The organism is Dialister hominis, assembly GCF_007164725.1.
Lineage (GTDB): Bacteria > Bacillota > Negativicutes > Veillonellales > Dialisteraceae > Dialister > Dialister hominis.
Window position 1 is genome coordinate 177,501 of the sequence record NZ_AP019697.1, and the last position, 57,671, is coordinate 235,171.

The window sequence follows — 57,671 nt, forward strand, 5'->3', positions numbered from 1 at the left end:
GCTGAAGCTTCTGGGAAGGAGCGCCGCAGGATGTGAAAGCCATGTAAGCGAAAGAGGAAGCGGAACAGACGGTACCAGAGTACCGCGGGACACGAGAAACCCCGTGGGAAGCAGGGGGGACCACCCTCCAAGGCAAAACACAGATATCGACCGATAGCGCATAGTACCATGAGGGAAAGGTGAAAAGCACCCCGGGAGGGGAATGAAACAGAACCTGAAACCGTATGTTTACAAGCAGTCGGAGACCGTATATATATCAGGTCGACGGCGTGCCTATTGAAGAATGAACCGGCGAGTTATGAGGTCCAGCGAGGTTAAGCAGGAAATGCGGAGCCGAAGCGAAAGCGAGTCTTAACAGGGCGAGTAGTTGGACTGCATAGACCCGAAACCACAGTGATCTACCCATGTCCAGGTTGAAGCACAGGTAAAAATGTGTGGAGGACCGAACCTATATCCGTTGAAAAGGGTTAGGATGAGGTGTGGGTAGGGGTGAAATTCCAATCGAACGTGGAGATAGCTGGTTCTCCCCGAAATAGCTTTAGGGCTAGCCTCAGGGTAAAGATTGCAGGCGGTAGAGCACTGATCAGGAGAGGGACCTACCCGGTTACCAAACCCAGTCAAACTACGAATGGCTGCAATTATACCTGGGAGTCAGACTACGACTTATAAGGGCCGTGGTCAAAAGGGAAACAGCCCAGATCATCAGCTAAGGTCCCAAATGCCGTGCTAAGTGGCGAAGGATGTGGCATTTCATAAACAACCAGGATGTTGGCTCAGAAGCAGCCACCATTTAAAGAGTGCGTAATAGCTCACTGGTCGAGAGACGCTGCGCCGAAAATGTCCGGGGCTCAAGCACGGAACCGAAGCTATGGCATTGCGTAAGCAATGGGTAGGGGAGCGTTCTTATGGGGAAGAAGCATTACCGTAAGGAGATGTGGACACATAAGAAGTGAGAATGCCGGTATGAGTATCGAAAAGAAAGGTGAGAATCCTTTCCACCAAAAGCCCGAGGGTTCCTGAGCAACGATCGTCGTCTCAGGGTAAGTCGGGACCTAAGCCGAGGCACAGACGCATAGGCGATGGACAACAGGTTGAAATTCCTGTACCGGATGGAGTCATTTGAGCAATGGAGTGACGCAGGAGGGCACATGATCGCGCGACTGGAAGAGCGCGTCCAAGTGCGTATGTTGAATCGGAGGCAAATCCCCGATTCTGAAAGCAGAGACATGATGGGGAGTTATAAGCGATTATGACGAACTCATGGATCCCACACTGCCAAGAAAAACTTCTAGCGAGACGAAATCCGCCCGTACCGTAAACCGACACAGGTAGGCGGGGAGAGAATCCTAAGGTGCGCGGGAAAACCCTCGTTAAGGAACTCGGCAAATTGCATCCGTAACTTCGGGAGAAGGATGGCCCTGAGTAGGCGAAGTGCAGAAACGCACGGAACAGAAAAGGGTGGCAGAAAAGAGGCCCAAGCAACTGTTTACCAAAAACACAGGTGCCTGCGAAAGCGAAAGCTGAAGTATAGGTGCTGACGCCTGCCCGGTGCTGGAAGGTTAAGGAGAGAGGTTAGCGCAAGCGAAGCTTTGAACTGAAGCCCCAGTGAACGGCGGCCGTAACTATAACGGTCCTAAGGTAGCGAAATTCCTTGTCGGGTAAGTTCCGACCCGCATGAAAGGCGTAATGATTTGGGCGCTGTCTCAACGAGGGGCCCGGTGAAATTGAAATACCTGTGAAGATGCAGGTTACCCGCGACTGGACAGAAAGACCCCATGGAGCTTTACTGCAGCTTGAGATTGAATCCCGGTGGCAGACGCACAGGATAGGTGGGAGGCTTTGAGATAGTGACTTTGGTTGCTATGGAGCCGACGTTGGGATACCACCCTTCTGTTGCTGGGATTCTAACGCGAAGATTAACAACCTTGCGGACCATCTCAGGTAGGCGGTTTGACTGGGGCGGTCGCCTCCGAAAGAGTAACGGAGGCGCCCAAAGGTTCCCTCAGGCCGGACAGAAACCGGCCGAAGAGTGCAAAGGCAGAAGGGAGCTTGACTGCGAGACAGACAAGTCGAGCAGAGACGAAAGTCGGGCTTAGTGATCCGGTGGTACTGCGTGGAAAGGCCATCGCTCAACGGATAAAAGCTACCCTGGGGATAACAGGCTAATCTCTCCCAAGAGTTCATATCGACGGGGAGGTTTGGCACCTCGATGTCGGCTCATCACATCCTGGAGCTGGAGTAGGTTCCAAGGGTTGGGCTGTTCGCCCATTAAAGTGGTACGCGAGCTGGGTTCAAAACGTCGTGAGACAGTTTGGTTCATATCCATCGCGGGCGCAAGAAGTTTGAGGGAGGCTGCTCCTAGTACGAGAGGACCGGAGTGGACGGATCAACGGTGTACCAGTTGTCACGCCAGTGGCACGGCTGGAAAGCCGCATCCGGAAAGGATAAACGCTGAAAGCATCTAAGCGTGAAGCCCGTCCCAAGATGAGACTTCTCATCAGCAATGAGTAAGACCCCTTAAAGACGATGAGGTTGATAGGCTGTGAGTGGAAGAGCCGCGAGGCTTGGAGCGACGCAGTACTAATAGGTCGAGGTCTTAACTTAATTTCACAAAAGCACGACCGGCTTGAAAGAGCCTTCGGAACTTCTTCTGTATAGTTTTGAGAGAACAGACTCTCAAAGATTCAGTGGCGATAGCTGTGAGGATACACCCGTACCCATGCCGAACACGGTAGTTAAGCTCACAAACGCCGAAAGTACTTGGCTGGAAGCGGCCCGGGAGGATAGGAAGCTGCTGATTAATAAAAAAGAGCACCGATCATTACGATCGATGCTCTTTTTGCTTGCTCGTTATCAACGAGCATCGCTAAAATGCCAAGGTACGCCTTATTATCTAAAGGCTCTTATATAGAAACAGTACAACCGCCAAGTATGGCGAATCGGAAGACATGCTAACTGAAGGGCTTCCCCACGGGGGAGCTGGCGCCGGAGGCGTCTGAGGAGGTGCAGTTATCGAGCGGAGCGAGGTTTAAGGGTGTTAACCTTGCTCCGAAGGAGAAGGTCGGGTCGGAGACCGGGGATGAGATGTAGTTCTCGCAGCAATGCTGCGGTTGTAAAGGTTTTTGCTTATCGCTCCCGCGCCATCGCTAAAAATGCCATGGTACGCTTTCAGATTAATAAAGATAAGAAAGAAAGCTCTTATATAGAAACCGTATAACCGCGACGGGGCGAGAATTAAAAAACCACACAACCTTGTTCCACTCGCAAAACCTTTTATAAAAACCAATGAATAGTTGCACCCCTTTCCCGGCAACATTTTAATGATTAGCCGGTACTCCTTCCCCGATGGGGCAGGTCAAAACCTTCCGTACCGGCGAGAACGGCTATTATCAATCGCAATGTACTGAGTTCTGTTCTTTTCGAGCGAAGCGAGGTTTAAGGGTGTTAACCTTGCTCCGAAAGGAGAAGGGGAACCGCGGAACGCGGGGGATGAGATGTAGTTATCGAGCGAAGCGAGGTTGTACGGTTTACTCTCAGTTGCCGCGCCATCGCTAAAAATGCCAAGGTACGCCTTATTATCTAAAGGCTCTTATATAGAGACCACACAACCGCAACGGGGCGCGAATTAAAAAACCGTAAAACCAGCCTGCGGCTGTAGAACTGCATCTCATCCGTCAGGCAACAGAAATTCGGAGCCTGACACCTTCTTTTGGCGGCGCAAGGTCAACACCATTTCCTTGCTTCGCAATCGGAAAACAAGCCAACCTCGTTCCACTCGCAGAACCTTTTATAAAAACCAATGAATACTGCACCCCTTTCTCTGGCAATATTAAAAAATTTCATAAAATAAAAACCATACAACCAGACTAAAGTCTGTCCGAACTACTGTATCCACCACAAAAGTGGTCCCCTTTCTCTTCCAGAGCAAGGTCAAAGGCATTCTTCCCCGCTGGGGCAGGTCTAAACTTCCGCATCGACGTAAGCTGTTATAATCAATCGTGATTTACAGAGTCCTGTTTTTTCTCACTCCTTCCCCCTTTTTATTTTTCTTCTCTAACTTTTCGAGTGTTTAAATAATCTTGTGTAAACGTACTCCTATGAAAAAAGGAGATCTATCTTTAGAATAAAGTTGCGACACTTTATAAAGGAGATCTCCCATGTCAAATATTAACACAGAATTGAATGAAGCAGTATCAAAAGGCACCAATCTATCCGATGCCTGGAATGAATTGATGAGGAAAGAACTGGAGCACGCGATCAATGAGCTTCTTCAAAGCGAACTGACATCTTTCCTGGATTACGAGAAATGGGATATTGCAGGGTATAATTCCGGCAATTCAAGAAACGGATCCTATGCTCGGGAGATAGTGACTCGTTTCGGGAAGATATCGATTGAAGTCCCAAGAGATCGTAACGGAGATTTCCAGCAGCACACGGTTCCCAAGTACAGAAGGAGTGACGGAAGTCTGGAAGAGATGGTCATTCAGATGTACACCAAGGGAATCACAACATCCGAGATCTCGGATCTGATTGAGAAGATGTATGGAAATTATTACACACCTGCAACAATCTCAAACATGACGAAAGCCACAGAAGAACTGGTGAAGGAATTCCACAGCAGATCACTGAGTTCCCGTTACTCTGTCATCTATGGAGATGCGACTTATATCAATGTCAGACGAGACTCTGTGGCCAAGGAGGCGATGCATATCTTGATGGGGATCAATGCGGCAGGGCATAAGGAGATCCTTGATTATCGCCTTTTTCCAAGTGAATCTTGTGAGAACTATAGAGAGATGCTTAAGGACATCAAAGGGAGAGGTGTAAAGGAAGTCCTGCTGTTTGTGTCGGATGGTCTGAAGGAACTCGGGAATGTGTTTCTGGAAGAGTTCCCTAAAGCACAGTACCAGGCATGCTGGGTTCATCTGGGAAGAGCGATGTGCAGACATGTTCGGAATAAGGATTGGAAAGAGGTGCTGGGTGAGGCAAAAAAGATCTATGGTTCTACCTCAAAGGAAGAGGCAGAGAAGCAGCTGAGCAGTTTTATTGAGAAGTATGAAGGGAAGTATCCTAAAGCAGTGAATGTCATTCGTGACAATCCATCTCTGTTCAGTTTCTACGACTATCCTGCAGAAATACAGAGAAGTCTGTATACATCAAATCCGATTGAGTCATTTAATAAGAAGTATAAGAAAAACATCCGAAAGAAAGAACAGTTCCCCAACGAGGATTCACTGGATCGGTTCACATGTGCAATAGCCAGTGATTACAACAAGCAGTTCGAATCCAGGCAGATGAAGGGATTCAGTAAATGTTCCTATGAACTGCAGCAGTTATTCGAAGAACGCTATGGTTCTAAAGGTTAGAGGTTACACAAGATTCTTGACACACTCAACTTTTCCTTGGTTTTCTGTTACAATATATATAGAAGAGTATGAAATACGGATGATTCGGTATGGTCTTTTTTTATGGGAGAGGGTGATGGTATGGACATGAAGGTTGTGGTGGATTTCTGGTTTGAGGGGAAGGAGCTGCGGCATTTTGTGCGTGGACATATGCATCTCTCTTCTTCTCTTTGGAAGAAGATCAAGTGGAATGGGAAGATCCTGATTAATGGCAGGCAGGTGTTTAATGCCCGGACGGCGCTGCATGCAGGGGATGAGATTACTCTGATCTGGTCGGAGGAGAATGATATCCTTCCGGCGAATGTTCCTTTGGATATAGTCTATGAGGATCCTTGGCTTTTGATCGTGAATAAGGGGCCTCATATGATTATCCATCCTACGGCGAAGTCGACGCAGGAGACTTTGGTGAATGCGGTGGCGTGGTATTTCAAGGAGAAGGGCGAGGATGCGGGGATTCATCCTGTGTATCGTCTGGATCGGAATACGACGGGACTTGTCGTTGTCGCCAAGTCTGCTAATGTGCAGTATGACCTTTCGAAGTCTCATGATTCGATATTCCGTGAGTACCTGGCTCTTGTGGGCGGAGAAATCGTGATGGGGGATGAGGCGAAGAATATCATCGGCGAACCAATCGGGCGCAAGCCTGACAGTATCGTAGAGTGGATGGTCAGGCCCGATGGGAAACCGGCATGGACCGAGTACATGGTGCTGGCGCATTCATGGAAGACGTCGCTGGTGCGTGTCCACCTCCTAACGGGAAGGACGCATCAGATCCGCGTCCATTTCTCTCATATGCATCATCCGCTTCTTGGAGATGACCTTTATGGAGGCTCGATAAAGCTGATCCAGCGGCAGGCGCTCCATGCGTATAATGTAGAATTTTTGCATCCGGTGACAGGGGAGAAGATGAAATTTACCGCTCCTGTTCCTGATGATATGAAGTCTTTGATTACGAATATCTGGCCTGATCTGGATATTTCCAAACTATGAGGCGCCTATGACGATTCAGAAGAAAAACGGAGTTTCATACCTGACCTTTGATGTATTTGAAAACGCGCCCCTTACGGCTGCTGTCTCCTGCAGGGATGGCGGTGTCAGCCAGGGGTTTTTCACTAGCCTGAATATGGGGCTCCATGTTGGGGACGATCCTTCCCTTGTTGTGGAGAACAGGAAACGTTTCTTTGATGCGCTTGGCGCAGACAGCAGAACACTCATCAACTGCAGCCAGGTGCACGGGACGCATATAGAAATCGTGGGAAAAGAAGACTGCGGACGAGGAGCGCTTTCGCTCGATACGGCCATCCCGGATACGGACGGACTGATTACGAATGAAGCGAACGTCCCAATCACGATGAATTACGCCGACTGCACGCCTCTTTTTTTCTATGATCCGAAGGGCGTCATTGCCCTTTCCCATGGAGGATGGCGCGGGACAGCGGGAAATATTGTAGGAAAGACCATTTCCATGATGGAAAAGAAATATGGCTCGAAGAGAGAAGATATCCGTGCTGCCATCGGGCCGGCCATCGGTCTCGAATGCTTCGAGGTCGGGAGAGATGTCATTGAAGCGATGAAAGCTCTCTTTACTGATGAAGAAATGAAAAAGCTCAGTTGCACGAAGGAAAATGGAAAATTTCTCTTCGACCTGCCGGGAGCCAACCACGTTCTCATGAGAAAAGCAGGCATTGCGGAAGATCACATCGAGGACTGTGGGATCTGCACCTATTGCCATGATGATATTTTCTACTCCTACAGGAAAGCAGGAGGAAAGACAGGACGCCATATGGCCGTCATGATGCTGAAGAATTAAGTTTCATAAAGGAGATGCGCGTATGAGGACAGCGGTCGTCACCGGAGCCTCCTCCGGACTCGGACGGGAATTCGTGAAACAGCTATCCGAAGAAGGAAAACTGGATGAAATCTGGGTCATCGCCAGAAGAAGAGAAAAGCTCGAAGAACTCGCTTCTTCCGTAAAAACGCCCCTTCGTATCTTCGGCGCAAGCCTGGATGACGAAGGCCTTTACGGTCTCCTTTCCGTCCTGATGGAAAGAGAAAAGCCTGACATCCGCCTCCTCATTAATAACGCAGGAAGAGGAACCATGACCACCCTCGACGAAGAAACCACCGAGGACGCCGTCAGCATGATCGGCCTGAACTGCCAGGCTCCCGTGAAAATGATGAAACTCTGCCTTCCCTATATGAAAGAAGGAGCAGGGATTATCAACGTAGCATCCGTCGCAGGACTCCTGCCCCTCCCGGACCTCGCCGTCTACGGCGCGACAAAAGCCTTCCTCCTTTCCCTCTCCCAGGCAGTCAATGAAGAAATGAAAGAGAGAAACATCCACGTCATGGCCCTCTGCCCCTACTGGATCAAAGACACCGAATTCATAGGAAAAGCAGGCGCCGAAGGCCGCATCTCAGAAAAAGGCATCCTCAATGCCGAAGAAACAGTAAAAAAAGCCCTCGAAGACCTCCGCCACGGAGAAACAGTCAGCCTCCCAGGCAAAATGGCCAAACTCACCGCCCTGGGCACCCGCTTCGCCCCGCTCGGGCTAGTATGGAAAATAAGGAAATGGATGAAAGTGTAGGGGGGCTAACCGAAAGGCTTCCTCTTAGAGGAAGAAGGGCCGTAGGCCGGTCTTAACCTTGCTCCGGGAGGAGAAGGTGGCGGCGGAGCCGACGGATGAGTTGCATTTCCTAGGCCGTAGGCCGGTTGTCTGGTTTTACTTGCCTTCCCAGACGGGGAAGGGGAACCGCGAACGCGGTAGATAGGGTTGATTACCGACAGCCGAAGGCTGGTTGTGCGGTTTTCCATCGAACGAAGTTCGGTTTAAGGGTGTTGACCTTGCGCCGAAGGAGAAGACCTGCTACACAAGAACAAGCCCCAATTTTAATTTTTTGGTATTTTTTGAATTTCTTATAGAATTTCTTGTCGGATTTCCTGACTGATCCTAACTGATTAGATTTTGGAGTTTGGCCGACTAATTCATTGCACTACGAAAAAGCCGATCTCACACTCGGCTTTTTCCGCTTTTCTTCACTTGTTTGCCTTATTTACGCAGCAAGGCCTAAGTCGCGATACAAATGCATCACCCGGCCGTAGTATATTCGTAAAAACTTAGCCATTCCTGCTACTTTTGCTACTTTTTTATACTTTCCTTCTGCCTCTTTCTTCTTTATGAACCTATATACTGCATCATCTTTGGGGATTTTATGCATAACTAACGACATCATTACTTGATACAATACTTTCCGCAGCCGCGCAGGACCTTTCTTTACTATGTGATTCTGCGAGGCTCGGAATTTCCCTGATTCATGTATTGATGGGGTCAGGCCTGCAAAGCAGATCAGAGAATGCTTGTTTTTAAAGCGTCTCACATCTCCGATCTGGGCAATAAGCGCTACTCTGGTAACTCTTCCGACTCCGCCCATCTCGCCGACGAGTTCATATTCCGGCAGATCCTTGGCTATATCTTCCATTCGTGTTAAACTAGCCATAAGAGTTTCGTCGGCTCTTCTCAGTAATCCGACATACCACATGATGGTTTCTCTAACAATTGGATTATTGGGGATGGAAGGGATACCATTCTTTGCTTGAGCGTAGATCGTTGCTGCTTTACTCTCATTGGAACGGTATCCTTTTTCTTTTGCCCATCCGCAATAAGATGCGACAAATTCTGCTTCCGATTTAGCAATAATATCCTCAATGTGGCAATACCTTTCCAGGAAATCCAGCAGTTTGTCTTTACCGCTGTTTATGTCGAATCCTCCGAAAAGATCGAAGATTTCTGGCATGGTCTGCTCCAATTGACTTTGCAGCTGGAGAAGGATGCGGCTTCTTTCCTCCGAAAAGTTAAGATAAGCATCGCAGAGTCTCTTCAAGAGGAAATACTTATCTCCATTAAGATCGAATTGCGGTAACTTTGCCCAATAAGCGATTCCATATCTGGCAATATTCGAGGAGTCGATGGAGTCTGTCTTTGTGTGTCTGAAGTTCTCTGCCTTATTAAAATTAGCAATCATCAGAGCGTTGACGACAGATACAAAAATCCCATTCTGCTGCAAGAAATAGGCTATCGACAGGTGATAGACACCTGTTGATTCCATGACGACTTTTATCTCGTCATACTTTGCTTGTACCCGAATTTCATTGACCAGAGGCTGAAGTTCCTCTTTTGTGTGCTTAACATCAAAGGGCCTGCGGATGATCTTGTCGCCAGGCGCCATGAAAAACACCGTACTTTTTCTCTTGGATACATCAATACCTACACAGATCATAAGCGACCTCCTATAAAAGATATTTGTAGTTGGTAGACGCTAATCCTTCACACACTTATTACCACTCAAACTAGTTTTTTTACACGAACACGGAGATAAACCTGCCTAACGCGAGCACACATAATAAGGGGAAGGCTGACCCTCTTCTCCACGTCCAGTAAACGGACCGGTGGGTCGCCGTCAAACCATCTACTCCCCTAATTATATGCAATAAGTGCAGCGGATAGGAGCGGCCTATCTACTACACTTCTATTGTACTAGGTGGCTCGTATACCAGTTGACAATAATGGCAATTGCACAAATGCCTAATAAGTTAGTGTACGAGACGGATGAGATGTAGTTCCTAGGCCATGGGCCGGCTGTGTGGTTTTAATCATATTTTAGATTGCACTCCCGCGCCACCGCTAAAAGGCCAAGGTACGCTTACATATCAATAAGCTCTTTTATAAGGATACCTTTACAACCGCGACGGGGCGCGAATAAAAACACCGTAAAACCAGACTAACGTCTGTACGAACTACTGTATTCGTCAGGCAACAGAAATTTGGAGCCTGACACCTTCTCCTGGCGGTGCAAGGTCAACACCATTCCTTGCTTCGCAAATGGAGAACAAGCCAACCTCACTCCGTTCGCAGAAATGCAACTCATCCGCCCGGCAGCGGGATTTGGTACACGATTCCTTTCGGAGACGAAGGCGATGCCGAAAAAAATGCTTCCTATCGTAGATAAGCCTACGATTCAGTATATTGTCGAAGAAATCGAAGCGAGCGGGATTGAACAGATCCTTATTATTTCTGGTCATGCGAAGAGAGCCTTCGAAGATCATTTCGATTCTTCTCCGGAACTGGAACAGCATCTGTATGAGTCCGGGAAGATGGATCTCTTGAAAGAGATTCGTCATGTTGCTTCTGTCAAAGTGCATTATACTCGTCAGCAGTACATGAGAGGCCCTGGAGATGCTATTCTCTGTGCCAAGGAATTCATGGACGGAGAACCATTTGGCGTCATTCTTGGTGATGATGTCGTATATACAGGCGACGGTGAGCCAGCTCTGAAACAGCTGATGGATCAGTATGAAAAGACAGGCGGAGCTGTCATAGGCTGCCAGCGCGTAAGAGAAGAACAGGTCTCTTCCTATGGAATCATTGATGGAGTAAAGACAGAAGATCCGGATTTGGTCAAAGTCCTGGACATGATAGAAAAACCTTCTATTGAAGAAGCCCCCAGCCGCATTGCAGCGCTTGGACGCTACGTCATCACTCCGGAAATATTTAAGATTCTTGAACAGACAAAACCGGGGAAAGGCGGAGAAATCCAGCTCACCGACGCTCTTCGCGTCATGGCAAAAAATGGAAACGTGTATGCCTATAATTTCAAGGGAAAACGCTACGACACAGGTAATAAGCTAGGCTACCTCAAAGCCATGGTAGAATTTGCTCTTAGAAGAGAAGACATAGGACCAGGATTCAGAGAATACCTGAAGACATTGGAACTGTGATAAAAGACGCGTTTTCCGTTCGGGGAAATAGCAAAAAAGGAATGTGAAAAGATAGATGACTTTTCGCATTCCTTTTTTATCGCCTTATCTATTATCCCATCGTATTCTTTCCGAATACAGGATGTGTGGTTGATTTGAGGCTTCTTTTTTCTATGATTTCCAACGCTCGTTCCATTCCTATGTCGTCTCTTCCTCCATTGTCTTCGTAGACGAGTATGGGTTCTTCTGTGTCGACTTCGCTGCCAGGGAGGTAGACGTATTCCTTAGTGACGTTGTCGCCATAGATATAGCCTGCCAGAAGCTTACTCTCTGTCGTCTTTTTCAGCATGGAAGTCCTCCAGATCGTAAAGAAGATGGGGCTTGAAGTCCAGGTAGTCAGCCGAGGTGAGGTGGAGGCGGATGCCTTCGAGCTCCTCGGGGAGGTTCTGGAAATTCATGGCGCCGTGGATGTGGCCATAGACGCAGTCGGTGACATGGTACTTGGTCATGAGCTGCAGCATATGAGTCGGATTTCTGAGTTCATCGAAGGGTGGGTAGTGAAGGACGGCGATGATTCTTTCCGGATTCATCTTGCTGGCGAGTTCAAGGGAGCGTTCCAGTCTTCCTTCTTCTCTTAAAATGATTGGCTTATCTGCCTCTGTCAGTTTTCTGGATGTCTCCGCAATCCAGCCTCTTGTACCGGCAATGGCGATCGGTCCGACGGAGAGGGCAGAGTTATAAATGAATTCAAAAGCGCCGTCTGTCATGCGGGTCATTTTTGTGACAGTATCCCACCAGTAGTCATGGTTGCCGCGGACGATGATTTTTCTGCCGGGAAGAGTTCCCAGCATCTTCAGATCGGAAATAGCATCCTGAATGTGCATGGCCCATGATAAATCGCCCGCCATGATGACCGTGTCTTCTGGATGGATTGTTTCCATCCAGGCATTGATGATCTTCTCCCTGTGGTTGTTCCATGCAGGTCCGAAGATATCCATCGGCTTCGTCGGCGGGTCGCCTGAGAGGTGGAAGTCACTGAAAGCATATAATTTCATCAGTGTCATTCTCCAAAATACGTTCCGGTATGAAGTTTTTCGAGCATGCGCTTCTGGCTTTCATGATCCATGACATGGGTGATATGGTAGCCCATGTAAAGAGGACTTGCCGTATAACGCGGGAAAATCTTCGCCCGGATATGTTTGAAATGGTAAAAGAAAATATTGTAGCTTGTGCAGGGGAGAGGGAAGTCATTCAGGACATAACGTGCCAGAGTCTGAATCGTGTCAGCAAATTTTTCCGGCGAAGCGTCCTTCTTCAGAGTGACATTCATTTCTCCCATGCCGCTGATCGGATAGTCTGATACAGTAGCATAGCAGTCCTGGTCTTCGTGAACGATGGGACCAAGGAAATTTTCCCGGTCGATATTGTCCTTGTAGTCATACGTATCAAGACCGATGATTTGGGAATGAGGATGGCGCTGCGAACCGCCTGAACCAGGGCCGTAGTTGCGAAAATAAAGGACGGATTTGAAACGCTTGTCCCTCTCCATCTTTTCCCAGCGTTCAAGGCCAAAGGAAATGACTTCATGCAGCTTCTCTTTGCTGTACGTCGTCAGTTCAGCGTTATGATCAGAAGTCTCTACAATGACTGTCGGATACGTTCCTTCAAAAACAGGGAACTTATTCATCAGCCAGATAATATCATCCTTCTTGTCGAGGATGTTCGTTAAAGTTTCAGGATGGCAGAAAGGGCAGATCTTCTGTGTCGAAGAATGCGGCTTCTTGCCTCCGATTGAAAGGTTGAAAATGATAGGTGTATTCATGGTAGATTCCTCAGCTTTCACTTCAATTATAACACAGAGACTTTCCTTATCTTGAGATAAATATGATTTGTGTTATGAATGAGAAGCGGGTTATCGCATAAGAAAAGGAATCTTATAGCAAAAATAAAGAGGAGGAATTTTACTTGTTTAAAAAGCATTTATACATTGTTATTTAAAGCATGGAAACGTATAATAAAAGCGTATGTATCGCAATTTTTCATGACGTTCGGTACGAGATTTTATGAATATAAAAAATTCGTGATGCCACATGATGGTGGATTATTTAATGTCTGGAAAGCAATGAATAGATTGGCTTCTTAATATAGATTTAAATCGAATAGTCATATAAAAGGGCATTTGGAATAATTGATTATTCTGCAATATAAAATTTGGTTGTCAGATAGGTACATGGGTAAAATTAGAAATAGAGGGATGAAAATGCGAGAAAGTATTAAAAAGATAGAAAAAGGGATGATTTTTTTATTAATTATTACAATGCCAATTATGTTTTTGCCGGAGAGATATAATTTGCCATTAGCAGGATCAATATTACCATTAATGATTCTGTATGTCTTGTTGCTCGCATTAGGAGTACAGTATGTATTAGAAAAATTTATATATCTACCACATTATAGATTTTTCTTGTTTTTTTGTTTTTGGGTGATTGTCTGTACAATAATAGGTGCATATAGATTTCCTTTTTGGAATGAAGCCTTCGATCGCTATTTAATGGATACAAATGTAGTCAAGGTTATTGAACATATTTGGCCTGGAATCATAGATTCCCCATCAGCATTACACTTTAAATACTTTGTTTCCAGTATATGGGGAATTGTAAAAAATTTAATTGTCCCATTAGGGGGCATATTTTTCATTTTTACTAATATGTATAGTAAATCTTCAAGAGAAGGAATTAGTTGGATATCTAAAGCTGCATTTTTTGGCAGTATTAATGGGGATTTATTCTCTATTTGAAATTTGGTGGATATGGACTGGTAATTCTTATTGTGAACAAATATTAATTACAATAAATAGAAATTTATATACTCCTGAATTTGCTCATGGTTGGTGGCCGCCGCTCTTATGGAAAGGACAAGTGAGGAGTTTTGCGCCTGAGCCCTCGTTCTTCGGCATTTATGCAGCTTTTATAATTCCTTTCTTATGGTATAGAATTTTCTATGAAAACAGAAAGTTAGAATTTGTGCTTTTGATTTATTTTGTCTTTATGGTTTTTATGACAAAGGCAAGAACGGCTACAGTTATCTATTTTGGAGAAGTGGCATGTTTAATTCTTATAAGTCTATGGCTTCGATATGATAATTGAAAGAAAATATGTTTGTCTATCTGCTTGGGGACTGTACTATCGTTTGGCCTCTGCATTGGAGGAAGTGCGATTATAACTAATATTGCAAAAACTAGTGCAAATGAGATCATTATATCCAATAGTTTGGGGAAAACCGTGATGGATGGGTCTGAAAAATATATTGATAACAATGTGATCTCAGTTGCTGGAATAAGTGATCGCTCTAATACTCCACGATTCGGAAATGTTATTGCAATGGCAAGAGTAGGATTGCATCATCCAATTTTTGGAGTAGGGCATGGTTATGTTGATATGTACATGATGTCAGAATTTCCTTCGTTTGTAAAAAATCATCAGGAGGTAAAGCAATGGACGTCCGATATGCTTTCGCTTACCTTTATGAGAATCCAATATCCTGTGGTAAATGAGTTTTCTCAATTGATTGCGGAATATGGAATCGTAGGAATAATATTATTTTGCATACCAATTATCTATCTTTTTAGAGAAGTTATACGGAAAAGGTCAATTTTAAAAGAACGATTTGATATCATATGTATACTTATAATGTTTATAGGTCAACTCGGCTGTTTATTTAGTAGTCAATTCTTCTATACTTATCCGATTTCTTTTGCACTACTGTATTGTGCTATTTTTGATAGGGGGGAATGCTCTCTAGTTCCTAATAGATAAGGACTTTTATTGCTTCAACTTCTTATTCTTATGGATGGTCATGAAATGATCAAGCCATTTGGAATCAACCATGAGTTTCCTGCTGTTCATGGATATTTTACTTTATAGCGAAGCTTTTCTGCTAACTTGTCCGCGGCTTTTGCTTTACGGTTTTTGCACTTAATTTTATTGGATGTACTCCTTATGTGCAATGGTAGCAGAATAGGCATCATTACAATGTTTTAATTCATGAATAGTAGTTGAGTTATGTATCTGCAAGGTAGTAGTAATTTTACGGGAGTAATATTTTACTGGATGGTAACTCCTCTAATTGAGATCGTCGATTTATGGTAAGATGGTTGTAACTCATAGTAGTCTGGCGTTTTTGTCGTTATTAACATTTTACACTGTCCTACTGTGAGTTATTTTATTTCCTTGGCGAATCTCCTTTAATTTTTGGGTGTGTCAAGAGTTTTGTGTAAATCGATTCAATAAGCAACATCGTATTGCTGCATAAGCTGAGACATCCTGTCGTCCATGAGCAGCTGGTTCCGGACCATCGCCCAGCTTGCGACGTGACGACCTTTCCATTTTTTATAGAGCTCTTGGATGCGTAGGTAGAAAATCTTGAAGACTGCATCCTCGTTGGGGAAAGCGCCTTTCTTGGTCACCTTGCGGAAGCTAGAGTTGACGCTCTCGATGGCATTGGTCGTGTACATGATCTTGCGCACGGCACTGCCATAGTTATAGAGCTGCTCGACGTGTGAGAAATTGTTTTCCCATACGCTGACCGCGCCTGGATAAGCCTGCCAGTCGGTCTTGAACTTCTCGAATTCCTGACGGGCCTGCTTGACGTTGATGGCACCATAGATGAGCTTCAGCTGCTTCGTGAATGCACTCCACTGCTTGCGTGGGATGTAGCGGATGGAATTGCGGATGAGGTGTACGATGCAGCGCTGAACCGTGGCATGCGGGAATACAGCCTTGGCGCCTTCCTCCAATCCGCTCACGCCATCCATGGACAGGATGCCAAGATCCTTAACGCCGCGAGCCCGCAGCTCGTCGAAGATCTGCATCCAGTCATGCTTGCTCTCCGTCTCGTTGATCCAGAGGCCAAGGACATCCTTGCAGCCGTTGACGTCATAGGCAAGCATGACATAGACGGCCACCTGCTGGACGCCATACTCCGTGCGCAGCGATACGTAGATGCAGTCGACGAAAGCAAATGGATAGAACGACTGGAGCGGACGATTCCGCCATGCCTCGACCTCTTCCATGACGCAGCCTGTGATGGTGGAGATCTGTTCATGTGACATCTGGAAGCCGTAGATGTCTTCGATGGTTGCAGCGATGTCGCGTTGGCTCATGCCACGGGCATACATCGCCAGTACCTTGCCCTCGATGGACGAAACGTCGCGCTGGTGCTTCTTGATGATCTGCGGTTCAAACGTACTCTGGCGATCCCTAGGGACGCGGATAGGAACCTCGCCCAGAGAGGTCTTGAGCGTCTTGGATGAATAGCCGTTCCGGACATTGTCACCGTCTTCGGAGCGCTCATGCTTCTTATGGCCGAGATGATTTTCCATCTCACCTTTGAGCATGGACTCAAAAATGGGGCCAAAAATCTGCTTCAGGACGTCCTGTACGTCTTCCGCGCTCTTGATGTCGTAGTTGTTGAGGATTTGCTGAGCAATCTGCTCGCCTGGGGTAGTTGGTGGAGTTTTACACTTTGCCATTCTGTTACCGTCCTTATCTTTGTTTACCCCAGTATGGGGCATAAAGTAGATTCATGCAATACCGATTTACACAAACTATTTTACACTCCCCAGGTTTATGTTGTCTTAGATAAAACTATGCTTGGCCTTCTTTCGGGATCATTTGCAGAAAATGGCTACTATGAACAGGCGGATAAGATGGTGAAGCTACTTTTAACAATTGTTACATCATTAGGAACTGTTATGATGCCTCGGATTTCTTTCGCCCATGCACACGGATTAAAAGAAGATGTTATGAATTATATGATGAAGTCCTACCGGTTTACCTGGTTTCTTTCGATTCCTATGTGTTTAGGGCTTATTTCCACAGCACCAAATTTTGTCCCATGGTTCTATGGTCCTGGTTACGAAAAGGTAATAGTTGTTCTTCAGGCAATCAGTGGAATTATTATTGCTATAGGGATAAGTAATGTAACAGGAATTCAGTACTTAGTGCCAACAAATCGCCAGAATCAGTTGACCCTATCGGTTATAGTGGGTGCGGCTTTTAATTTTGGTATCAATTTCTATTTGATTCCAAAATATCATTCGGTTGGTGTTGCTATTGCCACTCTTCTTACTGAATGGCTGGTAACAATGGTTCAGCTTTATATGGTAAGAAGGGATTTCGGTTTTAAGACGATATTATCCCAATCTACACATTATTGGTTAGCAGGTATGATTATGTTCATGATTACAATTACTATAGAGCAAATGTTTTCACCGACTATTATTCATACTGGTGTTATTGCTATTATTGGAGGAGCCGTTTATATTGGAATTCTTTTAGGAATGAGGGATTCTGTGTTGATGGAAGGTATATCTGCGGCTAGAGAGAAGCTGGGAATATAGTGACGGAACGATGCAATTAATCGCTATATAAGAAGGGTAGTATAACATAACAAAGGGTAGTATAACATAACATATAATATAATATGGATTTTTCTGACGTTGGTTTATGGCATAATTTTATTTGTTTTTGTCTGTATAGATAGCTTTGTCGGGCAAAATTTGAAGAGGTGAAGCACCTTGAAGCTTATCGTGACCGGGGGAGCCGGTTTTATCGGAGGAAACTTTGTTCATTATATGCTGCAGGAACATCCAGGTGATCAGATTATATGCCTGGATAAGCTGACATATGCTGGAAATCTTTCAACATTGGCAGATGTCATGGATCATCCGAATTTCCAGTTCGTAAAGATGGATATTTGTGACAGGGATAGCGTTTATGGCCTTTTTGAAAAAGAAAAGCCTGATGTCGTGATTAATTTCGCTGCAGAAAGCCATGTTGATCGTTCCATTGAAAATCCGGAAATCTTCCTTCAGACGAATATTATCGGGACGTCTGTCCTGATGGATGCCTGCAGAAAGTATGGCATTCAGAGGTATCACCAGGTATCTACCGATGAAGTGTATGGCGATCTTCCTCTGGATCGTCCTGATCTTTTCTTTACAGAAGAAACGCCCATCCATACATCGAGTCCTTACAGCAGTTCCAAGTCTGGGGCTGATCTCCTTGTCATGGCCTACTACAGGACATACGGACTTCCTGTCACAATTTCGCGCTGCTCGAATAACTATGGACCGTATCATTTCCCGGAAAAGCTCATTCCGCTGATGATTATCAATGCGCTCCATGACAGGCCTCTTCCTGTTTACGGGGATGGTCTGAATGTTCGTGACTGGCTCTATGTTGAAGATCACTGCCGCGCCATTGACCTCATTATCCGTAAAGGAAAAGTCGGGGAAGTCTATAACGTCGGCGGTCATAATGAAATGAGGAATATAGACATCGTTAAACTGATCTGTCAGGAGCTTGGAAAGCCGGAGAGTTTAATCACTCACGTAACGGATCGAAAAGGCCATGACAGAAGATATGCCATTGATCCTGAAAAAATTCACAGAGAACTTGGCTGGCTTCCGGAAACAAAATTTGCCGATGGTATCAAGAAGACGATTCAGTGGTATTTGACACATCAGAAATGGTGGGAAGACATCATTTCCGGAGAATATCAGAATTATTATCAGAAGATGTATGAAAATAAATCAGCAATATAAAATGCTAAGTTTTTTAGGGAGCTAATATTTTTGGCTCATAGATTTCTACCCTAATATCTGTTCAGGCAGATTGAAATCTACGAGCTTTTGCTTTGCCCATATTTCTATATTATCTACGTGGTGAAATTCGCAAAACGCAGCGGAAATTTTTTTTAAGATTTTCAAAAAAGGTGTTGACAGGCATCTCTCAATCATGTAATATAATGCCAAGATAACTCTTTAACGAGATAAAGAATTAAAGAAGGCTAAGGGAGAGATGACCATGAATATTAAAAAGATTCTTGCAGCAGGGGTTTTGGCACTGGGTGCTATTGGTTTGATGGCTGGATGTGGCGGAGATCAGAAGTCTGCCGGAAGCGCTGCTAAGTCAGCTGCTGCAGGCGCTAAGCCGACAAAGATTGTAGCTGGTATGGATGATACCTTCGCTCCGATGGGGTTCCGTGATGACAGCGGTAAGATCGTAGGCTTCGATATCGATATGGCAAATGCGGTATCCAAGGAAATCGGTGTTCCGATTGAATTCAAGCCAATCGACTGGGCTTCCAAGGAAACGGAACTGAATTCCGGTAAGATCGATGCCATCTGGAACGGCTTCACCATGACTCCGGAAAGACAGAAGAAGCTTGGTTTCACAAAACCTTACATGGATAATACTCAGGTCTACGTCGTTCTGGCTGACAGCCCGATCAAGACACAGGCTGAACTGAAAGGAAAGAAACTGGATATCCAGGAAGCTTCCACGGCGGAAGCTGCTCTGAATAAGGATCCGGCTCTGAAGAATTCCTTCTCTGAAGTCAAGGCTTATCCTGATCTTGCTTCCTGCTTCATGGATCTGGAATCCGGACGCTGCGATGCAATCCTGGCTGACTCTGTCCTGATTGAATACTACATGACTAAGAAACCTGGAACATTCAGAGAACTGGATGGCGTTGTTTCCAAAGATACATTCGCTATCGGCGTCAAGAAAGACAACCAGGCTCTGATCGATCTTCTGAATGAAGGCATTGAAAAGGTAAAAGCAAGCGGCGAAGCTGCTAAGATTTCCGAAAAATGGTTCGGTAAAGATGTTATTCTGAAATAATTCCCTTTAAGGGATAAACGAAGAGGCAGAGCGGGAGGTTTCCTGTTCTGCCTTGCTTCGTTCATATCTAGCCAGTTTGTAAATTTTGTCACTCTATCTTGTTAAAAGGATGAAGTCAGTGTATGATATTCATACATGATCAAAAACGGCACTGCCGTAAATTCCGGAATGTAAGGAGCCGATGATGGATTATATCATTCACATTTTGCCAAATATGATTCAAGGTCTGGGCGTTTCTGCCAAGATTTTCCTTTTTACCATAGTGCTGTCACTGCCAATCGGTGTACTTCTCGCCATGGTCCGCATCTCGAAGGTGGGGCTTTTCCGCCGTCTGGCCGCCATGTACATCTACGTCATGAGAGGCACGCCTCTGATGCTGCAGATCATGTTCATTTACTATGGCCTTCCTTTGATGCTGAATATCCAGATCAATGATTTCCCGGCGGCCATCCTGGCTTTCGTAGCGAACTATGCTGCATACTTCGCTGAAATATTCCGAGGCGGCATCCAGTCGATCAGCAAGGGCCAGTATGAAGGCGCCAAGGTTCTTGGCTTTACGTATAAGCAGACGATGTGGCACATCATCCTTCCTCAGGTCGTCAAGCGCGTCATCCCGCCTCTTGGCAACGAAACCATCACGCTTCTGAAGGATACCTCTCTTGTATACATTCTTGCTATGAACGACCTCATGCGCGTCACCCGTGCTTTCGTTCAGCGCGACTTCGATACAACGCCGTTCCTTGTAGCAGCTGTTTTCTACCTGCTCTGCACGGCTATCCTGACAAAGATTCTGGCATACATTGAAAAACGCTATGCCGTTTATGAAGACTGATGAGGTACTGCGATGAGCTTTATTGAAATGAAAGATATTGTGAAGGTTTATGGCAAACTCACCATTCTTCATAAGGTCAATATGAGTCTTGAAAAAGGGGAAGTCATCTCCATCATCGGGCCATCCGGTGCCGGCAAGAGTACTCTCCTCCGCTGCCTGAATCACCTTGAAACGATCCAGGGAGGATCCATTCTTGTCGACGGCGATTATCTCGCGGAAGAAAAGAATGGAGAAGTCATCTACGCCAATGAAGTAAAGTCCAAGGAAATTTTGGGAAAGATGGGCATGGTATTCCAGTCCTTCAATCTTTTTCCGCATATGACAGTCCTGGATAACATCATGGCCGCTCCGATTTATGTCAAAGGCATGAAGAAAGAAGAAGTTCTTCCTATTGCCGAGAATCTTCTGGATAAAGTAGGACTTCTGAATAAGAAGAACATGTATCCTGGAAGCCTTTCCGGAGGGCAGAAACAGCGAGTCGCTATCGCAAGAGCTCTTGCCATGAACCCGGAAATCATGCTCTTCGACGAACCGACATCTGCTCTTGATCCTGAACTGACAGGCGAAGTTCTGAAAACCATCCAGCAGCTGGCTGACGAAAACATGACCATGGTCATCGTCACCCACGAAATGGCCTTCGCCAAATCTGTTTCCGACAGGATCCTCTTCATGGTAGACGGAAAAGTAGAAGAAGAAGGCACCAGCGAGCAAGTCTTCGAACATCCAAAGAGCGAAAGGACCAAGGCATTCCTGAAGTCTATATTGAAATAAAAGCAATAAGTAAAGAAGCAGCCGCACTCGAAAGAGTGCGGTTTTTTGCATTTGACCTTGCCCTGGAAGGGAAGGTACCGGCGGAGCCGGGGGATGAGTTGCATTTCCTCAGTCGAAGACTGGTATAAGGCTCTTTTTATAAACACACAATACGACTTCGCGCTGCTCGAAGAACCTTTTCATATTTTAAAGTGCTATGAATACTGCACCCCTTTTCCGGCAACAGCCGAAAGCCGGTACTCCTTCCCCGCTGGGGCAGGTCAAAGTCCTCGGACGCGGTTTTGACGGATATTATCAAAACAGATTTAATTTAATCTTCTTTTATTTCGATATTTCAGAATGACAGTATGATGAAGTGCATTTATAATAAATACATGACTTATGAAAATAGTTTATTGATTAATTAGGAAGTGTTTATAGGAGCGATTGGCCTGATTTGAAAATAGGGAGAATTGCAATGCAGTTGTTATCATTGGTGGTGCCTTGTTTTAATGAGGAAGCCACGATTCAGACTTTTTATGATGAGGTCATGAAGTATGAGGATAGAATCGATGCGGAGCTGGAATTCTGTTTTATTGATGACGGAAGTACAGACAGGACCATAGAGATTCTTCGTGATCTTCATAAAAAAGATTCCAGGGTTCATTATGTTTCTTTTTCCAGAAACTTCGGGAAAGAAGCAGGGCTTTATGCCGGGCTTTCTATGGCTAAGGGAGACTATGTAGCTACGATGGACGTGGATCTTCAGGATCCTCCGGCTCTTCTCCCAGATATGTGGCGTCTCTTGCATGATCCGATCGAAGACTATGACTGTGTCGCGACGAAGAGGACGACCAGAAAAGGAGAGCCTGCTATTCGCTCTTTCTTTGCCAGGCAGTTCTACAAAATCATCAATAAGCTTTCTAAAACGCAGATTGTTGATGGCGCCAGAGATTTTCGCATGATGTCTCGTCAGATGGTGAATGCCATCGTAGCGGATGGAGAATATAACCGTTTCTCCAAGGGGATTTTCAGCTGGGTTGGTTTTAAGACGAAATGGCTTTCTTATGAGAATATTGAAAGAAGCGCTGGTCATACGAAGTGGTCCTTCTGGAAGCTTTTCCAGTATTCGGTTGATGGTATTCTTGCTTATACGACAATCCCTTTGTACTTATCTTCTGTCATGGGAATTGCTATGTGTGGTATTTCCTTCCTGGCACTTATATTCATCTTTATTCGTGCTATGATTGCAGGAGATCCTGTGGCAGGCTGGCCTTCTCTTGTATGTATCATTACGCTCCTCGGTGGCCTTGTCCTGATGAGTCTTGGCATCATTGGCCTTTATATTGCAAAGATTTATCTGGAAACAAAGAAGAGGCAGCTCTATATTGTAAGGGAAGAGGAATGAAACTTATATAATTTTTGGTGTGCAGGATTAGAGTAATGATATGATATTTTCGCTATGCTATACTTATAATTATTACATTTGCATTTTAAGACGAAACAAATTTGATCTGGGGGAGATCATATGGATTCAGAGGTTCAGCGTGGTATGGAATCAATAAAATCAGAAAATCAGGCAGGGAGTGCCTTGATTCAGACACTTCTTTTCTTGGCAGGAGATTATGTGGCCCTTGTTTTGGCAGGCGTTTTTTCACTTTTTATCAGGAATGAGTTAATTACGAGAACAGTATTCCACGTATCGCCTGCTTATCTTTATTTATGGGTGCCGCTCGTTTTCATGGCATTTATCTTTTACGAAGGTCTTTATTCCTGGAGATACTTGACTTATGAGATAACGAAAAAACTTATCTTCGCTTCTTTAGGAGACATAGTTTTTGCTGTCGTCCTCATGTTCTTCACTCATATTGCTGGTGATGTTTCCCGCTTGTTTGTCTTTCTTTATGGGATACTTGCATACATGCTTCTCTGCATTTTTCGGGTCATTATCAGCAGGATGATGAAGAAAATGAGTTTCTTCCAGACACCAGTTCTCATTGTAGCCTGCAGTCCCGTGATTTTATATCTAGGAAGTATTTGGGCTGCCGGCTAAGAATCCGATAAATACTGGTATTTTTATTATATTTTCACCAACAAACGGCTTGAAAATTCCTTCTGATAGGTATATAATTATATCTAGCAAGGAGGAGATTTCTATGGATATGCCGGCTAATGCCAAGATGCAGACTATCTCAGGAAAAAAGTATGTCTTTATTGATACTCCCTATTGGAATGCAGAGAAGCATCGCGGGGAGCACAAGCGCCGCTATATTGGTAAAATAGTTGAAGGACAGTTTGTTCCGAATGGGAAGTATCTGCTGTCACTGGAGAAGTCCGGGACAATAAAGCCTGGGCCGATTCCCGCCACAGAATGCAAGCGGCAGTTTTATGGGGCCACTTATCTTCTTGACCAAATCGGTGACAAACTGGGAATTGTGGATGATTTGAAGGCTTCCTTCCCCGATAGGTATAAGCAGCTCTTGTCTCTTGCCTATTTCTTTGTCCTGGAGGAAGGCATGTCTGCTTACCGTCTCCGTAAGTGGGCGTTGACTCATAAGCATCCCTATGGCCGGGATATCCCCTCCCAGCGGATCAGTGATCTGATGGGCTCTATTGATGAGGCTTCAAAGATGAATTTCTTCCGCAGGCAGGCCAAGCGCAGGGCGGAGAAGGAGTACCTTGCTTTTGACACCACATCAATTTCCTCCTATTCTGAGCTGATTAAATTAGCCAAGTATGGAAAGAACAAGGAAGGAGACCACCTTCCGCAGGTTAATCTTGCTTTGTTGTATGGGGAAGTTTCACGGCTTCCGGTTTATTTCCGCAAGCTTACAGGAAATACGGCAGACGTCAGTTTGATACGGAATCTAATGCTGGACATCGATTTCCTGGATATGAAGAAGCTGAGCTTCGTTATGGGCAGAGGCTTCTACAGTGAGAAGAACATTAATGACCTGATGAAGCGCCATTATAAGTTTCTCATAGGCATCCGCTGCGGGTTAAAAATTGCAAGAAAGCATCTGGACGAGATTCGTGGAGAGAAGATGATCAGCTGGGAAAATTACCACGATGATGTGGGGCTGTATGCCATGAGCTTCACTGATGAATGGGACTATAGGGAAGAGCAGCCAAGGACGGGGAAATGTATATGTGACAAGCGGAGAGTCTATGTCCATATATACTTCAACGACCAACGCTGTACCGATGAGCGGCTGAGCTTTGCCAGGTATCTGACCTGTCTGCAGGATGAACTTAAAAGCGGCAGGAAGACAGACGGGCACATGAAGGACTATGACAAATACTTCATAGTGACCGAAACGCCTAAGAGGGGACTGCACATTGTCCCCAAAGGTGATGCAATTCGTGAGCGCCAGCGCGATTTCGGCTATTTCGTCCTGCTGACCAATGGGATAAAGAATCCGGTGGAAGCCATAAAGCTCTACCGTGTGAGAGACCTGATTGAAAAAGCTTTTGCAAACCTGAAGGAACGGCTGGATATGAGGCGCATGTCCGTCTCCTCCTCCGAGAATTTCGAAGGAAAACTCTTTGTCCAGTTTCTGGCCCTAATCTACCTTTCCTACATCAAAAAGCAGATGGATGAGAAGGGCCTGTACAAGAAGTACACGATGCAGACACTGCTGGATGACTTGGATATAATTGAGCTTTACCAGCAGCCGGGGAGGGCCCATCACCTTTCAGAGATAACGAAGAAGCAGATAGCTCTATATGACGCAATGGGAGTCCCATTTCCGAAATAGATATAATTTCACGGGACTTCAGGATAAAAAGGTTAATGTCAGGAGAATTCTGCTGTTACTATCCACGCTATTTTTCTATTCATGGGTCATCTTACTTTTTGCCAGGATTGAATTTCCGGAAATGGTTACACGGGATACCATAAAAATAAGTTTAATCCCTATTTTTTATGGCTTAAATTGGTTTGTGTCCTGTTACATCCTTTTCACGCTATTTATCCCGTTTATCAATAGTTTTTTGACTTCCTTGAGCAAATACAGGTATCTTTCTTTTCTACTGATATTATTTACCGTATATGCAGTACTCCCTGTCATCGGGATGAATAATTTCATAAATGGCAATAGAATGATGTTCTTTTTGGTCGTTTACTCTATTGGCGGGTATCTGAGACTGCATTGCCAGGACAAAATAAAGAGTATTTATCATACAAAATACAGGAACATATTGATTGCTGCTTTGATTCTTATTTTGCTCGGCAAAGGTGCATTGGAAATGTTAGGTGTTATTCTTAATAAGCCTAACGCTATAATAACTAAGCCGTCACTCTATTTTGGCGAAGTTGTTGGGATACCACTTGCAACGATTATATTCCTGACTTTTGCGACAATGAAAATGCGTTATAACAAGTATATAAATATGTTGGCAGAAACCGTGCTTGGGGTGTACTTAATGATAACGAACTTTTCACGCAGACGATTATATGGGATCATATATTCCCAAATCTGAATTATATAACGAGTGATTATTATTTATTATTTTGGGCAGTTAAGATCTTGGGTGTATTTATTGTATGCAGCGCGATAGACTTCTTAAGAGGAAAGTATATTGAGCCGCATATTGAAAGGTTTATAGATCGTCATTTTGACTCATGGCTTGGATATTGGAATCGGATAGTTCTTAAGGCGAGAGCTGTGATTCATATTTAAAGCTAAAGAAGCTCATCATTCTGAAAGTTGGATGGTGAGCTTCTTTTTATATTTTATTAATTTAATTTCTTCCTACAGTCCAAATGCTATTCCTGCTGCGGCGGAGGCTATGATGTAGAAGAAGGGGTGTTTTTTGAATTTGACTAGTGTGTAGTAGACGACGGCGGCTAGGATGATGCATTTCCAGTTGAAGATGGATGCTATGGATCCTGTGGCTTTGAAGGTGTCCATGTGGAGGAGGGCTACTTTGACTACGCCTATTTCAGCCGCTGCAATGAGGGCTGTGGAGGCGGGGCGGAGGCCATAGAAGATGCGGGCTACGGCCTGGCTGGTCCTGAATTTGTTGAGGACGGAGTAGATGGCGGAGATGATGAAGATGGCCGGGATGGTGAAGGCGATGACGGCTGTGACGCCGCCCAGGACGCCGGTGGTGAGGTAGCCGGCGTAGGTGGCCATGTTGACGCCCAGGGGCCCCGGGCAGGATTCAGCGACGGCGATCATGTTGGCAATGTCGGATGTGGTGTACCAGCCTGTGCGCTGGCCGATGTCGGTGATGAAGGGGAGGGCTGCGAGACCGCCACCGATGGCGAAGAGGCCTGTTTTAATGAATTCCCAGATGAGGCTTAAGTAAATGGTCATTTTTCACTGCCTCCTTTGATGGATTTGTCGGCATAGGGCTTCATGAAGTAGCCTACGGCAGCTGCGATGAGTACGGAGATGACGGGGGAGAATGGGGCAAAGAGGGCAAGGGCGAGGATCGCGAGGAAGATGAAGAACATGCCTTTGTCTTTGACGGATTTCTTCCCGAGTTTGATAACGGCATCGAGGATGAGGATGCAGACGCAGGCGCGGATGCCGGCGAAGGCGTGGACGACGATGGGGTTGTTCTCGAACTGCGTTAGGAAGAGGGCGATGATGGATATGATGACCATGGATGGGAAGATGGTGCCGAGTGTGGCGAAGACGCCTCCCCAGAAGCCTTTGAGTTTGAGGCCAATGAACGTGGCAACGTTGACGGCGATCATGCCGGGCGTGACCTGGCTGATGGCATAGTAATCCATGAGGTCGTCCTCAGTCGCCCAGTGGCGGTCCTCGACAATTTCTCTCTGAAGAATCGGCAGGACGGCGTACCCTCCGCCGAAGGTGACGGCGCTGCATTTGGCGAAGACGAGGAAAAGTTCCAGAAGTAGTTTCATTTTAATCGGTCCTTTCTTACGAGGGTGATTGCGCTCTCTTTTCGATACTTGTATGATAGCAGGTAAGGAAGCATATTTAAAATATCTATTTTTTTACAAACCATACGAAAGGGCTATGGATCATGGATATCAAGCAGCTGAAATATTTCGTGGCAATTATTGAAGGGGGGACCATCACGGGCGCGGCAAAGCTCCTTCATGTTTCGCAGCCGCCTCTTTCGAATCAGATGCGTTTTCTGGAAAATGAGCTGGGCGCTGAGCTTTTCAGGCGAGGGGCCAGGCACATCACTCTCACGGAGGCGGGCGAGGTGCTGTACCGCTATGCGGTGGAAATCCTGGAGCTGGAACATGTGGCGAAGGAGGAAATCGGATCGATGCGCGCGGGGCAGAAGGGAAATCTCCGGCTCGGCCTTGTCTCTTCGTGCGCTTCGAATGAACTTTACGATGAGCTCCGTCTTTTCCATAAGGACTTTCCGGAAGTGCATGTAAAACTTTTTGAAGGAAATACGTATGAGCAGATGGAAATGCTCCGGAAAGGAAAGGTGGATGTCGCTGTCCTCCGCACGCCTTTCCCATCGTATGGCCTCGAGAGCGTGACAATCCGTCATGACAGGATGGCGGTCGCCGCCGCAAAGGGAAAGCTTCCGGTGACGAATGGCACTCTCACTCTCAAAGCGCTTGAGAAACGTCCGATCATCATTTACCGCCGCTGGGAGAAGCTGGTGCTCGATGAATTTGAAAAAGAAATGGCGGTGCCGGAAGTCTACTGCGTGACGGACGATGCAAGGACGAGTCTCCAGTGGGCGGAAGCCGGAATCGGGATTGCGATTGTTCCTGAGTCGATCCTCGCCTGGGGCAAGAATCTGGAGACGGCCTTCCTTGCTGAAAAGAATCTTGCGTCTTCTCTTTCCCTCGTCAAGCGCCGCGGTCAGCTGGCGAGCCGCGTGGCGGAATCGTTCTTCCGTTTTTTCAAGGAAGAGGAGGAGCGCGTCGAGGCAGAAAGACGATCGAGGGAAGGGATTTCAGATAAATAGAAAGTTTTCAATTCTGTATATTGACACTGTGTCAGTTGGTGGTATACTTAAATTGTTGACACAGTGTCAGCAAACTATTTTCGCTTCTCAAAAGCGCGCTGCATGACAGGAGGGAACATGAAAGATTCGAATGAAAGATCGATCGAGATTGTGATGGCCTGCCGTAAGTTGTACCGCACGATGAGTTACCAGGAGATCAGTCTGAAGGAGATCAGCTGCGAAATCAGCATTTCCCGTCCGTCAATCTACAATTACTTCGTTTCCAAGGAGGAGATTTTCCTTGAAATTCTCCGCGAGGAGTATGAGGCGTGGAGCCGCAGTCTCCTTGAAATTCTTCACGGGAACGAGAAGATGACGAAGGATGAATTCGCAGCGGCGCTGGCTCATTCGACGGAAGGGCGTGAGACGCTTTTCCGGATCCAGTGCATGAATCTCTATGACATCGAGGAGCACAGCAGGATCGAACGCCTGACGGAGTACAAGAAAGTCATCCGGAAGGTGATGGAAATCCTGAATGCCTGCCTCGTGAAGTTCTTCCCTTCGATGACCGAAGAGGAGAGGATTGGTTTCCTGTACACGCTCCTTCCCTTCATGTACGGGATTTATCCCTACGTGTATCCGACGGAGCGGCAGAAAGAGGCCATGCAGCGGGCAGGAATCCCCTGCCGCGGCGTGACAGCGGCGCAGCTTGTCTACGCTTGTGTCAGGAAGCTGCTCGGCTGAGCGGCTTCGGGTCTTTAGAATCATAATAATAATAGGTCAAGGGAGAAAGGCAGGAAGTCATCATGAAGAAAGTTGTGGCATATTTCTCGGCATCAGGTACGACGGCTGAAAAGGCAAAGGCTCTGGCAAAGATTGCAGGGGCGGACCTGAAGGAAATCGTTCCGAAGGAAAAGTACACGTCCAGGGATCTGAACTGGATGGACAAGAAGAGCCGCTCGTCCCTGGAATCAGCGGACGAAGACTGCCGTCCGGCCATCGAAGGCGGCGCTTTCAATCTCTCGGGCTATGACAGGGTGTACATCGGTTTCCCGATCTGGTGGTACACCGCGCCGAGGGTCATCCAGTCTTTCATCGAGACGAATGATCTCTCCGGCAAGGAAATATACTTATTCGCCACATCGGGCGGAAGTGATGCGGCCAAGGCTCTTTCAGATATGAAGAAGCTGTATCCGACACTTTCCTTCATGGGAGCTTCTCTCCTGAACGGCCCGGTCACAAAAGACATCGGCGGCTGAAAGGGTGGAACCATTCCGCTCCGGGCGGGCGGACATCCCGCAGGATTTCTCCTTAAAAGATTGTTATAAAGATTTGTGTTTTTTTCTTTGCTATGTTAAAATATATCTTGCAATTTAGCATACTCGAAAAAGCATGTAAAAGGTATCGAATTGTCGGGCATCCGACGGTGGTAGGTATCAATTTGTCGGAAAGCCGACTTAAGGAGGAATAGTTTTTATGAACGTTAAGGTAGAGGCACTGGACCAGCACAAAGTATCTCTGAATGTGGAAGTACCGGCAGAAGCAGTACAGAAAGGTTTCAAGACCGCTGTAGCACGCATCGCCAACCAGGTAAAGATCCCTGGCTTCCGCAAGGGCAAGGCAAGCCGCAAGATTCTTGAAATGCATTTCGGCAAGGAAGCTGTCGAAGCAGAAGCTAAGGACGTCGTCATCAATGACGCACTGAACGAAGCTCTGCAGCAGGAAAAACTGATTCCTGTCACAACTCCTGATGTAAAGGAAGACAAATTCTCTGAATCCGAAGGCGCTGTATTCACTGCTACTTTCGTTAAACGTCCGGAAGTAGAACTCGGCGAATACAAGGGGCTGGAAGCAGAACACGCTCAGCCGGAAATCTCTGACGATGAAGTCATGGAACAGCTGAAGCGCGGTGCTGAACAGAGCGCAAGACTTGAAAAGGCCGAAGACGGCGCTGTCCTGAAGAAGGGCGACTATGCTGTCATCGACTTTAAGGGCTTTGTTGACGGCGAACCATTCGAAGGCGGCGAAGGCAAGACCTATCCGCTGGAAATCGGTTCCCAGAGCTTCATTCCAGGTTTTGAAGACCAGCTCGAAGGCCACAAGGCAGGCGACGATGTAGATGTCAAGGTTACATTCCCGGCAGACTACTTCGTAGATGCTCTGAAGGGCAAGGAAGCTGAATTTAAAGTTCATATCAATGATGTAAAGCGCAAACAGCTGCCGGAAATCGATGACGAATTCGCTAAATCCGTCAGCCAGTTCGAAACCATCGACGAGCTGAAGGCAAGCCTGAAGCAGCAGATGCAGCTGCAGGCTCTCCAGCAGGCTGAAGAAGCTTACCACGACGCACTGGTAAACCAGGCTGTCGCAAACGCTAAAGTAGATATCCCGCATGAAATGGTTGATCAGCGCATCGACGAGATCGTTGAAGAAATCAAGATGAACCTCGAAAGCCAGAACATGTCTCTTGATGACTACCTCAAGAGAATGAACCAGACAGAAGCACAGCTCCGTGCTAACTACGAAGCTACTGCTGCTGAACAGGTAAGACAGGGTCTCGTCCTCGAAGCAATCGCTGACAAGGAAGACCTCCAGGTCACCAATGAAGATCTGTCTATGGAAGTTTACAGCATGGCTCATCAGTTCAACGCAGACCCTAACGATGTCATGAAGATCATTAAAGATGAAAACCGTGTAGGCATGCTCATCAACTCCGTCCTCCGCAAGAAGGCTGCCGCATTCATTTACGGCGCTGCCAAGAAGGCTGAAGCTGACAAGAAAGCTGAAGAAACCGCCGCTGAAGAAGCTGCAGAAGCAGCAACCGAAGGTGCCGCAGAAGCTCCGGCAGTCGCAGAAGACCGCGAAGCTGAACTCAATGCCATGACGGTCAAAGATCTGAAGCAGTATGCATCCGAAAAGGGCATCGCTCTGGATTCCAAAGCTAAAAAGGCTGAAATCATCGAAACCATCCTCCAGGCTGAAAGCAAGTAAGACTTCGCCCGAAGGTATATAGAAGAACCGCTTTTGCGGTATCGGAAATTTCATGTAATACACCGGCTTGCCGGTGCGGGGGAAGAGACGCGGGGATGACCGGCGTCTCTTTCGCCCATATGGAAAACGGAGGATTTCCCTGTTTTCCGCGGGAAAAGCTTAGAATCCGACTCCATTCATTTCCTATTTCCTTATCGGAAAGCCCGCTCCTTAAGGGTGAGCGGAATGAATGATTCATGAATGTGAATGCGCCGACGGCGCCGTTCAAAAAGAAAGGATGTTTATTTATGGCTTATGTACCGATCGTAGTGGAACAGACCGCACAGGGAGAACGTTCCTATGATATTTATTCCCGTCTTTTGAAAGACCGAATCATTTTCCTCGATGGTGAAATCGGGGATCATATGGCAAACATCATCATTGCCCAGCTCCTTTTCCTGGAAGCTGAAGATCCGTCGAAAGACATTCACCTCTATATCAACAGCCCGGGAGGCGTCGTCACCGCGGGCCTTGCTATTTATGACACCATGCAGTACATCCGTCCGGATGTGTCGACCATCTGCATCGGCTCCTGCGCCAGCATGGCAGCCGTCCTTCTCACTTCCGGTGCGCCGGGCAAGCGTTTCGCTCTCCTGCACTCCAATGTGATGATCCATCAGCCGCTGGGCGGCGTACAGGGCCAGGCTACGGAAATTGAAATCCATGCCCGTGAAATCCTGCGCCTGCGTGATGAACTGAACGGCATCCTTTCCAAGCACAGCGGACAGCCGATCGAGACGATCCGCCGCGATACCGAAAGAGATAACTTCATGACCGCGGAGATGGCGCAGAAGTACGGCCTCATCGACCGCGTACTTACCAGAAACGAGCTGGATGAATTAACGAAGAAATAAGGGAGGCTCCCATTGAACGAGAAACATGAAGGAACACCGGTCTGCAGCTTCTGCGGACGTTCCGGCGAAGAAGTTGAAAAGCTGATCGCAGGGCCGGGAGTCTATATCTGCAATGAATGTATCGAAGTGTGCGAAAACATCCTCAAAGAGGAAATGAAGGCAGACAAGCAGAAGTCTGTTCCGCACTTCAAGCTTCCCGTTCCGGAAGAAATCAAGAAGTACATGGATCAGTACGTCATCGAACAGGACGATGCCAAAATCGCTCTGGCCGTTGCCGTATACAACCATTACAAGAGAATCCAGTATGAGTCCACGGACGATGATGTAGAACTCCAGAAGTCCAATATCATCATGCTCGGGCCGACAGGCAGCGGCAAGACGCTCCTTGCCCAGACGCTCGCGCGTTTCCTGGACGTTCCTTTTGCGATTTCCGATGCAACGACCCTGACCGAAGCCGGCTATGTCGGCGAAGACGTCGAAAACATTCTCCTGCGCCTGATCCAGGCTGCCGACTATGATATCGACAAAGCGGAACGCGGTATCGTCTACATCGATGAAATCGATAAGATCGCAAGGAAGTCTGAAAACCCGTCCATCACCAGAGACGTATCCGGTGAAGGCGTACAGCAGGCACTTCTGAAGATTCTGGAAGGCACCGTTGCCAGCGTTCCTCCGCAGGGCGGCAGAAAGCATCCGAATCAGGAAATGATCCAGATTGATACATCGAACATTCTCTTCATCTGCGGCGGCGCTTTTGCCGGCATCGACAAAGTCATTGACAGAAGACTGACGAAGAGTGTCATGGGATTCGGCGCCGATATCGAAAAGAAGGATTCCAAGGACATGGCAGAACTCCTGCAGCAGGTCCAGCCGGAAGATCTTCTGAAATTCGGCCTCATCCCTGAATTCATCGGTCGTCTGCCGGTCATCGTGGCTCTGCATCCGCTGAATGAAGATGCGCTCGTCAGGATCCTCACGGAACCAAAGAACGCACTCGTCAAGCAGTACCAGAAGCTCCTTGCCATGGATCATGTCGAACTGGAATTCGACGATGGCGCCATCCACGCCATTGCCCGCCAGGCCATCGAGAGAAATACAGGAGCCAGAGGACTTCGCGCCATCATCGAGAAAATCATGCAGCATGTCATGTATGAAATCCCGGGGATGAAGGACGTCAGGAAGTGCATCGTCACTGAAGACGTCGTGCTGAAGCATTCTGATCCGGTCCTGATCAAGGAAGACGGAACAAAAGAATAATCCGTGCCCCGAGGGGCCGTATTCCAAATAAAAGCACATGGAGGCCGGAGCCAAATGGGACAACCACTTGACTCCGGCTCTTTCTGTAAAATCAGAGAGGGAAGAGACTGAGATATCGAAGTTTTTAAATTAAAAAGTAGACGCTTTAGGCCTTTCATGTGATACAATAGAGATATATTATGGAGGAACTATCTATGGATGAAATACAGAACGAAAATCAGCCTCTCAACCTCCCTGTAGTGGCGCTGAGAGATATAGTCATTTATCCCCGCATGTCCGTCAATCTGGACATCGGAAGAAAAGAATCCGTCGAAGCCGTGCGCTTTGCAGGGAAAGGCGAAAGATACCTCGTTATGGCCATGCAGAAGGATTCCCGCGTGGAAGTACCCCAGGAAGACGACCTTTACGACGTCTGCACTGTCGTCAAAGTGACACAGATGCTCCAGATGCCGGGAGGCCTCATCCGCGTGCTCGTCGAAGGCGTATCCCGCGTGAAACTCCTGAAGGTCACCCGCGGCGACCGTTTCCTGTCCGCTGATGTGGATGATATCGAAGAAATCAAGCCGGAAGATGAACTCCGCGCCGAAGCTTTCAGAAGAACACTCCTGAAGTCCTTCTTCGAATGGCTCCACAACACGAAGCAGGGCCTGCCCGAAGACCAGATGGAACAGCTGAAGAGCATCACCGATCCCGGCGAAACCGCCGATTTCATTGCGTCCCAGCTGCTTCTGAAGCCGCAGCAGAGACAGAGAGTCCTCGAAGAAGCCGACGTCGCATCCCGCCTGAAGCTCGTCCAGGGCTATCTTGATATGGAAATCGAGATCGTTCATCTCGAATCCGAAATCAGCTCTGACGTGCGCCAGAAGATGGACAAGGAACAGAAGGACTACTACTTAAGACAGAAAATTAAATCCATCCACGACCGTCTGGGCGACACCGTCAGCCAAGATCAGGAAGCGGAAGACTACAGGAAGAAACTGGCAGACTCTGCCATTCCTGAAGAATACAAGAAGAAACTCGAGAAGGAAATCAACCATCTCGAATCCATGCCGCCGATGATGGCAGAGACCGCTGTTGCCAGAAACTATCTGGACTGGGTCTTCTCTCTGCCATGGGACAAGGAAACGAAGGACTCCCTCGAACTCAAGAAGGCGCAGGAAGTTCTCGACCATGACCACTACGGCTTGGAAAAGATCAAGGAAAGAATTCTGGAATACCTCGCTGTCCGCATCCTTGCGCCTGAAGCGAAGGCTCCGATTATCTGCTTCGTAGGACCGCCAGGCGTCGGCAAGACATCGCTCGCACAGTCCATCGCCAGAGCCATGAACAGGAAGTATTGCCGTATTTCCTTAGGCGGCATCCATGATGAAGCTGAAATCCGCGGCCACCGCCGCACCTACATCGGTGCTATGCCAGGCCGCTTCATTGAAGCCATCAGCGAAGTCGGCGTCAACAACCCGCTGATGCTGCTGGACGAAATCGACAAGGTCGGCTCTGATTTCCGCGGTGATCCTGCTTCTGCACTGCTTGAAGCACTCGATCCGGAACAGAACAAAGCTTTCCACGATAACTACATCGACATTCCCTTCGATTTCTCGAAGGTTTTCTTCCTCGCGACGGCCAACAGCGTCTCCACCATCCCGGCTGCCCTGCTCGATCGTATGGAACTGATCGAACTCACTGGCTACACGGAAGAAGAGAAGCTGGAAATCGCGAAGAAATACCTCGTGCCGAGACAGAAAGAGAGAAACGGCCTGAAGGACGGAGACATCCGCTTCACTCCGGCGCTCCTGAAGAAAGTCATCACAGGATACACCAGAGAAGCAGGCGTCCGTAACCTTGAAAGAACCATCGGCGCCCTCTGCCGCAAGGTAGGCAAGAAGATCGTCCTCCAGGACGACAAGCTGCCGCCGCTTTCCGTCAAGACACTCGACAAGTACCTGGGACCAGTGAAATTCCTCCCGCTCGCTGAAGAACATCCGGATGCCGTAGGCCGCGTCAATGGCCTCGCATGGACGATCGCAGGCGGCGAAGTCCTCGACACCGAAGCCGTCACCATCAAGGGCAAGGGACACCTGATCCTGACAGGCCAGATGGGCGATGTCATGAAGGAATCCGCTGAAACCGCGTACACCTACATTAGAAGCAAGGCCAAGGACCTGGGACTCAAGGATGATTTCTATGAAACCCTCGACACCCACATCCACCTGCCAGAAGGCGCCGTACCGAAAGACGGCCCGTCCGCAGGCATCACGATGGCAACCGCTATGGCATCTGCCTATACAGGCAGAAGAGTCAGAGGCGATACTGCTATGACCGGGGAAATCACCCTCACCGGCGAAGTCCTCCCGATCGGCGGCGTCAAGGAGAAAGTCCTGGCTGCCAACGAATTCGGCATCAAGCAGATCCTGCTGCCGGAAAAGAACAAGAGAGATCTCGAAGAACTGCCGAAGTCCGTACAGGACAAGCTGCAATTCGTCTATGTCAAGAACGTGCAGGAAGTCCTCGAACACGCATTGGTGAAATAAAGGAGGCATGAAGTGGCGGAAATCAAGGAAATAGAAAAATTTCATATTTTCTCGTCAGTATATTTCAGCTCTGCCGTCAACCGTAAGCAGTACGTGAACGACGGGCGGAAGGAAATCGCCTTCATCGGGCGTTCGAACGTAGGGAAATCCTCCCTCATCAACAACCTCTGCGGGCAGAGAAAGCTCGCCTACGTCAGCCGCGAACCGGGCAAGACAAGAACCATCAACTACTACGCCATCCAGTCCAGAAGAACCGTGGACGAACAGGAACAGCGACAGGAATGGTACCTCGTCGACCTGCCGGGCTACGGCTTTGCAAAGACAAGCCAGGAAAACAAGGACACATGGTCCACCTTCATCGACGACTACATCAAGAGCTCCCCGAGCCTCGTCATGGTAGGCCTCCTGATCGACCTGCGCCATCCAGGACTTCCGATCGACATGAAAGCCTACGAATGGCTCAGAGAAATCGCGCCGTCCTTAGTCGTCATCGGCACCAAGGAAGACAAGCTCAAGAGAAACGAAGCCAGAGAAAACCTCAAAAAGCTGAACAAACTCTTCCCGGCTGATTACCCGGCTATTTCCTACTCCTCCCTGAACGGAGACGGCAGAGACAGCCTCTACCGCCTGATCGAGCAGAAAGTCTGTGAATGACATGAAGAAGATCCTTCTTCTCGCATCCCTCTTCACCGCCTGCGCCATCGAGGCCTTCGCCTACAACGTCTATGCGCCGAATTCCTTCAACACAGTCAGCAAAGGAAACTACGCCTACAAGACCGTCTACACCATGTGCGAACAGGGCAAAGCCCCTGACTACACCACAGCCTTCTTCGACCGCCAGCTCACCAGATACGAACTCGTCGGCGTCATCAAGGATATCCTGGAAGGCGGCAAGACAGTCCCCGAAGACAACCCGAGCCTCATGAAACTCAGGAAAGACTACGCCAGAGAACTCGAAGCCCTGGGATGGAAACCACCCAAGAGACAACCCTCCAAAGAAAAGCCCATCCTTGAAATAGGAGGCGACAGCCGCATCCGCTACAACAACGGAGGCGACGCCGACGCCAGAGTCAGAGTAGCCGGAAGATGGAACATCACCGACAACACCAGCATACAAGCTGGAGGAGAAAAGAACGTAGAATGATGAATGAAAAACACCGCTGTTCTAAGCAGAAACTTGGAGCAGCGGTGTTTTTGCGTGGGGGAGGACCCTGAAACGCGAGGGGGTGCGGATATTTTTTTGGACCATTCTGGTAGTACTTACATTATCCCTAAGCTTTCTCTGTATTCTACTGGACTCATGCCGCCCAAGGTAATTTTAATTCGGTCTTCATTATACCAATGAAGATAATCGTCTAGGTAAGCTATGAATTCTTTAATGGATACACCTATCCAGCTTCTATTATAGAACATTTCGTTTTTTACTCTTCCAAAGACACCTTCACAAGCAGCATTATCCGGCGAGCACCCTTTTTTCGACATGGATCTTGTCCAGCCAAATTTCTTCATCAAGGCGATCCATCCAGGCCATTGGTAATGTATACCGCGGTCTGAATGAACGATAGGATGCTTGTCATCGCCCAGGGCCTCTCTCGCTTTTACCAGCATGGTATTGACCAGTTTGGCATTCGGCGACGTGCCGATCGTCCATGCGACAATCTTGCCGTCAAAGACGTCAGTTATAGCTGACAGGTATACTTTCCCTGCAGATATGTGGAATTCCGTAATATCTGTGAGAAGCAGCTTTCCTGGTTCGTCGGCATGAAAATTCCTGTTAACGAGATTAGGGGCAGGTGAAATTTCTCCTTTGTAGGAGCTATACTTTTTAGCTTTTTTGCGGTATGGAACCAGATGATCCTCTTTCATAAAGCGGCGGACGAGCTTCTCAGAAAGAATTTTCCCATCTTTTCTGAGCGCTAACCAGATTCTCCGGTAACCATAAACCGACCGGTTCTTCTTAAATTTGTCTTTGATGGTTTCGCGTATTTCCGCATATTTATCTCCCGCCTTCATAGCGGATTTCTGGTAGAAATATGAGGCTTTAGCCATATTTAGCACCGTCAGCAGTTTCTTCAGGGGATACTTGCTGCGGCTCAGAAGGGCATCAATCACGATGGCTTTTTCCCGATTGGTCAGTGTTTTTAGACTGATGCCCTCTTCTTTTTTTATTGTTTCTGCAGCTATCTCGAGGGCTTCGTACTCGATCCGTTTAATAAGAGTCTGCTCGCCAAGCTCCTTATACTCTTTCGCAAGTGTCTGGCACTTTTCATCAAGAGACTTCGTCTTCTCTCCCAGTGACTGATTGGCTTTCAGCAATGCTTTATTCTCTTTGCGGAGGTTTTCCATATTTCTAAGCAGTACTTGCATTTCTTCTTTTAAAGATTCAATCGTTACTTCCGAGTCCTTTTTAGACATTGTTGCCAGCCTCCTTTGGAACAATTCCTCGAGGAAGCCTAAGTCCTTGTAGATAGCGTTAGAGGCTATCTCAATTTCTTCGAATGGATTCTCCTGAATCAGTGGACTGCTTCCCGTCTGTCGATCTTGCCCCCATTTTACAGGGTTCTGGTCAGCTTGCCAATGATCGTTTTCGTTAAGGTTGTATTTCTCAACCCATATTTTCAATCTCTGCGTGCTGCTGGGATAGCCTATTTCCCTGATGGTGCGCCGCAGATCGCCGCAATTTACGAAGTATTTGACGGCTAATGTTTTTTGTTTGAGAGAATATCCGTCATCAAATCCGTCTACTTCGTGAATCTCTCTGGAGAACTTGAATTCCCGGCACCATTGACGCAACACTTTTATGTCGTGAGGATAGCCGAGCGTTCTCATAATGCCTTTGAGCCCCATGCCCGAATCGACGTGCAGTTTGACTGCCTTTAAGCGTTCTTCATGCGAATACATAAATTGACCTCCTGACACCTCTGTCAATTGGTCCAACTTTTTGTCCGCGTCCCCCGAGCACCGCCAACACTCGCCTTCCCTGACGGGGAAGGGGGACCAGCTCATCTTTAAACTGTTGCTGGTGGATAGGGTTGATTATACCTTTAGGTTTTTATAAGTAAGGTTGTTTTGAACTTTCCTACAGCCATAGGCTGGTTGGCATATTTCCCCAATCACCATACTTGGCGGTTGTATGGTTTCTATATAAGAGCTTATTGATAGGAAAGCGTACCTTTGTCTTTTAGTGGTGCTGCCGGAGCGGAGAGGAAACCGAACAACCTCGCTTCGCTCGATAACTACATCTCATTCGAGAAATTTTTAAAAAGCAAAAATTTCCCACCTTCTCCTTCGGAGCAAGGTTAACACCCTTAAACCTCGCTGCGCTCGAAAAAAGTAAGGACTCAGTACATCGCAGTTGATAATAGCGGTACATGCCGATACGGAAGGTGTTGACCTGCCCCAGCGGGGAAAGAGCGGTCAGCCCATCATTTAACTGTTGCTGACGAAAGGGGTGCAGTATTCATTGGTTTTTATAAAAGGTTCCACGAGCGTAGCTCGGTTGTGTAGTGTTCCAATTCGCCATACTTGGCGGTTGAATGGTCTCTATATAAGAGCCTTTAGATGATAAGGCGTACCATGGCACTTTTACGGCGCTGCTGCCGCAGCGCTCGGCTGTGTGGTTTTAAAACTCCCACCACAAAACCCCCATCCGCATTGCGGATGGGGGTTCAGCGTTCCTGTATTTTTTTATTCTTCCTCGTGTTTTTCTTCCCCGAAGATGGTGAGGAGTTCGGGGCGGCCGGAGATGTTTAGTTTCCTGTAGATGGTGGACATGGCTTTTTTGATGGTTATTTCTGCCACTTTTTGTTCTTCGGCGATTTCTTTATTTTTGAGTCCCTGTACTGCGAGGTGGATGATTTCCATTTCTCTCCCGGTCAGTTTCTTGATCTGGTCTCTTCTCATTTCTTCGAGGGAGGGGATCTCGGGGCTGGTAGGGCGGGTGTATTGGGACATGGTTTCTACGATGGAGGCGCTGTGTCTCGGGGCTCTGACTTTTTTCCAGAGGTCCTTGAGTTCATCGGAGAAGAGGATGAAGGGGAGGATGAGGTGGTCGGGGCCGGCGAGGGTCAGGGCTTCTTCGAGTGCCTGGAGGCTGTTTTCTTCTTCGCCGAGTCTCTTGTAGGCGGCCGCCTGGTTCAGGAGGGCGAAGATCATGCCGATGACGGATTTCCTCTGACGGGCATGAGTTTCGTGGGTTTCGGCTTCTGCGAGGAGGTCGGTGTCTTTTCCGTCACGGAGGAGGATCCTGTCTTTCATGATTTCTATGTAGGTGTGGGACGGGAAGTAGAAGCGCTGGGGATCGAGGATTCTTTTGTATTCTTTCTTGATGTTGGAATCGGTGCCGAACATGAGGTGGAAGCCGCATTCGCTGAGGCTTGCTATGAGTGTCTGGTATTCGGCGGTGGATGCGAGGTAGCCGTGCATTTCTGTCTCGATTTCCCTGATGGAGGAGGCTCTTCCTGTTACGAAGGCGAGCCAGCCTCTGAGGTAGGCGGATCGGATCTTGACGGATGGGTTCGCGTATCCCGGGCTTGCTTCGAGGGCGGAGAGTTCTCCGAGGCCTTTTTCCCAGTCTCCTGTGAGGAGGTAGTATTCAGCGTGGAAGAGGTGGCTCCATGCGCTGCCATATTCGTGGCGTCCGATTCTTTCGAGGGTGGACTGGAGTTCGGCGAGTTTCTCTACTTCGGTGAGGAGCTGGCCCGGTGTGGAATGGTAAAGAAGGAGGAGCGTCGGGCAGCAGAAGCCGAGGTGCGGTGTCTTGAATTCTTTCCACAGGTTGTAGCGCCGGATGGTGTCGAGTGCTTCTTTAGCGCCTGTGATCATAGGATCGAGGTTGTTGAAATTCGTCATGGTGCCGAGGAAATGGACGGCGGCTCTTTCGGATACGCCGGCGTCGATTTCACGGAGTCTTGCGTACTGGGTGCGGAATTCGTCTTTCATTCCGGAGTAGTAGAGGTCGTAGACCATGAGGCAGATGGTGTGGATGTGGCGTTTCACGACGTTTCTCGGGCAGCGTTTGACGAGGGATCTTCTGTAGGTGCGGCGGCCGGAGAAGAGGATGGAGTCGGAGCCTCCGGCGAGGATGTTGAGGGCCATATCGTAGTCGTCGCCTTTGTCAGCGGCCTGCATGGCTTCGAGGTAGTTTCCTGCGGCATAGTGCCAGCGGGCGGCCTTGAGGTAGCAGCGGGACTGCCACTTGGGGTCGCGGGCGGAGAATTCTGCGGCGAGGAACTGGCGCATGACGGGGAAGAAGCGGTAGCTTCCTGTGGTGCCTTTAACGAGGTAGAGGAAGAGTCCTGATTCTTCTTCTTCGCGCATCATGGCGGTGGTGTCGCCGGAGGGATACATGTATTTGGCCTGGCTCAATGTGAATACGTCGAAGAGGGAGAGGGCGGTCAGCATGTCTTTCTTTTCCTGCGTGAAGTGGCGGAAGACTTTTTCCTGAAGGAGGGCATAGAGGCTTCTTGTTTCGTCCAAGGAAAGGTCGCCTGTCGTGAAGCGGTTCAGGTAGCGCAGGTTGTCGAGGCTGCATGAAATTTCAGGGAGCTTGCCCGGTGCTGTCTTGGGGGCAAGTGTAGCAACGGCGAGGTGGATGATTTCCCATGTGCTTTCGTCGGTGTTCTTGTCTCTGAGGCGCCGGAAGATGAAGGTGAGTTTCCTTGTCTGGTGCAGGGTGAATGTCTTCCCGGGATGCACAAGGAGGGCGAGGTTTGCAATGCAGAGGGAGCAGCCTTCTCCGAGGTTCTTGGCTTCGTAGGATTCTGATTCGACGTAGGAATTGAAGAAGCCTTCCTTCCAGGCGGTCAGGTAGCGGGCGGCTTCCTCTTTTCCGCCGCTTTCTTCTTCGCTGAACCAGAGTACGTCCGGTGCGAGCCTGTTGATGAGGGAGGCGGAGCCGCTTCTTTCGAAGTAGTCGTGAAGGAGCTTTTGCGTGGTTTCCGCGATTTCCTCTGTCCGGTTTTTGGTTGTTATTGTATGATCGGCTGACATAGTGCACCTCATATCTGTCAATTTGTGATGAAATTCCCATACTCTCCCTATTTTAATGTAATTATATAGCGGGCAAGGGAAATTGGAAAGAGCTAAAGAATCCCATTTGTACGGCATGTCAGGCGAGGGAAACTATGTTCTGGGTGTAACATGGTTTCCAATTGTGTTATATTGTTTAATATAACTTTCAGGAAGTCCCTGAACCAATACATTTTTGAGAGGTGAACCTACATGAATATTATTGATGAACTGAAGTGGCGCGGCGCTGTCAACCAGCAGACGGATGAAGAGGGCTTGTACAAGCTCGTAGGGGAGAAGTCGATTTCCCTCTATTGCGGCATCGATCCAACCGGTGACAGCATGCACATCGGTCATCTGATTCCTTTCATGATTATGAAGCGTTTCCAGCTCGCTGGTCATCATCCGGTCATCCTGATCGGCGGCGGCACGGGATCGATTGGTGATCCTTCTGGCAGAAAATCCGAGCGTGTGCTCCAGTCTATGGAACAGGTCCAGCATAATGCAGAATGCCTGAAAGAACAGATGAAGAATCTCTTCGGCGAAGACGGTTTCCGCATGGTCAACAACTATGACTGGCTGTCCAAGATTTCCCTTCTGGACTTCCTCCGCGATTACGGCAAGCTTTTCAATATCAACACGATGCTGGCCAAGGATATCGTCGCATCCAGACTGGATACGGGCATTTCCTTCACGGAATTCTCTTACCAGATCCTCCAGTCCATCGACTTCAAGATGCTCTATGACAATTACGATGTACAGCTGCAGATCGGCGGCGCTGACCAGTGGGGCAACATCACAAACGGCGTAGAACTCCTCCGAAAGACCGAAGGCGTCTCCGATGCTTACGGCCTCACCATCCCGCTGATGCTCAAGGCTGACGGCACGAAATTCGGTAAGACAGCAGGCGGCGCCGTATGGCTCGATCCGAAGAAGACAAGCCCGTACGAATTCTACCAGTTCTGGTTCAACCAGGACGACCGCGATGTCGTGAAATACCTGAAGTACTTCACCTTCCTCTCCATGGAAGAAATCGAAGACCTCGAAAAAGAAGTCGCTGAACATCCGGAACACAGAAATGCGCAGAGAAAACTCGCTGAAGAAGTCACCCGCTTCGTTCACGGCGACGAAGGCCTCGCTCAGGCAGAAAAAGTCACCCAGGCCCTCTTCTCCGGCAACATCCAGGAACTCACCGGCGATGAAATCGAAGGCGCCTTCAGAAATACAAAAGGCGGCGAAGTCGCAAAAGCTCCGATCAACATCGTCGAAGCCCTCGTCGAAGCCGGCGTAGAAAAATCCAAACGCCAGGCCAGAGAAGACGTCACCAACGGCGCCATCCGCGTCAATGGCGAACAGGTCAAAGACACCGAAGCAGAAATCTCCGCTCACCCGAACACCAATGGCAAGTTCATCATCATCAAAAAAGGCAAGAAGAACTACTTCTCCATTGCAGTGAAGGAATAAGAATAGAAATAGGAAAAGGAAAGCTGTGAAATCCAAAACGATTTCACAGCTTTTTTCGGTGGGGGCATTTAAATAACCAGTGATAATAGCCGATCGCATCGTAGCGGAAGGTTTTGACCTGCCCCAGCGGGGAAGGCGTCCGGCCTATCTTTTAACTGTTGCCAGAGAAAGGGGTGCAGTATTCATTGGTTTTTATAAAAAGGTTCTTCGTGCGATAGCGAGGTTTTATGGTTTTCCATCAGCCGAAGGCTCGTTTAAGGGTGTTTGACCTTGCCTCGTAGAGGAAGGTGGCGGCGGAGCCGACGAATGAAGTTCATTTCGTGTGTGCCGTCAGGCACAGTTGTATGGTGTTTTCCTTATTCTGTTTTCCAATTCGCGCTACGTCGCGGTTGTGCGGTGTTTATAAGAAAGAGCTTATTGATAGGAAAGCGTACCTTGGCACTTTATCGGTGCTGTGGGAGCAGCACTCGATCGTATGGATTTTTCTTTCCTCTGTCGTCATCCTTGTCGTCCGGTTTCATTTCCCATCTCAATTTATATGTATTTGGAATTTTCTATATATAGTATGCACACTTTGTGGTATACTGTTTAATACAGCGGACATGGAAAATTGAGGTGTCCGGGGAGACGCGGGGCGTTTCCTTTTTGTTCTGATGAGGAGAGAAAGAATGAAATTTAAGTTTAACCACAACAATTTCAACGTACTCGATTTGGAGAAGAGTATCGCATTTTATGAGGAAGCGCTCGGGCTGAAGGTAGTCAACGAGTTCAAGGCTCCCGACGGCTCCTTTATTCTGGCTTACATGGGCGATGGCAAGACGAAGCATCGTCTGGAACTGACCTGGCTTCGCGACAGGAAGGAAGCGTACAATCTGGGCGACAATGAATTCCATCTGGCTTTCGATGTCGATGATATGGATGCTGCGCATGAGCTGCACAAGAAGATGGGATGCATTTGTTTCGAAAACCCGGCTATGGGCATTTATTTCATCAATGATCCGGATGGTTACTGGATTGAAATCATCCCGGGAGGAGAATAATGGACCCCATATTTGTACGTACTGCCCGCATTATGGGTGAGGAAGGGGTAGATTTCCTTTCCACGAAGACTGTCGCTGTATTTGGTATAGGCGGCGTCGGATCTTATGCTGCTGAAGCGCTTGTCAGAGTCGGGATCGGCCACCTGATTTTCATTGACAAGGATGTTGTTGACGAATCGAATCTGAACCGCCAGCTGGTCGCTGACCGGACGACGATCGGAAGAAATAAGGCAGAGGTGATGGTGGAGAGAGCGCACCGCGTGAATCCGAACTGCATCGCAGAGGCAAAGCCTGTCTTTTTCCGTCCGGGCGATGAGGATTTCATCAAGGATCTGCATGCGGATTATATTATCGACGCGATCGATGATGTGCCGGCGAAGCTTGCTATTGCGGAAATCTGCTGGAAGATGAAGATTCCGGAAATTTCCTCGATGGGCACGGGCAACCGCCTGCGTCCGGAAATGCTGCAGATCGCAGATATTAATAAAACGTCTGTCTGCCATCTGGCTAGAAAGATGAGAAAAGAGCTGAAGGACCGCCGCGTGAGGCACCTTACAGTCGTATATTCGAAAGAACTGCCGCATAAGCCGATCGGCGAAGGACACGCTCCGGGTTCCACCTCGTTCGTTCCTCCGGTGTCCGGCATGATGATGGCAGGCTATGTCGTAAGAAACCTCCTCAAGGAGGCGGGGATCCGCTGATCCGGCGCGGGCCGGGGATCTCCGTGTTATTTGAAACGGGAAGGGATAAACATGATGATAGAAATCCGTCATCTTGAATGGATCACCGTGACCGCGGACGGACGAAAGGTACTCGGCTACAATCAGGAGTGGTATCCTGAAAAGCGTCAGAAACTGGCAGGCTGCGGCCCGACTGTAGGCGCCATGATTGCGGCCTACGTGGAAATGAAGGAATGGCAGATGCCGGTCACGACCAAGGAAGGCGCTACGTCCAAGATGCTTGACATCTGGAAGTACGCAACTCCCCGCATGCACGGCCTGTACAAGACAAGATGGCTCAAGGAAGGCTTGGAAGCATACATGAAGGAAAGAGGACTCAAGGGTACACCTGAAGCGATGCCGATTCCTCCGATCCACATGCTGGCTCCGAGCTTTGAAAAGCTGAAGAACTTCATCGCAGAAGGCCTCGCTTCCGACTGCCCCGTAGGTTTCCTGAACCTCCACAGCGGCGGAGAACCGATTCCTTATCACTGGCACTGGATGCCCCTCGTGAAGATCGAGGAAAGAGATGGCAAGACCCTCTGCACCCTCTGGGACGAAGGTGTCCCGTACATCTTCAACCTGGAGAAGTGGCTCGCCAATACGAAATTTGGCGGCGGCTTCGTCAGGGTCATGGGGACTGAGAGGGAATTGAAGTAAAACTTGGGAATTTGAAAGAGACATAGAATTACGAAAAAAGGCCTGTCGAAGGCCTTTTTTGCGTTGTCAGACTATGCTGACGAAACCGGACAACCTCGCTTCGCTCGAGGTAATCAACCCTATCCGCCCTCCGGGCACCTTCCCCGTCTGGGAAGGCAAGTGTTAGCGGCGCTGCGGCAGCGGAGTGAAAACCGAACAACCAAGGCTGACGCCTTGAGGAACTGCTGTATCTGACGCCTCCGGCGCCACCTTCTCCTTTCGGAGCAAGGTTAAAACCGGCCTACGGCCCTGAAGCTGCATTTCCTTCGAGCGAAGCGAGGTTTTATGGTTTCGCTCTTGACCTTGCCCTGGAAGGGAAGGTGCCCGACCTTAAATTCTGATGTCGGGCGGATGAGTTGCATTTCCCCGAGCGCCAGCTCGGTTGTCCGGTTTTCCTCATTTCCCATTTCCCTATCTCCTTTTGCACCATTTTTCCAAAGCAGTTATAATAGTTCTATATACGTGTATTCATCAAGGAGGTATTTTATGAAAAAGATTCTGGCTGCGGCTATGCTGGCTTTGGCGATTCCTTGTGTGGCTATGGCGGCTAAGCCTGTCAATTCACAGAAGCTTCTGGATGATCCGGGACGGTTTGCTGTGGTGTATGTCAGTGATGATGAAAGAGTGTATGCGGATATGGATACGGTGGAGAGGGATCCGGTTTCTGCCGGGGATCTGCCGATTATCCGCGGCAAGCTTTATGCTGAGGTATATAAGGATCCTTTGTCTTATCCGGATTATGGCAATTACCAGATGGTGGACAAGATTCTGCAGTATGATACGGCTGTCGGGGCTGATCAGTTTGGACCTTCTACGATCCGTTACCGTATCCTGAACAAGCTGGAAAATGTCTATGACTCGGATGGCAATCCTTCGACGTACATGGGCAAGCAGGAGGATCCGGCTGATGAGGCTGAGGAGATTTATATGAGCCTGTACCGCCTGACCCGCGGAAGCAATTTGTAATTTCCTGCCCTTGCTCCTGATTTACAAGAATGGACAAAAAGGCTATAATATAAGGACAAGTTAACAGAAATTTAGCAAAGAGGCTGCTCTTCCATGCAGTCTCTTTTTGCTCTTTCAGGCGGAGATGTCCGCCGGTCCTTCCCTGGCTCTGTTGGGACGGGCCGTTTCAGAGCCGGAGGAACATATGCGCTTTTATATTGCTGGCGGTGTCGGCGATCAGGGCCGGAACTGCTTCTATGTCCAGGGGGAGCGGCATGCTTTCCTGGTGGACGCGGGAACTTCTACGGATGGCATGGACCGGGTGCCGGATTTGACGCTGGAGCAGATCCGCAGCGCGGATTATCTTTTCGTGACGCATTCTCACAGGGATCATACGGGTGCGATTCATTTCCTGGAGGAAAATGGATTCACGGGACAGGTGCTGATGTCGAATCAGACGTACCGTCAGATCCATCACAAGCCTTTGAATACGATGATTCTGGATTCGACGGCTCCAGAGCTGGAGCTTTCGACGGATTTCCGTGTGATCTGGGGCAGGACGGGGCACTGCGCGGGCGCGGTGTGGTTCCTGATCGAGATCGAGGGGAAGAAGCTTTTCTTCTCGGGAGATTACCGCGAGGGGGATCCTTTTTACCGCTGTGATGAGGTCCGCGGGATGAAGGCGGATCTGGCTGTGGTCGATGCTGCGTACAGCCGCGAGGACCGCGGAAGTGAAATGCGCGAAGAAGTGATGAAGACGGTAGAGGAAATGGTGAAGGACAATCATCCTCTGCTGCTGCCGGTGCCGCATTATGGCAGGGGGCTTTCGATTGCTGTCCTCATCCACCAGAGGCTGGGTGATGCGCATCCGGTCTACATGTCTCCAAAGCTTTACGATGAATGGCTGAACCTCGCACACAGGAAATATTTCGCAAGGGATGCTGTCCTGGATATGCCGTATTCCGTTTTCAAGGCATGGGATGAGGAGCATGTGGAAGAAGGCGGCATTTACCTTCTGACTGATGCGCAGCTGGCCAAGTCCTACAGCAGGCATCTGGCTGATGAGAATCCGGATATGGGCATCCTTCTCACGGGTTCCGTCCACGGCTACGGAAGGGCAGGCGAGTACCTCTCTGAAGGCCGCGCGAAATTCACTCTCTGGCCGAACCACCTGACGAGAAGGGAAATGCAGGATTTCAAGGAAAGCAACTATTTCTCCATCGTCGTGCCTTTCCACAATCCGAAAGAAGAAGCGGACGCGGACACATTCATTTTTTGAGCCTTTTTCTAAGAAACTGTTTAAAAACTCTATTAACGATGAAATCCGATTCATGGTATAATAAATTGAAAGAGGAAAGCCCAAGGGCATTCCGCATCCATTTCTGAAGAGAAAGGCGGAGATTTTATGTTAAAGTACAAGAAAATCCTGGTGCCGTATGACGGCTCCGACCATGCGAAGAAAGCCGTGCAGCAAGCATCGGACCTCGCGGCCGCCGGTGATGGTACGAAAATATACATCGCTTCGGTTTGCAATATGGTTTCTGCCATGAGCAATTTTGATCAGGTATCCATCGCAGAAGGCTGCCTCACGACAAAGCTCCTGGAAGACAGAGAAAGCCAGTGTCAGAAGGATATTGCGGAAGCCAAGTCCATGATTCCGAAGGATATCCCGGTCGAAGAACTCTATGAAGTCGGGTCCCCGGGACCTGTTCTCCTGAACATGGCCGAAGACAACGGCATCGACCTCGTCGTCATGGGAAGCCGCGGCCTCGGACCGCTGAAAGGCATCTTCATGGGATCGGTATCCAGCTACATGGTCAGCCGCTCCAAATGCCCCGTACTTATTGTGAAATAAGCAAAAGGGGCTGTGACAAAATGGTTAATCATTTTGTTGCAGCCTCTTTTTTGCGTCTTTATTTCATCATTTTTAGCTCTGCTGTAAGCCTTTTACGTAAAAATGCGCGTAAGCCCCCTTACCCCCATAAGACTTTTAATTATATTGTCTTAGGCGGCAATCCTTATACGCATTATTTTTGTGATGTATTTCCTTAAATTATAGCCAAGTGCTACCAGGTATAACTCGGCTTTTACAGAATCTATCCCTTTTCTGACGATTCTTTTGTACCATCTGTCATGTTTCATGATTCCAAAAGTTCCTTCAGCCTGGATTGACCGGTTCATTCTTAGCAGGGCTCCATGGATGCTTTCCAGATTATCCTGAACCTCCTGGTACATGTTATTCCGTTCTCTGCTCAATGAGATTCTTTTGTTCTTCGGGGTCTTTTTACATTGCTCTGCCAGCGGGCATCCTTGGCAGTCTTCGCATTCAAATACTTCCTCCTGCCTGCCGTATAAGTTCCCTCTGACCAGATGTCTATAGATAAATTTGAAAGCCCTGTCATTTGGACAACGGATGGTTCCATTCTCATCAACTCTAAAGTTTATTGGCCGAAACGGATTGGTATGGTATTTCTTGTCTTTCGTTTCTTTCTTGTACATGGGGAATTTCATATACTTTTCCATACCGTGCTGCTCGCAATAGATGTAATTGTTGAAAGATCCATATCCTGCATCTGCCACAGGATACTTAGGATAAGCCCCATAGACTTCGTGGAATTCCTCCATCAGCGGTACGAAGCAATCCATATCTGAACGATACTGGTTAACATCAATTACGGCAATAAATTCATCGGCAACACCTATTTGGACATTGTATGCAGGCAGAAGCTGATCATTTCCCATGTAGTCCGACTTGATTCGCATGAATGTTGCATCCGTATCGGTCTTCGAATAACTGTTTCTGGAAGTACCGCATATCTGTATCTTCTCAACATATTCTTCAAGTTTTGATGTATATGCCTTAAGCTGCTCATACTTGCGTTGATGATCGGACTTGCGATGCCCGCTTCCATGAACAAAGGCCGTCTCATCAATCTGCCAGATTTCTTTTAATTTATCCAATACCAGACGCAGATAGTCCGGAGCGTATTCTGTATTGATGTTTACACTCATATGGTCATACTTAAGATCATCATTGAGTAACTCAAAAAGGCTGGTAATCTTGGCAAAATGCTTGTAGCGGGATTTTTCAGCGGATTTCTTCCATACCCAGCTGTATTTATTTGCGTTCGCTTCAAACTTGGAACCGTCAATATATATATGCTGCAAATCCACGTTGAGTTTGCCGCAGAGTTCTTTCGTAATTGAATAAAAGATATCCTTGAGAGAATACTTAAGAAAGCCCTTCACGAAATGACAGAATGTCCGATAGGATGGGGCTTCATAATTCATCAGGTACATATATCTGATATTAACCCTGCAATTATCTTCAAGTTTTCTAAAAGAGCAATATCCTTCTTCTGCGAAACCATAGATGATCGTTTTCAGCATGTTGACGGGATTATACCTGGGTCTGCCAGCGCCACGCGTCGGTATGTAACGAAGGTACTTTTTAAGATCGATTTCCTCCATAAATCTGTCATACATTAAAACAGGATCATCGACATTGAGAATCTCAGAGGGAAACATTGGCAAAATGCCTTGTTCTGCGGTAAAATGATTGCTAGTGTTGTTATTTTTCATTGTAAAAAATTATAACACGAAAGGCTCTGCCCCGGACCAAATGATCCGGGGCAGAGCCTTTTTTGTTGGGATGAATTTTGTCACATCCCCTTTTTTAATGAGGGGATGGGGGGCATTTAAAACCGGACAACCTCGCTTCGCTCGAGAAGGGCGCAATGAACCCCTTTCGGCGCATGCGCGCCACTTTCCCCTAACGGGGACAGCTTTCCTGTTTTGATTGTTTTCCGTTTGCGAAGCAAGGAAGTGGTGTTGATCTTCCCAGACGGGGAAGGGGAACCTATATAAGTTCAAGACAAATTTGATTTGAGCTCTTTCTTTTCACATCGCAAGCTGCCCCCAACGGAGGGAAGTGCCCGAAGGGCGAAAGGGGTGCAGTTTCTAAGAAGGCTGGTGGATAGGGTTGATTATTCATTGGTTCTTAAAATATGAAAAGGTTTCATCGAGCACAGCGAGGTTGTGTGGTGTTTTTTAGAAAAAGATTATTGATGGGAAAGCGTACCTTGGTCTTTTACCGGCGCTGCGGTGTCGGAGAGAAAACCATACAACCGCAGCATTGCTGCGAGAACTACTGTATTCCCCGGCTGCGCCGGTACCTTGGTATGATTCAACAAGAAAGACAGAATAATATCATAAATATATTAGGAGGTCATTCTTATGCCATGTAAAACCAAAGCGTCCCCGGAGGAAATGTTAGACCAGATTGCTTCATATCTCTATCAGGGTGTTACGATTACCCAGGCAGCTGAAAATCTTCATATGAGCCGCATAACATTCAGAAAATGGGTTCTCCGGTATAAAGAGGAGGGCTTTAAGGGATTGCGGCCCAGGCAGCATTTGTCTTACTACTCCAATCAGATGAAGATCCAGGCCGTAAAGGAATATCTTAAAGGCGGCGTTTCCATGCTTTCCGTCTGTGCCAAATACAGAATTTCCGGCACTCTCTCCCTTAAAACATGGATTGAGGCGTATAATGAGCATAAGTTGACAGACCTCGTTTCTGAAGGAGGAGATCTTATGGGCAAACGCCAGCAATCGGTCAAGGAAGAGCGAGTCAGAATCGTTCAGGAGTGCATCGCCAGTGGATGCGATTACAACAAGATAGCCAAGAAGTACAACATGTCCTACCAAACACTCTACACATGGGTAAAAAAGTTCAAGGAGATGGGAGAAGTTGGTCTTGAGGATTACAGAGGAAAGCCAATCAGGCTCCAAACGCCCCGGACCGAAGAAGAACGGCTGCGTCAGGAGAATGCCAGACTTCTTGAAGAGAAGAAGGATCTTATAGCAGAGATTGCCCTGCTAAAAAAAAAGATGGAGATAGAGGAAAGGTTGCGTTCCTCGAAGGATTCAGCCTTACTCACCTTCTCAGAGATTTTAAAGCCATAAAAGAAGTCCATGAAGAAACCAACATCTCCATAGAAAGTCTCTGCCGACTCTCAAAGGTCTCCAGGGCAGCTTATTACGGCTGGCTGAATCATATTAAGAGCGGCCGTGAACTGCTGAGAGAAAAGGTCGCACAGGAGGTCGTGAAAATCCATCAGGAATATCCGGATATGGGATACCGCCGGATGAACGATTGGATCAAGAAGTATAGCGAGAGCCACCTTATGGTAAGTGACAGTCTGGTTCTTCGTGTCAGGCGGATACTTAATATTAAGTCCGTGATCAAATACAAGACTGATGGCTGCACTCGTAACGCAAAGGATCCAAAGTACATTTTTGAAAACCTGCTGAACCGTGATTTCGATGCAGGCGTATCCAATGCAAGATGGATGACGGATGTCACCGAATTCAAATACACAACGGCTGATGGAGTTTTGCATAAGTTATATTTAAGCGCCATTATTGATGGCCATGACCGTCGGATTGTCTCTTATGTCATCGGCGACAGAAACAATACTGCACTGGCTTTTGAGACAATGGAAAAGGCACTTAAAGAGAATCCAGGAGCACATCCAATGATTCATACTGACCGTGGATTCCAGTATACAAGCAACGGATTCCATAAGATCGTTGAAAAAGCAGGACTGGTTCACAGCATGTCCCGCGTAGGCTGCTGTGCAGACAACGGTCTGATGGAAGGGTTCTGGGGAATGCTGAAGCGCGAACGTTACTACACACGTAAATTCACCAGCCGCAAAGCAGTGGTAAGCATGATCAACGGCTACATCTACTTCTACAACAACAAACGCATTCAGCGCAAATTACATCTTTTAGCCCCAATGGAAGTATTCAACGCAGCTCCAATGGCTGCATGATTAAGATTAAGTTACGATTAGATTTTTTATGATATTTATTTGTCTGTATTAACAAATCCGCACCACCTTCTCCTTCGAAGCAAGGTTAACACCCTTAAACCAAGGCTGACGCCTTGAGGAAAACAAGTAAACCTCGCTTCGCTCGTAAAAGGGAGCAATGAACACTTTTTAGTCGGAACGTTACCCTCGTCATTTTTCCGTCTTTATTTCTCTCTGGAAAAGGTTTACCTAAAAAAGTAAATAGATTTTTCTTCTTATCTTGTATAGAATAAAGGTAGACTCCGGAAGTGTGTCTTCAGGGAAAACGGAGTCTCTGGTATCGTAGGATTCTGGCTCTTGCCGCCCGCTTTGCGGGTTTTCCTGCTTGCATTGATAGACAGGAGTGATATATATGACGAATCGCCAGTGGTTGAAACAGGAAATCAATCAGTGGGTGGATGACGGGGTCATCACGGATGAAGAGGGGAAGGAGCTTTCGGCGCGGTACAAGCACGCGGGGCCTTATCCTTACCGGGAGGCGTTTTTCTTCCTGGCGGCTGTCTGTATCCTTGGCGGGCTTTTCTTTCTGGGGGCCGGGCTTTGGAACGGGCTGACGCAGGATCAGCGTTTCCTTCTTGCAATGGGACCGCTTCTTGTTTCTTTTCTTCTGATGCTGGCTGTGGTTCTTGTGGATAAGAAGATTCCGGATCCTGATGTGACGGAGCCGGATTACCGCGGGACTTTTCTTTCGGATGAAATCCTCGGGTTCGGCGGTGTGTCGGATTCGGATGCTTTCGAGAGTGTGGACAAGATCGGAAAGAAAGCGGGCCTGATGGCAAAGATCGCCTCAGGAACGCGGACGGTGCCGGCAAAGACGTGGCATCATCGCGTGCCTGCTTTTATCCGGGAGGCGGCGGCTACGCTTCATGGGTTCTGCCTTCTTGGCGCTTTCTGGATGGTTTCGGATTCATTCCAGCTTTCTTCGGATATGTATTCGGGGCTTGCGCTCTGTGCGCTGCTGCTCCTTCTGATGTGCATCGTGACGTCTTCGGAGGGGCTTGGTATTCTTTACATGGCGTGCTCGGTCGGGATTTTCTACACGGCGCCGGAGCGCGGATGGCCGGAGATCGTTTCCTGGATTTTCATGATGATCGCGCTGCTTCTCATGGCGCGTATGCTGTATGAGAGGCGCGACAAGGCACTCGTTCTTTTCTCCTGGGGCTGGGCTGTGGGGATTCTTCTCCTCATTTTCTGGTCGGCAGGAAATATGCTCTGGCAGACGCTTTTCTTTTCGCTGGCAGCAGCGCTTACATGGATGGCAGGCGGCGAGTTCAGGGCATACGGCATCGGCGCACAGGCAATGCGTTTCTTCGGCGGCGTTGCAGTCTTCGCGGTACTTCTGGAAGGCGCGTACGGCGCTGTATGGCAGAATATTTCAGGCAGCTTCTTCCTTTGGGCTGTTTTCATTTTCTTCCTTGTCATTGATGCGATTCTTCTTTTCCGCATGGGAACGAAGGCTGAATGGCTTTCTATCCTGGCAGGGCTGACGCCATTTATCATGGGTCTCGCGGCGATTGCGGCGATCTTTGATCCGGCAGGGGCTTTCCCTCCTATGATCGTTTCGGTCTATACGGGCGTCCTTGCCATCGGCGTTATTTTAAGGGGCTATCAGATGGACAGGCCTGCGCAGCAGTGGTCGGGTTTCCTCCTCCTCTGCGGCGGCGGTGCGATCCGTGTCATTGACTCGGCTCTGTCGTATGGCGAGCGCGGTGCGTTCTTCATCGCGGCTGGTCTTCTTTCCGCCTTCATCTGCTACATTCTCTATCTTCCGGGCAAGAAGAAGAGAAAGAAGAAGGTAAAGGCAAGGCCTTCCGCTCCGCTTGCAGAACAGGAAGGAAAGGAGGATGAGAGCCATGATAAATAAGAGACTTTCACTCATCCTTCTGGCGATTGTCGTCGTCATCGAAGTGGTCACGCTCATTTTCATGAGGGGCGATTACAGAAGTGTCATGACAACGGGCGCAGAATACAAGGTCCCCGCGCAGATCCAGTTCAAGGGGGATTTCTATAACAAGAATTATCTGGGTATCACGATTCCTATCACGGAAGCGCCATGGGAAGGATCGGCTCCTGCCCACAGGGGCGAGGAAATTTACTTGAAGCCTGTCGTCGATAATGACGGCCTCATGACGATTTCCGGTGCCACGGACAAGGAACCCGGCGGCAACTATATCATCACCCGCGTCGAATCGATCAATGACAGCGGCGATGTCGTCCGCTTCGCATTCCCGGCCAGCCGTCTCTACATGTCTCCTGAACAGCTGAAGAAGCTCTCTGTCGTCGAGCTTTCCGAGCGCGTGCAGGTGAAGGACGAGAAGGGCAAGAAGGTCGAGACACGCATGAAGAATGAAATTTACGCGCAGATCAAGATCAAGGACGGCCGTGTCGTCATCTCCCAGGCGCTTGTCAATGGTTCTCCGGTCGACCAGACCTTCCTGACGGTCGGCAAGAGGCTCTCGGTGAAGTATGCGAGCGGCCCGAAGGAGAAGGATACTTATTCGGTAGGCGGAACGAAGGAAGAAGTCGATCCGGCTGAAAATATATAATTTCCCGTCAATTTTGACGATTTCATAGAGAGAGGCGGATAGCAATGTATATTATCCTGATGCGTCACGGTGAAGCAGTTCCCCAGACGGAAGAAGTGTCTAATCAGAACCGTTCCCTGACGCCAAAAGGCATGCGTCAGGTGAGAAAGTCCGCGCGGATGCTGGCCCATTTCCTGAAGGAAAATCCGATCCGCATTTACACGAGCCCTTATTACAGGACGCGCCAGACGGCGGGGATCCTGGCCGAGGAGTGCTTTGCCGAGGAAATCCATACGGCAGACGAGCTCCTGCAGAGCAGCTGGCAGATGGTCGCCAACCACATCATCCAGGACGGCTCTCCGATTGCGCTCGTCAGTCATCATCCGTTCCTGCAGGCATACCTTCTTTCCTCCTGCAGTGCGGCTATCAAGTTCGACCTGGCAGGGATTGCCATCATCGATTATGACGTGAAATGGAAACAGGGAAAATTCATCGGCTACATCACCCCGGGGCTGAAGCAGCTGAAGAAAGAGGACTGATACGATGAAGAAACTTTTGACGATTGCAGGCTCGGATTCTTCCGGCGGCGCAGGCATCCAGGCAGACCTGAAGACGTTTGCGGCGCTCGGTACGTACGGTATGAGCGCAATCTGTGCGCTGACGGCGCAGAATACACAGGGCGTCACCATGGTGGTGAATACGCCTGAGGAAATGGTGGAGGCGCAGCTGGACGCCATTTATTCGGACATTCCGCCCGACGGCGTGAAGACGGGGATGCTTTCCACCTCCGGCATCACAAAGACGGTCGCATCCTACCTCGAAAAGCATCTGGCATCACCCTTAGTCGTCGATCCTGTCATGGTCGCTACGACCGGCGCCGTGCTTCTTGAAAAGGATGCCATCGAAGCGTATAAGACAAAGCTCATTCCACTTGCCACATTGATCACTCCGAATATTCCGGAAGCGGAAGTGCTCTCTGGGATGGAGATCCATTCGGCTGACGATATGCGCGCTGCGGCAAAGAAGCTCTCCCTTCTGGGCTGCCAGGCAGTCCTCGTGAAGGGCGGCCACCGCGTGGAAGATGCGATGGATATCCTCTATGACGGCAGTGATTTCCATGTCTATAAAGGCGAACGAATTGAGACGGACAATACGCACGGCACAGGCTGCACGCTGTCCTCGGCTCTGGCCGTCATGCTGGCAAGGGGCCTTTCGATAGCAGACGCTGTCACCGGCGCGAAGAAATACATTTCCGGAGCCATCAAGAGAGGCGCTGCCGATTCTGTCGGTCATGGAAACGGCCCTGTCCATCATTTCTGGTTCTACGAGGACAAGTGGGGGGATATGGAATGAATTATCCTTTCTTCGCCTTCATGGCGCGCCTGAAGTACATCGCGCGCTGGGGGCTGATGCGGAATTCCATCCCTGAAAACGATGCCGAGCATACGCTGCAGACGGTCATGATCGCTCATGCGCTGGCTGTCATCAGAAGGGACATTTTCCACGAGGAAGCTGATCCGGAGCGGTGCGCGGCTCTTGCGCTCTACCATGATGCAAGCGAAGTCTTCACGGGAGACATGCCGACGCCGGTCAAGTACTTCACCGAAGACCTTCGGGAGAGGTACCAGGAAATCGAAGATGAGGCAAGGGAAAAGCTTTTAAAGACGCTTCCGCCTGAGCTGCGCGAATCCTACCGCCCGTATGTGGCAGATATGGAAAAGGATCCGTCCTGGCCGCTTGCCAAGGCGGCGGATACGATGAGCGCCTACCTCAAGTGCGCTGAGGAAATCCAGAGCGGGAACAGCGAGTTCCACGAAGCTTTCGAATCGACGGGAGAGAAGCTGAAAGCACTCCATCTGAAGGAAGTCGACTGGTTCCTCGATCATTTCGCAGGCAGCTTCTCGGAGACGCTTGATGAAATGAACCTGCATATAAAATAGAAAAGAGCCGCTGGCGGCAGTCTTGCCATGGCGGCTTTTACTTTTTGGAGGATATATGAATATAACGATCAGAGAAGTGACGGAAGAAGACGCAGAGGCGCTCTCTGCCATCTATCGTCCGTATGTGGAAGAGACGGGAATCACCTTCGAGTACGTACCGCCCGATGCGGAAGAATTCAGACGCCGCATACAGCACACGAAGGAAAAGTATCCTTACCTTGCCGCCTGCGATGAAGGCAGGATCATCGGCTATGCCTACGCCGGGACTTTCATAGGAAGAAGCGCCAGCGACTGGAATGTGGAGCTTTCGATTTACATGGACAGGAACGAAAAGGGAAGAGGCGCAGGGCGCATGCTTTATGAAGCGCTCGAAGAGAAACTTAGGAAGATGGGAGTCATCAACCTGTATTCCGCCATTGCGTGCCCGTCGGGTGAGCCCGATGATTTCCTGGACAATGGAAG

General features: G+C 48.2%; 51 protein-coding genes and 2 rRNA genes (2 of these 53 cut by a window edge). 42 read left to right on the forward strand and 11 right to left on the reverse strand.

From position 1 onward, the window contains the following. The 6 genes from Dia5BBH33_RS00810 to Dia5BBH33_RS00835 all read left to right on the forward strand — a co-directional run. Positions 1 to 2,604, forward strand: a 23S ribosomal RNA gene (locus Dia5BBH33_RS00810); it begins 321 nt to the left of the window's first position. A 79-nt stretch (positions 2,605 to 2,683) separates the two neighbouring features. Continuing rightward, positions 2,684 to 2,800: ribosomal RNA gene (gene rrf / locus Dia5BBH33_RS00815) — 5S ribosomal RNA — on the forward strand. A 1,357-nt stretch (positions 2,801 to 4,157) separates the two neighbouring features. Next, positions 4,158 to 5,366: an IS256 family transposase gene (locus Dia5BBH33_RS00820; RefSeq protein ID WP_022382909.1), complete on the forward strand. Its 1,209-nt coding sequence runs from the start codon at positions 4,158 to 4,160 to the stop codon at positions 5,364 to 5,366. Positions 5,367 to 5,555: 189 nt separating this feature from the next. Next, on the forward strand, positions 5,556 to 6,395 hold the full coding sequence (locus tag Dia5BBH33_RS00825; protein WP_232518062.1) for an RluA family pseudouridine synthase: 840 nt from the start codon (positions 5,556 to 5,558) through the stop codon (positions 6,393 to 6,395). A 7-nt stretch (positions 6,396 to 6,402) separates the two neighbouring features. Next, a complete protein-coding gene (gene pgeF / locus Dia5BBH33_RS00830) occupies positions 6,403 to 7,215 on the forward strand; it encodes a peptidoglycan editing factor PgeF (protein WP_143332160.1) in 813 nt (270 codons plus the stop codon). 22 nt (positions 7,216 to 7,237) lie between these two features. Then, the gene (locus tag Dia5BBH33_RS00835; protein ID WP_143332161.1) at positions 7,238 to 7,993 is read left to right on the forward strand and encodes an SDR family NAD(P)-dependent oxidoreductase; all 756 of its coding nucleotides are present in this window, start codon (positions 7,238 to 7,240) and stop codon (positions 7,991 to 7,993) included. A gap of 466 nt (positions 7,994 to 8,459) precedes the next feature. Here the strand turns inward: Dia5BBH33_RS00835 and Dia5BBH33_RS00840 are convergent, their stop codons facing one another. Then, positions 8,460 to 9,683, reverse strand: coding sequence for an IS110 family RNA-guided transposase (locus Dia5BBH33_RS00840; protein WP_143332162.1), 1,224 nt, complete (start codon positions 9,681 to 9,683; stop codon positions 8,460 to 8,462). A 637-nt stretch (positions 9,684 to 10,320) separates the two neighbouring features. Between Dia5BBH33_RS00840 and galU the strand changes: the two genes are divergently transcribed. Further along, complete coding sequence (gene galU, locus Dia5BBH33_RS00845; RefSeq protein ID WP_108850106.1) at positions 10,321 to 11,181, forward strand: UTP--glucose-1-phosphate uridylyltransferase GalU; 861 nt, start codon at positions 10,321 to 10,323, stop codon at positions 11,179 to 11,181. Positions 11,182 to 11,272: 91 nt separating this feature from the next. On the opposite strand, the gene Dia5BBH33_RS00850 is transcribed toward galU, so the two are convergent. From Dia5BBH33_RS00850 to Dia5BBH33_RS00860, 3 genes are read right to left on the reverse strand one after another with little or no spacing between them, the layout of a single operon-like run. Continuing rightward, complete coding sequence (locus tag Dia5BBH33_RS00850; RefSeq protein ID WP_232518063.1) at positions 11,273 to 11,509, reverse strand: hypothetical protein; 237 nt, start codon at positions 11,507 to 11,509, stop codon at positions 11,273 to 11,275. After that, a complete protein-coding gene (locus Dia5BBH33_RS00855; protein WP_108850105.1) occupies positions 11,484 to 12,215 on the reverse strand; it encodes a metallophosphoesterase in 732 nt (243 codons plus the stop codon). Before Dia5BBH33_RS00855 ends, Dia5BBH33_RS00850 begins: the two co-directional genes overlap by 26 nt. A 5-nt stretch (positions 12,216 to 12,220) precedes the next feature. Further along, entirely contained in the window at positions 12,221 to 12,982 is a 762-nt protein-coding gene (locus Dia5BBH33_RS00860; RefSeq protein WP_022382160.1) for a DUF4931 domain-containing protein, read from the reverse strand. 408 nt (positions 12,983 to 13,390) lie between these two features. Between Dia5BBH33_RS00860 and Dia5BBH33_RS00865 the strand changes: the two genes are divergently transcribed. Then, the gene (locus Dia5BBH33_RS00865; protein ID WP_143332163.1) at positions 13,391 to 13,957 is read left to right on the forward strand and encodes a hypothetical protein; all 567 of its coding nucleotides are present in this window, start codon (positions 13,391 to 13,393) and stop codon (positions 13,955 to 13,957) included. A 487-nt stretch (positions 13,958 to 14,444) separates the two neighbouring features. After that, a complete protein-coding gene (locus tag Dia5BBH33_RS00870; protein WP_332835632.1) occupies positions 14,445 to 14,975 on the forward strand; it encodes an O-antigen ligase family protein in 531 nt (176 codons plus the stop codon). 467 nt (positions 14,976 to 15,442) lie between these two features. Here the strand turns inward: Dia5BBH33_RS00870 and Dia5BBH33_RS00875 are convergent, their stop codons facing one another. Then, the gene (locus tag Dia5BBH33_RS00875) at positions 15,443 to 16,690 is read right to left on the reverse strand and encodes an IS256 family transposase (protein WP_143332165.1); all 1,248 of its coding nucleotides are present in this window, start codon (positions 16,688 to 16,690) and stop codon (positions 15,443 to 15,445) included. A gap of 33 nt (positions 16,691 to 16,723) precedes the next feature. Here Dia5BBH33_RS00875 and Dia5BBH33_RS00880 point away from each other — a divergent pair, with 33 nt between their 5' ends. The 9 genes from Dia5BBH33_RS00880 to Dia5BBH33_RS11440 all read left to right on the forward strand — a co-directional run bounded on the left by Dia5BBH33_RS00880 (position 16,724) and on the right by Dia5BBH33_RS11440 (position 25,911). Beyond that, the gene (locus Dia5BBH33_RS00880; RefSeq protein ID WP_143332166.1) at positions 16,724 to 17,560 is read left to right on the forward strand and encodes a lipid II flippase MurJ; all 837 of its coding nucleotides are present in this window, start codon (positions 16,724 to 16,726) and stop codon (positions 17,558 to 17,560) included. A gap of 177 nt (positions 17,561 to 17,737) precedes the next feature. After that, positions 17,738 to 18,766, forward strand: coding sequence for a dTDP-glucose 4,6-dehydratase (rfbB, locus tag Dia5BBH33_RS00885; RefSeq protein ID WP_143332167.1), 1,029 nt, complete (start codon positions 17,738 to 17,740; stop codon positions 18,764 to 18,766). 262 nt (positions 18,767 to 19,028) lie between these two features. After that, positions 19,029 to 19,847 carry an amino acid ABC transporter substrate-binding protein gene (locus Dia5BBH33_RS00890; protein WP_143332168.1) on the forward strand — a complete coding sequence of 273 codons (819 nt, stop codon included), beginning with the start codon at positions 19,029 to 19,031 and terminating at the stop codon, positions 19,845 to 19,847. Between the two features lie 184 nt (positions 19,848 to 20,031). Next, the gene (locus Dia5BBH33_RS00895) at positions 20,032 to 20,679 is read left to right on the forward strand and encodes an amino acid ABC transporter permease (RefSeq protein ID WP_022382156.1); all 648 of its coding nucleotides are present in this window, start codon (positions 20,032 to 20,034) and stop codon (positions 20,677 to 20,679) included. 12 nt (positions 20,680 to 20,691) lie between these two features. After that, positions 20,692 to 21,450 carry an amino acid ABC transporter ATP-binding protein gene (locus tag Dia5BBH33_RS00900; protein ID WP_022382155.1) on the forward strand — a complete coding sequence of 253 codons (759 nt, stop codon included), beginning with the start codon at positions 20,692 to 20,694 and terminating at the stop codon, positions 21,448 to 21,450. Between the two features lie 457 nt (positions 21,451 to 21,907). Then, positions 21,908 to 22,837 carry a glycosyltransferase family 2 protein gene (locus tag Dia5BBH33_RS00905; RefSeq protein WP_108850102.1) on the forward strand — a complete coding sequence of 310 codons (930 nt, stop codon included), beginning with the start codon at positions 21,908 to 21,910 and terminating at the stop codon, positions 22,835 to 22,837. Between the two features lie 120 nt (positions 22,838 to 22,957). Further along, entirely contained in the window at positions 22,958 to 23,482 is a 525-nt protein-coding gene (locus tag Dia5BBH33_RS00910) for a hypothetical protein (RefSeq protein WP_143332169.1), read from the forward strand. Positions 23,483 to 23,585: 103 nt separating this feature from the next. Further along, complete coding sequence (locus Dia5BBH33_RS00915) at positions 23,586 to 25,187, forward strand: IS1634 family transposase (protein WP_198419620.1); 1,602 nt, start codon at positions 23,586 to 23,588, stop codon at positions 25,185 to 25,187. Further along, positions 25,156 to 25,911: an acyltransferase family protein gene (locus Dia5BBH33_RS11440; RefSeq protein WP_408609024.1), complete on the forward strand. Its 756-nt coding sequence runs from the start codon at positions 25,156 to 25,158 to the stop codon at positions 25,909 to 25,911. The genes Dia5BBH33_RS00915 and Dia5BBH33_RS11440 overlap by 32 nt, the downstream gene beginning before the upstream one ends. A gap of 272 nt (positions 25,912 to 26,183) precedes the next feature. Here the strand turns inward: Dia5BBH33_RS11440 and Dia5BBH33_RS00920 are convergent, their stop codons facing one another. Together Dia5BBH33_RS00920 and Dia5BBH33_RS00925 are read right to left on the reverse strand one after the other, a co-directional pair. Then, entirely contained in the window at positions 26,184 to 26,750 is a 567-nt protein-coding gene (locus Dia5BBH33_RS00920; RefSeq protein WP_143332170.1) for a chromate transporter, read from the reverse strand. Then, positions 26,747 to 27,307 (reverse strand): chromate transporter, encoded by a 561-nt coding sequence (locus Dia5BBH33_RS00925; protein ID WP_022382285.1) that lies wholly within the window; start codon positions 27,305 to 27,307, stop codon positions 26,747 to 26,749. The genes Dia5BBH33_RS00920 and Dia5BBH33_RS00925 overlap by 4 nt, the downstream gene beginning before the upstream one ends. Before the next feature lie 122 nt (positions 27,308 to 27,429). Here Dia5BBH33_RS00925 and Dia5BBH33_RS00930 point away from each other — a divergent pair, with 122 nt between their 5' ends. The 9 genes from Dia5BBH33_RS00930 (at position 27,430) to Dia5BBH33_RS00970 (ending at position 37,133) form a co-directional block, all read left to right on the forward strand. After that, positions 27,430 to 28,341, forward strand: coding sequence for a LysR family transcriptional regulator (locus Dia5BBH33_RS00930; RefSeq protein WP_022382286.1), 912 nt, complete (start codon positions 27,430 to 27,432; stop codon positions 28,339 to 28,341). Between the two features lie 117 nt (positions 28,342 to 28,458). Next, a complete protein-coding gene (locus Dia5BBH33_RS00935; protein WP_022382287.1) occupies positions 28,459 to 29,064 on the forward strand; it encodes a TetR family transcriptional regulator in 606 nt (201 codons plus the stop codon). 62 nt (positions 29,065 to 29,126) lie between these two features. Beyond that, on the forward strand, positions 29,127 to 29,579 hold the full coding sequence (locus Dia5BBH33_RS00940; RefSeq protein WP_022382288.1) for a flavodoxin: 453 nt from the start codon (positions 29,127 to 29,129) through the stop codon (positions 29,577 to 29,579). 217 nt (positions 29,580 to 29,796) lie between these two features. Further along, the gene (tig, locus tag Dia5BBH33_RS00945; protein ID WP_108850096.1) at positions 29,797 to 31,311 is read left to right on the forward strand and encodes a trigger factor; all 1,515 of its coding nucleotides are present in this window, start codon (positions 29,797 to 29,799) and stop codon (positions 31,309 to 31,311) included. 287 nt (positions 31,312 to 31,598) lie between these two features. Continuing rightward, positions 31,599 to 32,204, forward strand: a complete 606-nt coding sequence (gene clpP / locus Dia5BBH33_RS00950; RefSeq protein WP_143332171.1) for an ATP-dependent Clp endopeptidase proteolytic subunit ClpP — start codon at positions 31,599 to 31,601, stop codon at positions 32,202 to 32,204. 12 nt (positions 32,205 to 32,216) lie between these two features. Then, positions 32,217 to 33,461 (forward strand): ATP-dependent Clp protease ATP-binding subunit ClpX, encoded by a 1,245-nt coding sequence (gene clpX, locus Dia5BBH33_RS00955; protein ID WP_143332172.1) that lies wholly within the window; start codon positions 32,217 to 32,219, stop codon positions 33,459 to 33,461. Positions 33,462 to 33,655: 194 nt separating this feature from the next. After that, the gene (gene lon, locus Dia5BBH33_RS00960) at positions 33,656 to 35,989 is read left to right on the forward strand and encodes an endopeptidase La (RefSeq protein WP_022382292.1); all 2,334 of its coding nucleotides are present in this window, start codon (positions 33,656 to 33,658) and stop codon (positions 35,987 to 35,989) included. Positions 35,990 to 36,001: 12 nt separating this feature from the next. Next, positions 36,002 to 36,643, forward strand: coding sequence for a ribosome biogenesis GTP-binding protein YihA/YsxC (gene yihA / locus Dia5BBH33_RS00965; protein WP_022382293.1), 642 nt, complete (start codon positions 36,002 to 36,004; stop codon positions 36,641 to 36,643). A gap of 1 nt (position 36,644) precedes the next feature. Further along, a complete protein-coding gene (locus Dia5BBH33_RS00970) occupies positions 36,645 to 37,133 on the forward strand; it encodes a hypothetical protein (protein ID WP_143332173.1) in 489 nt (162 codons plus the stop codon). 116 nt (positions 37,134 to 37,249) lie between these two features. Here the strand turns inward: Dia5BBH33_RS00970 and Dia5BBH33_RS00975 are convergent, their stop codons facing one another. Next, a complete protein-coding gene (locus tag Dia5BBH33_RS00975; RefSeq protein ID WP_108850844.1) occupies positions 37,250 to 38,890 on the reverse strand; it encodes an IS3 family transposase in 1,641 nt (546 codons plus the stop codon). Positions 38,891 to 39,676: 786 nt separating this feature from the next. After that, positions 39,677 to 41,980: a helix-turn-helix transcriptional regulator gene (locus tag Dia5BBH33_RS00980; protein WP_162501739.1), complete on the reverse strand. Its 2,304-nt coding sequence runs from the start codon at positions 41,978 to 41,980 to the stop codon at positions 39,677 to 39,679. Positions 41,981 to 42,211: 231 nt separating this feature from the next. Between Dia5BBH33_RS00980 and tyrS the strand changes: the two genes are divergently transcribed. The 4 genes from tyrS (at position 42,212) to Dia5BBH33_RS01000 (ending at position 45,881) form a co-directional block, all read left to right on the forward strand. Continuing rightward, on the forward strand, positions 42,212 to 43,462 hold the full coding sequence (gene tyrS / locus Dia5BBH33_RS00985) for a tyrosine--tRNA ligase (RefSeq protein WP_143332176.1): 1,251 nt from the start codon (positions 42,212 to 42,214) through the stop codon (positions 43,460 to 43,462). Positions 43,463 to 44,130: 668 nt separating this feature from the next. Continuing rightward, entirely contained in the window at positions 44,131 to 44,502 is a 372-nt protein-coding gene (locus Dia5BBH33_RS00990) for a VOC family protein (RefSeq protein WP_022382950.1), read from the forward strand. Then, positions 44,502 to 45,203, forward strand: a complete 702-nt coding sequence (locus Dia5BBH33_RS00995) for a tRNA threonylcarbamoyladenosine dehydratase (RefSeq protein WP_143332177.1) — start codon at positions 44,502 to 44,504, stop codon at positions 45,201 to 45,203. The genes Dia5BBH33_RS00990 and Dia5BBH33_RS00995 overlap by 1 nt, the downstream gene beginning before the upstream one ends. A 51-nt stretch (positions 45,204 to 45,254) precedes the next feature. Continuing rightward, complete coding sequence (locus Dia5BBH33_RS01000; RefSeq protein ID WP_022382948.1) at positions 45,255 to 45,881, forward strand: hypothetical protein; 627 nt, start codon at positions 45,255 to 45,257, stop codon at positions 45,879 to 45,881. A 269-nt stretch (positions 45,882 to 46,150) separates the two neighbouring features. Here the strand turns inward: Dia5BBH33_RS01000 and Dia5BBH33_RS10995 are convergent, their stop codons facing one another. After that, entirely contained in the window at positions 46,151 to 46,327 is a 177-nt protein-coding gene (locus Dia5BBH33_RS10995) for a hypothetical protein (protein WP_022382083.1), read from the reverse strand. A 79-nt stretch (positions 46,328 to 46,406) separates the two neighbouring features. Between Dia5BBH33_RS10995 and Dia5BBH33_RS01005 the strand changes: the two genes are divergently transcribed. The 3 genes from Dia5BBH33_RS01005 to Dia5BBH33_RS01015 all read left to right on the forward strand — a co-directional run bounded on the left by Dia5BBH33_RS01005 (position 46,407) and on the right by Dia5BBH33_RS01015 (position 48,720). Then, positions 46,407 to 46,886 (forward strand): hypothetical protein, encoded by a 480-nt coding sequence (locus tag Dia5BBH33_RS01005; protein WP_022382084.1) that lies wholly within the window; start codon positions 46,407 to 46,409, stop codon positions 46,884 to 46,886. Between the two features lie 184 nt (positions 46,887 to 47,070). Further along, positions 47,071 to 48,144 (forward strand): MBL fold metallo-hydrolase, encoded by a 1,074-nt coding sequence (locus Dia5BBH33_RS01010; RefSeq protein WP_108850089.1) that lies wholly within the window; start codon positions 47,071 to 47,073, stop codon positions 48,142 to 48,144. Between the two features lie 126 nt (positions 48,145 to 48,270). Then, positions 48,271 to 48,720 carry a universal stress protein gene (locus Dia5BBH33_RS01015; protein ID WP_022382086.1) on the forward strand — a complete coding sequence of 150 codons (450 nt, stop codon included), beginning with the start codon at positions 48,271 to 48,273 and terminating at the stop codon, positions 48,718 to 48,720. A 149-nt stretch (positions 48,721 to 48,869) separates the two neighbouring features. On the opposite strand, the gene Dia5BBH33_RS01020 is transcribed toward Dia5BBH33_RS01015, so the two are convergent. Beyond that, positions 48,870 to 50,447, reverse strand: a complete 1,578-nt coding sequence (locus Dia5BBH33_RS01020; RefSeq protein ID WP_143332110.1) for an IS1182 family transposase — start codon at positions 50,445 to 50,447, stop codon at positions 48,870 to 48,872. Positions 50,448 to 51,134: 687 nt separating this feature from the next. Here Dia5BBH33_RS01020 and Dia5BBH33_RS01025 point away from each other — a divergent pair. The 8 genes from Dia5BBH33_RS01025 to Dia5BBH33_RS01060 form a co-directional block, all read left to right on the forward strand. Continuing rightward, complete coding sequence (locus tag Dia5BBH33_RS01025) at positions 51,135 to 51,833, forward strand: helix-turn-helix domain-containing protein (RefSeq protein WP_162297576.1); 699 nt, start codon at positions 51,135 to 51,137, stop codon at positions 51,831 to 51,833. 29 nt (positions 51,834 to 51,862) lie between these two features. After that, on the forward strand, positions 51,863 to 52,705 hold the full coding sequence (locus tag Dia5BBH33_RS01030) for an IS3 family transposase (RefSeq protein ID WP_231939309.1): 843 nt from the start codon (positions 51,863 to 51,865) through the stop codon (positions 52,703 to 52,705). A 391-nt stretch (positions 52,706 to 53,096) separates the two neighbouring features. Then, complete coding sequence (locus Dia5BBH33_RS01035) at positions 53,097 to 54,608, forward strand: DUF2157 domain-containing protein (protein WP_143332178.1); 1,512 nt, start codon at positions 53,097 to 53,099, stop codon at positions 54,606 to 54,608. Further along, complete coding sequence (locus Dia5BBH33_RS01040) at positions 54,598 to 55,290, forward strand: hypothetical protein (RefSeq protein WP_022381699.1); 693 nt, start codon at positions 54,598 to 54,600, stop codon at positions 55,288 to 55,290. The genes Dia5BBH33_RS01035 and Dia5BBH33_RS01040 overlap by 11 nt, the downstream gene beginning before the upstream one ends. Positions 55,291 to 55,334: 44 nt before the next feature. Then, a complete protein-coding gene (locus Dia5BBH33_RS01045) occupies positions 55,335 to 55,808 on the forward strand; it encodes a SixA phosphatase family protein (RefSeq protein WP_143332179.1) in 474 nt (157 codons plus the stop codon). A gap of 4 nt (positions 55,809 to 55,812) precedes the next feature. Then, positions 55,813 to 56,622 (forward strand): bifunctional hydroxymethylpyrimidine kinase/phosphomethylpyrimidine kinase, encoded by an 810-nt coding sequence (gene thiD, locus Dia5BBH33_RS01050; RefSeq protein WP_022381701.1) that lies wholly within the window; start codon positions 55,813 to 55,815, stop codon positions 56,620 to 56,622. After that, on the forward strand, positions 56,619 to 57,209 hold the full coding sequence (gene yfbR / locus Dia5BBH33_RS01055) for a 5'-deoxynucleotidase (protein ID WP_022381702.1): 591 nt from the start codon (positions 56,619 to 56,621) through the stop codon (positions 57,207 to 57,209). The genes thiD and yfbR overlap by 4 nt, the downstream gene beginning before the upstream one ends. 55 nt (positions 57,210 to 57,264) lie before the next feature. After that, positions 57,265 to 57,671, forward strand: partial view of a GNAT family N-acetyltransferase gene (locus Dia5BBH33_RS01060; RefSeq protein WP_143332180.1) — the 5' portion only. Its footprint extends 160 nt past the window's final position; the window shows 407 of its 567 coding nt (coding positions 1–407); it begins with the start codon at positions 57,265 to 57,267; its stop codon lies off the right edge, out of view.

Coding starts and splice junctions, on each gene's coding strand:
- Dia5BBH33_RS00840 (WP_143332162.1), bottom strand. CDS start 9,683: ATGATCTGTGTAGGTATTGATGTATCCAAGAGAAAAAGTACGGTGTTT.
- Dia5BBH33_RS01005 (WP_022382084.1), top strand. CDS start 46,407: ATGAAAAAGATTCTGGCTGCGGCTATGCTGGCTTTGGCGATTCCTTGT.
- Dia5BBH33_RS10995 (WP_022382083.1), bottom strand. CDS start 46,327: ATGGGAAATGAGGAAAACCGGACAACCGAGCTGGCGCTCGGGGAAATG.
- Dia5BBH33_RS01045 (WP_143332179.1), top strand. CDS start 55,335: ATGTATATTATCCTGATGCGTCACGGTGAAGCAGTTCCCCAGACGGAA.
- Dia5BBH33_RS00930 (WP_022382286.1), top strand. CDS start 27,430: ATGGATATCAAGCAGCTGAAATATTTCGTGGCAATTATTGAAGGGGGG.
- Dia5BBH33_RS00970 (WP_143332173.1), top strand. CDS start 36,645: ATGAAGAAGATCCTTCTTCTCGCATCCCTCTTCACCGCCTGCGCCATC.
- clpP (WP_143332171.1), top strand. CDS start 31,599: ATGGCTTATGTACCGATCGTAGTGGAACAGACCGCACAGGGAGAACGT.
- pgeF (WP_143332160.1), top strand. CDS start 6,403: ATGACGATTCAGAAGAAAAACGGAGTTTCATACCTGACCTTTGATGTA.
- Dia5BBH33_RS00870 (WP_332835632.1), top strand. CDS start 14,445: ATGGATGGGTCTGAAAAATATATTGATAACAATGTGATCTCAGTTGCT.
- Dia5BBH33_RS00865 (WP_143332163.1), top strand. CDS start 13,391: ATGGGTAAAATTAGAAATAGAGGGATGAAAATGCGAGAAAGTATTAAA.
- Dia5BBH33_RS01000 (WP_022382948.1), top strand. CDS start 45,255: ATGATGATAGAAATCCGTCATCTTGAATGGATCACCGTGACCGCGGAC.
- Dia5BBH33_RS11440 (WP_408609024.1), top strand. CDS start 25,156: ATGACGCAATGGGAGTCCCATTTCCGAAATAGATATAATTTCACGGGA.
- Dia5BBH33_RS00855 (WP_108850105.1), bottom strand. CDS start 12,215: ATGAAATTATATGCTTTCAGTGACTTCCACCTCTCAGGCGACCCGCCG.
- Dia5BBH33_RS01020 (WP_143332110.1), bottom strand. CDS start 50,447: ATGAAAAATAACAACACTAGCAATCATTTTACCGCAGAACAAGGCATT.
- Dia5BBH33_RS00975 (WP_108850844.1), bottom strand. CDS start 38,890: ATGTATTCGCATGAAGAACGCTTAAAGGCAGTCAAACTGCACGTCGAT.
- Dia5BBH33_RS00890 (WP_143332168.1), top strand. CDS start 19,029: ATGAATATTAAAAAGATTCTTGCAGCAGGGGTTTTGGCACTGGGTGCT.
- Dia5BBH33_RS00935 (WP_022382287.1), top strand. CDS start 28,459: ATGAAAGATTCGAATGAAAGATCGATCGAGATTGTGATGGCCTGCCGT.
- Dia5BBH33_RS01040 (WP_022381699.1), top strand. CDS start 54,598: ATGATAAATAAGAGACTTTCACTCATCCTTCTGGCGATTGTCGTCGTC.
- Dia5BBH33_RS00875 (WP_143332165.1), bottom strand. CDS start 16,690: ATGGCAAAGTGTAAAACTCCACCAACTACCCCAGGCGAGCAGATTGCT.
- Dia5BBH33_RS00835 (WP_143332161.1), top strand. CDS start 7,238: ATGAGGACAGCGGTCGTCACCGGAGCCTCCTCCGGACTCGGACGGGAA.
- Dia5BBH33_RS01010 (WP_108850089.1), top strand. CDS start 47,071: ATGCGCTTTTATATTGCTGGCGGTGTCGGCGATCAGGGCCGGAACTGC.
- Dia5BBH33_RS00915 (WP_198419620.1), top strand. CDS start 23,586: ATGGATATGCCGGCTAATGCCAAGATGCAGACTATCTCAGGAAAAAAG.
- Dia5BBH33_RS00940 (WP_022382288.1), top strand. CDS start 29,127: ATGAAGAAAGTTGTGGCATATTTCTCGGCATCAGGTACGACGGCTGAA.
- thiD (WP_022381701.1), top strand. CDS start 55,813: ATGAAGAAACTTTTGACGATTGCAGGCTCGGATTCTTCCGGCGGCGCA.
- Dia5BBH33_RS00990 (WP_022382950.1), top strand. CDS start 44,131: ATGAAATTTAAGTTTAACCACAACAATTTCAACGTACTCGATTTGGAG.
- Dia5BBH33_RS00895 (WP_022382156.1), top strand. CDS start 20,032: ATGGATTATATCATTCACATTTTGCCAAATATGATTCAAGGTCTGGGC.
- yfbR (WP_022381702.1), top strand. CDS start 56,619: ATGAATTATCCTTTCTTCGCCTTCATGGCGCGCCTGAAGTACATCGCG.
- Dia5BBH33_RS00910 (WP_143332169.1), top strand. CDS start 22,958: ATGGATTCAGAGGTTCAGCGTGGTATGGAATCAATAAAATCAGAAAAT.
- Dia5BBH33_RS00920 (WP_143332170.1), bottom strand. CDS start 26,750: ATGACCATTTACTTAAGCCTCATCTGGGAATTCATTAAAACAGGCCTC.
- Dia5BBH33_RS00860 (WP_022382160.1), bottom strand. CDS start 12,982: ATGAATACACCTATCATTTTCAACCTTTCAATCGGAGGCAAGAAGCCG.
- Dia5BBH33_RS00925 (WP_022382285.1), bottom strand. CDS start 27,307: ATGAAACTACTTCTGGAACTTTTCCTCGTCTTCGCCAAATGCAGCGCC.
- Dia5BBH33_RS00980 (WP_162501739.1), bottom strand. CDS start 41,980: ATGTCAGCCGATCATACAATAACAACCAAAAACCGGACAGAGGAAATC.
- galU (WP_108850106.1), top strand. CDS start 10,321: ATGCAACTCATCCGCCCGGCAGCGGGATTTGGTACACGATTCCTTTCG.
- Dia5BBH33_RS00905 (WP_108850102.1), top strand. CDS start 21,908: ATGCAGTTGTTATCATTGGTGGTGCCTTGTTTTAATGAGGAAGCCACG.
- Dia5BBH33_RS00850 (WP_232518063.1), bottom strand. CDS start 11,509: ATGCTGAAAAAGACGACAGAGAGTAAGCTTCTGGCAGGCTATATCTAT.
- Dia5BBH33_RS00880 (WP_143332166.1), top strand. CDS start 16,724: ATGGGGCATAAAGTAGATTCATGCAATACCGATTTACACAAACTATTT.
- Dia5BBH33_RS00825 (WP_232518062.1), top strand. CDS start 5,556: ATGCATCTCTCTTCTTCTCTTTGGAAGAAGATCAAGTGGAATGGGAAG.
- tig (WP_108850096.1), top strand. CDS start 29,797: ATGAACGTTAAGGTAGAGGCACTGGACCAGCACAAAGTATCTCTGAAT.
- Dia5BBH33_RS00820 (WP_022382909.1), top strand. CDS start 4,158: ATGTCAAATATTAACACAGAATTGAATGAAGCAGTATCAAAAGGCACC.
- Dia5BBH33_RS01015 (WP_022382086.1), top strand. CDS start 48,271: ATGTTAAAGTACAAGAAAATCCTGGTGCCGTATGACGGCTCCGACCAT.
- lon (WP_022382292.1), top strand. CDS start 33,656: ATGGATGAAATACAGAACGAAAATCAGCCTCTCAACCTCCCTGTAGTG.
- Dia5BBH33_RS01025 (WP_162297576.1), top strand. CDS start 51,135: ATGTTAGACCAGATTGCTTCATATCTCTATCAGGGTGTTACGATTACC.
- Dia5BBH33_RS01035 (WP_143332178.1), top strand. CDS start 53,097: ATGACGAATCGCCAGTGGTTGAAACAGGAAATCAATCAGTGGGTGGAT.
- Dia5BBH33_RS00900 (WP_022382155.1), top strand. CDS start 20,692: ATGAGCTTTATTGAAATGAAAGATATTGTGAAGGTTTATGGCAAACTC.
- Dia5BBH33_RS00995 (WP_143332177.1), top strand. CDS start 44,502: ATGGACCCCATATTTGTACGTACTGCCCGCATTATGGGTGAGGAAGGG.
- tyrS (WP_143332176.1), top strand. CDS start 42,212: ATGAATATTATTGATGAACTGAAGTGGCGCGGCGCTGTCAACCAGCAG.